This is a genomic window from Streptomyces sp. NPDC001222, assembly GCF_042896945.1.
In the GTDB taxonomy this organism is placed as follows: domain Bacteria; phylum Actinomycetota; class Actinomycetes; order Streptomycetales; family Streptomycetaceae; genus Streptomyces; species Streptomyces gibsoniae.
The window spans coordinates 1-56378 of record NZ_JBIAXT010000001.1 but is presented as its reverse complement, the minus strand read 5'-3'; the positions used below and the strand labels follow the sequence as shown (position 1 = coordinate 56378).

At 71.7% G+C, this 56378-nt stretch carries 52 protein-coding genes, 4 pseudogenes and 1 riboswitch (2 of these 57 only partly in view); of the genes and pseudogenes, 32 read left to right on the top strand and 24 right to left on the bottom strand.

Annotation, left to right across the window (positions count from 1 at the left end):
• Positions 1-4: the start of a class I SAM-dependent methyltransferase gene (locus ACFY2Z_RS00280; protein ID WP_390741938.1), read on the bottom strand. Its footprint begins 776 nt before the window's first position; the window shows 4 of its 780 coding nt (coding positions 1-4); the start codon lies at positions 2-4; its stop codon lies beyond the left edge, outside the window.
• Positions 1-1482, bottom strand: partial view of a glycosyltransferase family 4 protein gene (locus tag ACFY2Z_RS00275; RefSeq protein WP_390741937.1) — the 5' portion only. 3 nt of this gene lie to the left of the window's left edge; 1482 of the gene's 1485 nt are visible here — the first part of the coding sequence; it begins with the start codon at positions 1480-1482; its stop codon lies beyond the left edge, outside the window. The genes ACFY2Z_RS00280 and ACFY2Z_RS00275 overlap by 7 nt, the downstream gene beginning before the upstream one ends.
• A 215-nt stretch (positions 1483-1697) precedes the next feature.
• Between ACFY2Z_RS00275 and ACFY2Z_RS00270 the strand changes: the two genes are divergently transcribed.
• Positions 1698-2342, top strand: coding sequence for a TetR family transcriptional regulator (locus tag ACFY2Z_RS00270; protein WP_390741936.1), 645 nt, complete (start codon positions 1698-1700; stop codon positions 2340-2342).
• A 218-nt stretch (positions 2343-2560) separates the two neighbouring features.
• Here ACFY2Z_RS00270 and ACFY2Z_RS00265 read toward each other — a convergent pair whose 3' ends face one another.
• Positions 2561-2794, bottom strand: coding sequence for a ferredoxin (locus ACFY2Z_RS00265; protein WP_390741935.1), 234 nt, complete (start codon positions 2792-2794; stop codon positions 2561-2563).
• 3 nt (positions 2795-2797) lie between these two features.
• Entirely contained in the window at positions 2798-4258 is a 1461-nt protein-coding gene (locus tag ACFY2Z_RS00260; protein WP_390741934.1) for an aldehyde dehydrogenase, read from the bottom strand.
• 167 nt (positions 4259-4425) lie between these two features.
• Between ACFY2Z_RS00260 and ACFY2Z_RS00255 the strand changes: the two genes are divergently transcribed.
• The 11 genes from ACFY2Z_RS00255 to ACFY2Z_RS00205 all read left to right on the top strand — a co-directional run bounded on the left by ACFY2Z_RS00255 (position 4426) and on the right by ACFY2Z_RS00205 (position 14980).
• Positions 4426-5448: an MBL fold metallo-hydrolase gene (locus ACFY2Z_RS00255; RefSeq protein ID WP_390741933.1), complete on the top strand. Its 1023-nt coding sequence runs from the start codon at positions 4426-4428 to the stop codon at positions 5446-5448.
• Between the two features lie 49 nt (positions 5449-5497).
• On the top strand, positions 5498-5647 hold the full coding sequence (locus ACFY2Z_RS00250; protein ID WP_390741932.1) for a hypothetical protein: 150 nt from the start codon (positions 5498-5500) through the stop codon (positions 5645-5647).
• A 70-nt stretch (positions 5648-5717) separates the two neighbouring features.
• Complete coding sequence (locus tag ACFY2Z_RS00245; protein ID WP_390741931.1) at positions 5718-6668, top strand: alpha/beta fold hydrolase; 951 nt, start codon at positions 5718-5720, stop codon at positions 6666-6668.
• Positions 6669-6687: 19 nt separating this feature from the next.
• A complete protein-coding gene (locus ACFY2Z_RS00240) occupies positions 6688-7479 on the top strand; it encodes an SDR family NAD(P)-dependent oxidoreductase (RefSeq protein WP_390741930.1) in 792 nt (263 codons plus the stop codon).
• Positions 7480-7603: 124 nt separating this feature from the next.
• A riboswitch (cobalamin riboswitch) is annotated at positions 7604-7733 on the top strand.
• 118 nt (positions 7734-7851) lie between these two features.
• Positions 7852-9084, top strand: coding sequence for a prenyltransferase/squalene oxidase repeat-containing protein (locus tag ACFY2Z_RS00235; protein ID WP_390741929.1), 1233 nt, complete (start codon positions 7852-7854; stop codon positions 9082-9084).
• Positions 9081-9767, top strand: a complete 687-nt coding sequence (locus ACFY2Z_RS00230; protein ID WP_390741928.1) for an SCO2322 family protein — start codon at positions 9081-9083, stop codon at positions 9765-9767. The genes ACFY2Z_RS00235 and ACFY2Z_RS00230 overlap by 4 nt, the downstream gene beginning before the upstream one ends.
• Positions 9740-10858, top strand: coding sequence for an energy-coupling factor transporter transmembrane component T (locus ACFY2Z_RS00225; RefSeq protein ID WP_390741927.1), 1119 nt, complete (start codon positions 9740-9742; stop codon positions 10856-10858). Before ACFY2Z_RS00230 ends, ACFY2Z_RS00225 begins: the two co-directional genes overlap by 28 nt.
• Positions 10855-12558, top strand: a complete 1704-nt coding sequence (locus tag ACFY2Z_RS00220; RefSeq protein WP_390741926.1) for an ABC transporter ATP-binding protein — start codon at positions 10855-10857, stop codon at positions 12556-12558. The genes ACFY2Z_RS00225 and ACFY2Z_RS00220 overlap by 4 nt, the downstream gene beginning before the upstream one ends.
• Positions 12555-13433 carry an ECF transporter S component gene (locus tag ACFY2Z_RS00215; protein ID WP_390741925.1) on the top strand — a complete coding sequence of 293 codons (879 nt, stop codon included), beginning with the start codon at positions 12555-12557 and terminating at the stop codon, positions 13431-13433. The genes ACFY2Z_RS00220 and ACFY2Z_RS00215 overlap by 4 nt, the downstream gene beginning before the upstream one ends.
• Before the next feature lie 144 nt (positions 13434-13577).
• Positions 13578-14135, top strand: coding sequence for a DoxX family protein (locus tag ACFY2Z_RS00210; protein ID WP_390741924.1), 558 nt, complete (start codon positions 13578-13580; stop codon positions 14133-14135).
• 428 nt (positions 14136-14563) lie between these two features.
• On the top strand, positions 14564-14980 hold the full coding sequence (locus ACFY2Z_RS00205) for a transglycosylase SLT domain-containing protein (RefSeq protein WP_311690440.1): 417 nt from the start codon (positions 14564-14566) through the stop codon (positions 14978-14980).
• A gap of 74 nt (positions 14981-15054) precedes the next feature.
• Here the strand turns inward: ACFY2Z_RS00205 and ACFY2Z_RS00200 are convergent, their stop codons facing one another.
• A complete protein-coding gene (locus tag ACFY2Z_RS00200; protein ID WP_390741923.1) occupies positions 15055-15222 on the bottom strand; it encodes an ATP-binding protein in 168 nt (55 codons plus the stop codon).
• On the opposite strand from ACFY2Z_RS00200, the pseudogene ACFY2Z_RS00195 reads away from it, so the two are divergent.
• Positions 15222-15374: pseudogene (locus ACFY2Z_RS00195) on the top strand (winged helix-turn-helix transcriptional regulator); the annotation flags it as partial. The gene ACFY2Z_RS00200 and the pseudogene ACFY2Z_RS00195 overlap by 1 nt on opposite strands.
• 88 nt (positions 15375-15462) lie before the next feature.
• Here the strand turns inward: ACFY2Z_RS00195 and ACFY2Z_RS00190 are convergent.
• On the bottom strand, positions 15463-16632 hold the full coding sequence (locus tag ACFY2Z_RS00190) for a steroid 3-ketoacyl-CoA thiolase (RefSeq protein ID WP_390741922.1): 1170 nt from the start codon (positions 16630-16632) through the stop codon (positions 15463-15465).
• A 259-nt stretch (positions 16633-16891) separates the two neighbouring features.
• Here ACFY2Z_RS00190 and ACFY2Z_RS00185 point away from each other — a divergent pair, with 259 nt between their 5' ends.
• Positions 16892-18127, top strand: coding sequence for a cytochrome P450 (locus ACFY2Z_RS00185; protein WP_390741921.1), 1236 nt, complete (start codon positions 16892-16894; stop codon positions 18125-18127).
• Positions 18128-18370: 243 nt separating this feature from the next.
• The gene (locus ACFY2Z_RS00180; protein ID WP_390741920.1) at positions 18371-19999 is read left to right on the top strand and encodes a hypothetical protein; all 1629 of its coding nucleotides are present in this window, start codon (positions 18371-18373) and stop codon (positions 19997-19999) included.
• 150 nt (positions 20000-20149) lie between these two features.
• On the opposite strand, the gene ACFY2Z_RS00175 is transcribed toward ACFY2Z_RS00180, so the two are convergent.
• From ACFY2Z_RS00175 to ACFY2Z_RS00165, 3 genes are all read right to left on the bottom strand, one after another.
• Positions 20150-20497 (bottom strand): hypothetical protein, encoded by a 348-nt coding sequence (locus tag ACFY2Z_RS00175; protein ID WP_390741919.1) that lies wholly within the window; start codon positions 20495-20497, stop codon positions 20150-20152.
• A complete protein-coding gene (locus ACFY2Z_RS00170) occupies positions 20490-24362 on the bottom strand; it encodes a polymorphic toxin-type HINT domain-containing protein (protein WP_390741918.1) in 3873 nt (1290 codons plus the stop codon). The genes ACFY2Z_RS00175 and ACFY2Z_RS00170 overlap by 8 nt, the downstream gene beginning before the upstream one ends.
• Before the next feature lie 762 nt (positions 24363-25124).
• The gene (locus tag ACFY2Z_RS00165) at positions 25125-27242 is read right to left on the bottom strand and encodes a bifunctional glycosyltransferase 87/phosphatase PAP2 family protein (protein WP_390741917.1); all 2118 of its coding nucleotides are present in this window, start codon (positions 27240-27242) and stop codon (positions 25125-25127) included.
• A gap of 436 nt (positions 27243-27678) precedes the next feature.
• Here ACFY2Z_RS00165 and ACFY2Z_RS00160 point away from each other — a divergent pair, with 436 nt between their 5' ends.
• Both ACFY2Z_RS00160 and ACFY2Z_RS00155 read left to right on the top strand, forming a co-directional pair.
• Positions 27679-29016, top strand: a complete 1338-nt coding sequence (locus ACFY2Z_RS00160; RefSeq protein ID WP_390741916.1) for an MFS transporter — start codon at positions 27679-27681, stop codon at positions 29014-29016.
• A 206-nt stretch (positions 29017-29222) separates the two neighbouring features.
• Entirely contained in the window at positions 29223-29897 is a 675-nt protein-coding gene (locus ACFY2Z_RS00155; protein WP_390741915.1) for an O-methyltransferase, read from the top strand.
• Between the two features lie 26 nt (positions 29898-29923).
• Here the strand turns inward: ACFY2Z_RS00155 and ACFY2Z_RS00150 are convergent, their stop codons facing one another.
• The gene (locus ACFY2Z_RS00150; protein WP_390741914.1) at positions 29924-30319 is read right to left on the bottom strand and encodes a hypothetical protein; all 396 of its coding nucleotides are present in this window, start codon (positions 30317-30319) and stop codon (positions 29924-29926) included.
• 118 nt (positions 30320-30437) lie between these two features.
• Between ACFY2Z_RS00150 and ACFY2Z_RS00145 the strand changes: the two genes are divergently transcribed.
• Positions 30438-30857 carry a DUF1992 domain-containing protein gene (locus tag ACFY2Z_RS00145; protein WP_390741913.1) on the top strand — a complete coding sequence of 140 codons (420 nt, stop codon included), beginning with the start codon at positions 30438-30440 and terminating at the stop codon, positions 30855-30857.
• 86 nt (positions 30858-30943) lie between these two features.
• Here ACFY2Z_RS00145 and ACFY2Z_RS00140 read toward each other — a convergent pair whose 3' ends face one another.
• Both ACFY2Z_RS00140 and ACFY2Z_RS00135 read right to left on the bottom strand, forming a co-directional pair.
• Entirely contained in the window at positions 30944-31561 is a 618-nt protein-coding gene (locus tag ACFY2Z_RS00140; protein WP_390741912.1) for a hypothetical protein, read from the bottom strand.
• 5 nt (positions 31562-31566) lie between these two features.
• The gene (locus ACFY2Z_RS00135) at positions 31567-32244 is read right to left on the bottom strand and encodes a hypothetical protein (RefSeq protein WP_390741911.1); all 678 of its coding nucleotides are present in this window, start codon (positions 32242-32244) and stop codon (positions 31567-31569) included.
• A 178-nt stretch (positions 32245-32422) separates the two neighbouring features.
• On the opposite strand from ACFY2Z_RS00135, the gene ACFY2Z_RS00130 reads away from it, so the two are divergent.
• On the top strand, positions 32423-32944 hold the full coding sequence (locus tag ACFY2Z_RS00130) for a GNAT family N-acetyltransferase (protein ID WP_390741910.1): 522 nt from the start codon (positions 32423-32425) through the stop codon (positions 32942-32944).
• Positions 32945-33197: 253 nt separating this feature from the next.
• On the opposite strand, the gene ACFY2Z_RS00125 is transcribed toward ACFY2Z_RS00130, so the two are convergent.
• Complete coding sequence (locus tag ACFY2Z_RS00125; protein WP_390741909.1) at positions 33198-35351, bottom strand: DHA2 family efflux MFS transporter permease subunit; 2154 nt, start codon at positions 35349-35351, stop codon at positions 33198-33200.
• Positions 35352-35540: 189 nt separating this feature from the next.
• Between ACFY2Z_RS00125 and ACFY2Z_RS00120 the strand changes: the two genes are divergently transcribed.
• A complete protein-coding gene (locus ACFY2Z_RS00120) occupies positions 35541-36689 on the top strand; it encodes a peptidoglycan-binding protein (RefSeq protein WP_390741908.1) in 1149 nt (382 codons plus the stop codon).
• A gap of 21 nt (positions 36690-36710) precedes the next feature.
• Here the strand turns inward: ACFY2Z_RS00120 and ACFY2Z_RS00115 are convergent, their stop codons facing one another.
• Both ACFY2Z_RS00115 and ACFY2Z_RS00110 read right to left on the bottom strand, forming a co-directional pair.
• Entirely contained in the window at positions 36711-37376 is a 666-nt protein-coding gene (locus ACFY2Z_RS00115) for an HAD family hydrolase (RefSeq protein ID WP_390741907.1), read from the bottom strand.
• Positions 37377-37614: 238 nt separating this feature from the next.
• Positions 37615-38196, bottom strand: coding sequence for a TMEM165/GDT1 family protein (locus ACFY2Z_RS00110; RefSeq protein WP_390741906.1), 582 nt, complete (start codon positions 38194-38196; stop codon positions 37615-37617).
• Positions 38197-38595: 399 nt separating this feature from the next.
• On the opposite strand from ACFY2Z_RS00110, the gene ACFY2Z_RS00105 reads away from it, so the two are divergent.
• From ACFY2Z_RS00105 to ACFY2Z_RS00090, 4 genes and pseudogenes are all read left to right on the top strand, one after another.
• Entirely contained in the window at positions 38596-39240 is a 645-nt protein-coding gene (locus ACFY2Z_RS00105) for an HNH endonuclease family protein (RefSeq protein WP_390741905.1), read from the top strand.
• Positions 39241-39443: 203 nt separating this feature from the next.
• Positions 39444-39894, top strand: a pseudogene (locus ACFY2Z_RS00100) (DoxX family protein).
• Positions 39895-40098: 204 nt separating this feature from the next.
• A complete protein-coding gene (locus ACFY2Z_RS00095) occupies positions 40099-40698 on the top strand; it encodes a DedA family protein (RefSeq protein WP_390741904.1) in 600 nt (199 codons plus the stop codon).
• Positions 40699-40705: 7 nt separating this feature from the next.
• Positions 40706-40939: a hypothetical protein gene (locus ACFY2Z_RS00090; RefSeq protein WP_390741903.1), complete on the top strand. Its 234-nt coding sequence runs from the start codon at positions 40706-40708 to the stop codon at positions 40937-40939.
• 489 nt (positions 40940-41428) lie between these two features.
• Here ACFY2Z_RS00090 and ACFY2Z_RS00085 read toward each other — a convergent pair whose 3' ends face one another.
• The 4 genes from ACFY2Z_RS00085 to ACFY2Z_RS00070 form a co-directional block, all read right to left on the bottom strand.
• Entirely contained in the window at positions 41429-41683 is a 255-nt protein-coding gene (locus ACFY2Z_RS00085) for a DUF2277 domain-containing protein (protein WP_390741902.1), read from the bottom strand.
• A 126-nt stretch (positions 41684-41809) separates the two neighbouring features.
• Positions 41810-42397 carry a hydrolase gene (locus tag ACFY2Z_RS00080; RefSeq protein WP_390741901.1) on the bottom strand — a complete coding sequence of 196 codons (588 nt, stop codon included), beginning with the start codon at positions 42395-42397 and terminating at the stop codon, positions 41810-41812.
• 3 nt (positions 42398-42400) lie between these two features.
• A complete protein-coding gene (locus ACFY2Z_RS00075) occupies positions 42401-43807 on the bottom strand; it encodes an MFS transporter (RefSeq protein WP_390741900.1) in 1407 nt (468 codons plus the stop codon).
• Positions 43804-44253, bottom strand: coding sequence for a MarR family winged helix-turn-helix transcriptional regulator (locus ACFY2Z_RS00070; RefSeq protein ID WP_390741899.1), 450 nt, complete (start codon positions 44251-44253; stop codon positions 43804-43806). Before ACFY2Z_RS00070 ends, ACFY2Z_RS00075 begins: the two co-directional genes overlap by 4 nt.
• 196 nt (positions 44254-44449) lie before the next feature.
• Between ACFY2Z_RS00070 and ACFY2Z_RS00065 the strand changes: the two genes are divergently transcribed.
• Entirely contained in the window at positions 44450-44803 is a 354-nt protein-coding gene (locus ACFY2Z_RS00065; RefSeq protein ID WP_390741898.1) for a hypothetical protein, read from the top strand.
• A 41-nt stretch (positions 44804-44844) separates the two neighbouring features.
• Here ACFY2Z_RS00065 and ACFY2Z_RS00060 read toward each other — a convergent pair whose 3' ends face one another.
• Complete coding sequence (locus ACFY2Z_RS00060) at positions 44845-45837, bottom strand: DUF5937 family protein (protein ID WP_390741897.1); 993 nt, start codon at positions 45835-45837, stop codon at positions 44845-44847.
• Positions 45838-45907: 70 nt separating this feature from the next.
• On the opposite strand from ACFY2Z_RS00060, the gene ACFY2Z_RS00055 reads away from it, so the two are divergent.
• Positions 45908-46747, top strand: coding sequence for an alpha/beta fold hydrolase (locus ACFY2Z_RS00055; RefSeq protein WP_390741896.1), 840 nt, complete (start codon positions 45908-45910; stop codon positions 46745-46747).
• Between the two features lie 114 nt (positions 46748-46861).
• Positions 46862-48238, top strand: coding sequence for an SMI1/KNR4 family protein (locus ACFY2Z_RS00050; RefSeq protein ID WP_390741895.1), 1377 nt, complete (start codon positions 46862-46864; stop codon positions 48236-48238).
• A gap of 23 nt (positions 48239-48261) precedes the next feature.
• On the opposite strand, the gene ACFY2Z_RS00045 is transcribed toward ACFY2Z_RS00050, so the two are convergent.
• Entirely contained in the window at positions 48262-48525 is a 264-nt protein-coding gene (locus ACFY2Z_RS00045) for a hypothetical protein (RefSeq protein ID WP_390741894.1), read from the bottom strand.
• 256 nt (positions 48526-48781) lie between these two features.
• Here ACFY2Z_RS00045 and ACFY2Z_RS00040 point away from each other — a divergent pair, with 256 nt between their 5' ends.
• Positions 48782-49558, top strand: a complete 777-nt coding sequence (locus tag ACFY2Z_RS00040; protein ID WP_390741893.1) for a methyltransferase domain-containing protein — start codon at positions 48782-48784, stop codon at positions 49556-49558.
• 34 nt (positions 49559-49592) lie between these two features.
• On the opposite strand, the gene ACFY2Z_RS00035 is transcribed toward ACFY2Z_RS00040, so the two are convergent.
• Positions 49593-50201 carry an AraC family transcriptional regulator gene (locus ACFY2Z_RS00035; RefSeq protein ID WP_390741892.1) on the bottom strand — a complete coding sequence of 203 codons (609 nt, stop codon included), beginning with the start codon at positions 50199-50201 and terminating at the stop codon, positions 49593-49595.
• 279 nt (positions 50202-50480) lie between these two features.
• On the bottom strand, positions 50481-50993 hold the full coding sequence (locus tag ACFY2Z_RS00030; RefSeq protein WP_390741891.1) for a DUF6082 family protein: 513 nt from the start codon (positions 50991-50993) through the stop codon (positions 50481-50483).
• 397 nt (positions 50994-51390) lie between these two features.
• Between ACFY2Z_RS00030 and ACFY2Z_RS00025 the strand changes: the two are divergent.
• Both ACFY2Z_RS00025 and ACFY2Z_RS00020 read left to right on the top strand, forming a co-directional pair.
• Positions 51391-52010: pseudogene (locus tag ACFY2Z_RS00025) on the top strand (ferritin-like domain-containing protein).
• Between the two features lie 383 nt (positions 52011-52393).
• Complete coding sequence (locus ACFY2Z_RS00020) at positions 52394-52897, top strand: hypothetical protein (protein WP_390741890.1); 504 nt, start codon at positions 52394-52396, stop codon at positions 52895-52897.
• A gap of 431 nt (positions 52898-53328) precedes the next feature.
• Here the strand turns inward: ACFY2Z_RS00020 and ACFY2Z_RS00015 are convergent, their stop codons facing one another.
• The gene (locus tag ACFY2Z_RS00015) at positions 53329-53745 is read right to left on the bottom strand and encodes a winged helix-turn-helix transcriptional regulator (RefSeq protein ID WP_390741889.1); all 417 of its coding nucleotides are present in this window, start codon (positions 53743-53745) and stop codon (positions 53329-53331) included.
• A 152-nt stretch (positions 53746-53897) separates the two neighbouring features.
• On the opposite strand from ACFY2Z_RS00015, the gene ACFY2Z_RS00010 reads away from it, so the two are divergent.
• The gene (locus ACFY2Z_RS00010; RefSeq protein ID WP_390741888.1) at positions 53898-55295 is read left to right on the top strand and encodes an MFS transporter; all 1398 of its coding nucleotides are present in this window, start codon (positions 53898-53900) and stop codon (positions 55293-55295) included.
• 58 nt (positions 55296-55353) lie between these two features.
• Positions 55354-56204, top strand: a pseudogene (locus ACFY2Z_RS00005) (IS5 family transposase).
• Positions 56205-56378 lie beyond the last annotated feature (174 nt).

Genomic DNA, 56378 nt, shown 5'->3' with positions numbered 1-56378 from the left:
GCACGTGGCCCTGCTTTCGCGGTTGGAATCGGCGTCGGACACCGAAGCGGCGGTCGCCCCGACGGCGGCCTCGGCGCCTGCGGAGGCGGCGGAGGGCGCGTCCGCGCCCGTCGTCCTGGCTACGGTCGTGAAACGGCTGGGAGGCGCGGCCGGTGAGCGGTGGGCGGCCGGGCCGGCAAGGGCGGCGATCGCCTCGCGGTACCGCGTCACCGTGCCCTGTGCCGCCTTGGCCCAGGTGAAGTGGCGCAGCACCCGCCGGCGGCCCGCCGCGCCGAGGCGCGCCCGCAGTTCCGGGTCCCCGAGCAGCCGGCTCAGGCCCGCCGCCAGTGCGCCGGCGTCACCGGGCGGCACCGCCAGACAGGTCTCGCCGTCGGGTCCGGCGACCTCCGGTATGGCGCCACCGGTCGTGGCCACCAGCGGCGTACCGGTCGCCATCGCCTCGGCCGCCGGCAGCGAGAAGCCCTCGTACAGCGACGGCACGCACGCCACCTCGGCCGAGCGCACCAGGTCGACCAGTTCGGCGTCCGAGATGCCCTTGACGAACTCGACGGCGTGTTCGAGTCCGTAGCGCTCGATCGCCTGCGCGACCGGGCCGTCCTCCGCGCGCTTGCCGACGACGACGAGATGCGCCCCGGGGTGCTCGGTCCGCACCTTGGCGAGGGCCTCGATCAGGAAGACGAGTCCCTTGAGCGGCACGTCCGCGCTGGACGTGGTCACGATCCGGCCGGGTACCTGCGGCACCGCGGGATCCGGCGAGAAAAGGTCGGTGTCGGCGCCGATGTGCACGACGTGGATCCGGTCGCGGGACACACCGAGGTGGTCCACGATCTCCTGCTGGGAGGTGCCGGAGACGGTGAGCACCGACGGCAGCCGGCGCGCGACCCGCTTCTGCATGCGGGTGAACGCGTACCAGCGCCGGACGGACGCCCGCCGCTTCCAGCCCTCGGCCGCGTCCAGCTCCAGTTGCCGGTCCACGGTGATGGGGTGATGGATGGTGGTGACCAGCGACACGCCGAGGTCGCCCAACAGGCCGTAGCCGAGCGTCTGGTTGTCGTGCACGACGTCGAAGTCGCCGCGCCGGGCGCGCAGATGACGGCCGGCCCGCAGCGAGAACGTCAGCGGCTCGGGAAAGCCGCCGGTCCACATCGTCGCGACCTCGACGGCGTCGATCCAGTCCCGGTACTCCTCGCGCCGCGGGGTGCGGAAGGGGTCGGGCTGGCGGTACAGGTCGAGGCTCGGCAGTTCGGTGAGGGACAGGCCCTGAAGGTCCTCGCCCTCGTCCAGTACGGGGTACGGCTGGGCGCCGATGACCTCGACCCGGTGGCCGAGCCGGGCCAGCTCACGTGAGAGATGCCGTACGTACACGCCCTGGCCGCCGCAGAACGGGTTTCCCTTGTACGTCAGGAGCGCGATGCGCAGCGGGCGGTCGCCGTCCGCGGCCGAGTCCTCCTCGGGCCCTGCCTCCCTGGCCTCAGCGGTCACTCGTGGCCCCTTCTCCCTGCCATTTCCCGCGAGACTACGACGGGACGGTAATCTAGAACAAGTTTCAGACTTGATCGTTGAAGAGGCTCTGAATCTACCGGCAGGTAAGGGCAGTGTGAGCAGTGGATCAGGTGATTCGCGCCACGGGACGGACCCCTGCCATGCTGTCTGATCACTCACCCTCACCGACTGTCACGGAACACGGAACGGGACCCATGCCAGCGGAAGCCAAGGTGCCATCCAGTACCGCGCGACCGGCGGCGCAGCCGGCCTCACCTCCGCTCACCGAGCGGCAGGAGGCGCGCCGCCGCCGGATCCTGCACGCGAGCGCGCAGCTGGCCGGCCGGGGCGGTTTCGACGCGGTGCAGATGCGCGAGGTGGCCGAGTCCTCGCAGGTGGCGCTCGGCACGCTGTACCGCTACTTCCCGTCGAAGGTGCATCTGCTGGTCGCGACCATGCAGGACCAGCTGGAGCATCTGCACCGCACACTCAGGAAGAAGCCGCCCGCCGGGGAGACGGCGGCCGAGCGGGTCGCGGAGACCCTGATGCGCGCCTTCCGGGCGCTCCAGCGCGAGCCTCATCTCGCCGACGCCATGGTCCGCGCCCTGACCTTCGCGGACCGCAGTGTCTCGCCGGAGGTGGACCAGGTGTCCCGGCAGACGACGGCGATCATCCTGGACGCGATGGGGCTGGAGGATCCGGCCCCGGAGCAGCTGGCCGCGGTCCGCGTGATCGAGCACACCTGGCACTCGGCGCTGATCACCTGGCTCTCCGGCCGCGCCTCCATCGCCCAGGTCAGGATCGACATCGAGACGGTGTGCCGGCTGATCGACCTGACGGATCCGGCGGGCCGGGCATGAAAAAGACCTACGAGACAAGTTCCAACCATCTTCCGATCTCTCGATCTTCCGATGTTCACTCGACCGTCGATGTCGGCCCAAGCGGAAATCGAAACTTCACGCCGAAGTCGGCTACTCCGGTTGAGTGTCTTCACTCATCCCGTAGGCACTTATCAGTGTAGTCCCCGACTGTCGGGATGGAAGACCACAAATCAAGATTTTTTGAACATTTCGGGCATCTAGTCCTCCGGAGGGAACACGGGTTCCCCGCTCTCGGCCAGCGTGATCAGGATCGCCTCCACCGGGCAGTTCTCCGCCGCCTCCAGGACCGGCTCCCCCGCGTCGGCGTCCGGCGCCACGGGATGGGACTGCCGGGCCGAGTCGAGGCGGAAGGCGTCGGGTGCCCGGTGGACGCACTGCATGGAGCCGATGCAGAGGGTGCGGTCGACCTCGATGTGCCAGCGGTCGCCCATGCGCTACGCCTCCCCGTGGCCGGCGGGCAGATGGATCATCTTGTGCTCCAGGAACTCGCCGTAGCCCTCGGGCCCGAACTCCCGGCCCAGCCCGGAGTTCTTGTAGCCGCCGAAGGGGCCGAGCATGTCGAGGCTGAAGGTGTTCACCGAGTACGTGCCGGTCCGCACCTGCCGGGCGATCTCGATGCCGTGCTCGACGTCCGCGGTCCACACACTGCCGCTGAGTCCGTACTCGGAGTCGTTCGCGATCTTCACGGCCTCGCTCTCGTCGCCGTAGGGCAGCAGACAGATCACGGGTCCGAAGATCTCCTCGCGGGCGATGCGCATGGAGTTGTCGACGTCGCCGAAGAGGGTCGGCTCCACGTACCAGCCGCGGTCGAGGCCGGGCGGGCGCCCGCCGCCGGTGAGGACCTTGGCGCCCTCCTCCTGGCCGATCCGGATGTAGTCGAGGCTGCGCTGCTGCTGGCGCCTGGCCACGAGCGGCCCGACCTGGGTGGCCGCGTCCAGCGGGTCGCCGACCACGAGCGCGCCCGCCGCGGCGGCGAAGGCGTCGGCGAACTCGTCGTAGCGCGAGCGCGGCAGCAGGATGCGGGTCTGGGCCACACACGCCTGGCCGTTGTTCATCCAGGCGGCCGGGACGATCCCCGCCACGGCGCGGTCGACGTCCGCGTCGGGCAGCACCACCGCCGCCGACTTGCCGCCGAGCTCCAGGGTCACCCGCGTCAGGTTCCGCGCGGCGACCTCCATCACGCGCCTGCCCGCCGCCACCGAGCCGGTGAAGGACACCTTGTCGACGCCGGGGTGCCCGACGAGGTGCTCGCTCACCTCGCGGTCCGCGGGCAGGATCGACAGCACGCCCTCCGGCAGCCCGGCCTCCCGGGCGATCTCGCCGAGGAGATAGGCGTCGAGCGGGGACTCGGGCGACGGCTTGAGCAGCGCGGTGCAGCCGGCGAGCAGCGCGGGCGCGAGCTTGGCGGCGGCGACGAACTGCGGGACGTTCCACGGCACCACGGCCGCCACGACCCCGACCGGCTCGCGCCGCACGAGAATCCTCCCGAGGACGCCGTCGCGCCGCTCCTCGTAGGAGAAGGACCGCGCGACCGTGATCGCCGAATCCCACACCATCATCGCGCCGAGCGCCTGCGCGAGGACGCTCCAGGAGTACGGGGAGCCGTTCTCGGCGGAGATCACCCGGGCGATCTCCTCGTGGCGCGCGGCGATCCCGTCCTTGATCCTCGTCACGACCTCGATCCGCTCGTCGAGCGTCGCCCTCGGCCAGGGCCCCTCGTCGAAGGCGCGGCGCGCGACGGCGACGGCCCGGTCGACGTCCTCGCGCGAGGCGTGCGGCACGCGGCCGATGACCTCCTCGGTGTGCGGGGAGACCACCTCGATGACGTCCTTGCCCAGGGGGTCGGTCAACTCCCCGCCGATGAACAGCTGTCCGTGTTCCACGAGCTCGGTCATGGCCGACTGCCTCCCCGGGACACTTGCTGACGAACCATCAGATCTTGTCGACACCAGAACTGTTACCAGTTCCGACCGACGGAGTCCACGCACGGGTGAGAGACAGCGGGCTACTGTCGAAACGTGTTCTAGTTATAGTGGGCCGGAGGGCGGCGATGGGGGAGCGCATGGCGCAGACGGCCGATCACGGCGGGGGCGTTCGGTCCCTCAGGGTTCCCATCCCGGACAATCCCCTCGGCCACACCCTGGTCTACGTCGTCGACACCGACCGCGGCCCGGTGCTGGTCGACACGGGCTGGGACGACCCGGACTCCTGGGACGCCCTCACCGAGGGACTTCAGGCGTGCGGCACCTCGGCCGCGGAGATCCACGGCGTGGTGATCACCCATCACCACCCCGACCACCACGGCCTATCGGGCCGGGTCCGTGCGGCCTCCGGCGCCTGGGTCGCGATGCACGCGGCGGACACCGCGGTCGTACGCCGCACCCGCGAGGCCCGGCCCGAGCACTGGTTCACCTATATGAGCGTCAAGCTCGCGGCGGCCGGCGCCCCCGAGGAGCACCTCGCGCCGCTGCGCAGGTCGCGCTCGCTGCCCGGCCTCTCCCCCGCCCTGCCCGACCGTGAGATCGTCCCCGGCGAGCTGCTGGACCTGCCCGGCCGCAGGCTGCGCGCGATCTGGACCCCGGGGCACACACCCGGCCATGTCTGCCTCCATCTGGAGGAGAAGCATCCCGCCGGGCTCCCGGGCCGCGGCCGGCTGTTCTCCGGCGACCATCTGCTGCCGGAGATCACCCCGCACATCGGCCTCTACGAGGACGTGGACGACACCACCGCGGTCGCCGATCCGCTCGGCGACTACCTCGACTCCCTGGAGCGTGTCGGCCGCCTCGCGCCCGCCGAGGTGCTCCCGGCCCACCAGCAGCCGTTCACCGACGCTCCCGCCCGCGTCCGGGAGCTGCTGGCCCACCACGAGGAGCGGCTGACCGGCCTGCTCGCCCTGCTCGGCACCCCGCTGACCCCCTGGCAGCTCGCCGAACGCATGGAGTGGAACCGCCCCTGGGCACAGATCCCCTACGGCTCCCGCACCATCGCGGTCTCGGAGGCTGAGGCCCATCTGCGCCGCCTGGTGAAACTGGGCCGAGCGGAACCGGTCCCGGGCACGGACCCCGTGGCGTACACGGCCGTGTAAGACCCTCGCGCCTCGCGGACCGCCCCTGGTACCAAGGCATATGGACCCCATGAACCCCTTGGAGCGCCTCCTCAGTTCCGACGCGGAGGTCACCCACGTCTTCGGCATCGGCATGTTGATCAATGTGCTCGTCGCGATCGGCATCCCGCTCCAGGACCACTGCTGGGCGAGCATCACCCTCGACGCACCACTCGACTGACCGCCCGCGTTCTCCGGCCGCGTCGACCGGAGCCCCACGAGCCGGGCAGCATCCCGAAAGAAGACGCGCCTTGACCGAGATCACCCGCCGCTTCGTGGAGGCCGACGGCCTGCGCGTGCACCTCGCCGAAGCCGGCGACGGCCCTCTGGTACTCCTGCTGCACGGCTTCCCCGAGACGTCCTACAACTGGCGCCACCAGATGGCCCCACTGGCCGCGGCCGGCTACCACGTGGTGGCACCGGACCAGCGCGGCTACGGCCGCACCTCGCGCCCGGAGCGGATCGAGGACTACACGATCCTGCACCTCGTCGGCGACGTCGTGGCGCTCATCGAGGCCCTCGGCGAGCGGCAGGCCGTCGTGGTCGGCCACGACTGGGGCGGTCCCGTCGCCTGGCACACCGCGATGTTCCGGCCCGACCTCGTGCGCGGCGTGGTCTCGCTCAGCTCCCCGATCGGGCCCCGCTCGTCCCGGCCGCCGCTGGGGCTGCTGCGGGCCAGGCTCGGCGAGGGCTTCTACATGAACTACTTCCAGCAGCCCGGGGTCGCCGACCCGGTGCTGGAGCGGGACCTGCCGACGACCTTCCGCCGGATCATGTACGGGCTCTCCGGTGAGGCCCCCGCCCTGATCCCGGTGGTGCGGGAGGGCACCGAGCCCATGGACATGTTCCCCGAGCCGGACCGGCTCCCCGGCTGGCTGAGCGAGGACGACATCGCCGCCTACGCCGCCGGGTTCGCCGAGAGCGGCTTCACCGGCCCGCTCAACTGGTACCGCAACCTGGACCGCAACTGGGCGCTGACCGCCGCGTTCGACGGCGCCCGGATCACCCCTCCGGCGCTGTTCATCGGTGGCGACAAGGACCTCAACGTCGCCGTCGCCGGGCCGGACATGGCGGCGCGGATGCGCGCCGTGGTGCCGGACCTGCGGGACGTGGTGCTGCTGCGCGACACCGGCCACTGGGTCGCCGAAGAACGCCCCGCCGAGGTCAACGCCCACCTCATCGACTTCCTCAAGTCCCTCTGACCAGGACAGGAGAATCTCAATGCACCTTCGAGACGCACGGGTTCTGCTCACCGGAGCGACCGGTGGAATCGGCCACGCCATCGCCGAGGCGCTCGCGGCACGCGGGGCGCAGCTGGTGCTGACCGGCCGCCGCGCCGACGTACTGGAGGACCTGGCCGGACGGCTCGGCGGTCGCGCTCTGGCCGCCGACCTCTCCGACCCGGACGGCGCGCGGGACCTGCTGGGCCGTGCCGGCCGGGTGGACATCGTGGTCGCCAACGCCGCGCTCCCCGCGAGCGGAGCCGTGCCCGAGCTGTCCGTCGAGGACATCGACCGGATGCTGGACGTCAATCTGCGGGCGCCGGTGGTCATGGCGAGGCTCGCCGCGGAGGCGATGATCAGCCGCCGCAGCGGGCACCTGGTCTTCATCTCCTCGCTGATGGGCAAGACCGCCTCCGGCGGGGCCGCGCTGTACAGCGCGAGCAAGTTCGGGATGCGCGGCTTCGCGCTGGCACTGCGCGAGGACCTCCAGCCGTACGGGGTGGGGGTGACGACGGTCTTCCCCGGGTTCATCCGCGACGCGGGCATGTTCGCCAGGACGGGCGTCAGCCTGCCGCGCGGGGTCGGCACCCGGACTCCGCGGGACGTCGCGCGCGCCGTGCTCCGGGCGGTGGACCGCAACCCGGCCGAGATCGACGTCGCACCGCTGGGGCTGCGGCTCGGCGCGATGGTCGGCGGGGTCGCCCCGACGCTCAGCGCGATGGTGCAGCGCCGAGCCGGGGGCGACCGGATCACCGCGGAGATGGCCGAGACCCAGCGGTCCGCGCGGTAACCGCCGCCGCACCCCCCGGTCCCGGGGCCGGGACGGCACCCGGTCCCGGCGGGGCCTGCCGGGACCGGGTGCCGTCCCGGCCAGGGGCCCTCTCACAGGGGCCTCTCAAGGGCGCTTCTACCGGCGGGTACAGTAGCCGGGTCGTTCTCACACCCTTACGGGGGAAAGCCGGTGCAAATCCGGCGCTGACCCCGCAACCGTGAGCCGCCCGCGCGGCGGCGAGCCGGAGCACCGCGTACGGGACGTGACCGGCTCACGCGCACCGGCAGCCCGCCGGTGTACGGCACCGTCGAGGTCTACGGAGCCGAGCCGCCCGGGGGATGCCCCGTGCCGCCCTGCTCCCGGACACCAAGGGAGAGGCACCCGCCGATCATGATCGTTCGCCGCAGCGCCGCGGTACTCGCCGCCATCGCCGCCGTCGCCGGGGCCCCCGCCACGGCCTTCGCCGCCTCCCCCGCCTCGTCCGCCTCGCCCTCGCTGCCGTCCGGCCTCTACGGCACCGGGGACCCCACGTACGACGGCGTCTGGCGGCAGTCGCTGGCCCTGCTCGCCCAGCACACGGCCGGTGTGCGGCCCGCCACCGCCGCCGTGGACTGGCTGACGGGCCAGCAGTGCGCGAGCGGTGCCTTCGCCCCCTACCGCGCGCAGCCGAGCGCGAAGTGCGACGCCAAGACGCCCGTCGACACGAACAACACCGCGGCGGCCGTCCAGGCCCTGGCCGCGCTCGGCGGTCATGGAGCCGAGAGCGGCAAGGCGGTCGCCTGGCTGAAGTCCGTGCAGAACAAGGACGGCGGCTGGGGCTACACCGCGGGCGGCGCGAGCGACGCGAACTCGACGTCCGTCGTGATCGGTGCGCTCACGGCGGCCGGCGAGCAGCCGCAGGACGTCCGCAAGGACGGCAAGTCCCCCTACGACGCGCTGCTGAAGCTCGCGCTGCCCTGCGACGGCGACGGGGCGGGCGCCTTCGCCTACCAGCCCGACAAGAAGGGCGCGCTCACCGCCAACGCGGACGCCACGGCGGCGGCCGTGACCGGCGCGCTCGGCAAGGGGCTCGCCGGGGAGAAGGCTCCGGCTCAGAGCGCGGCCCCGGCGTGCGGGAAGGCCACCGACGTGCGCCAGGCCGCGCACAACGGCGCCGCGTACCTGCTCAAGGCCCTGGCCAAGGACCAGCACCTCACCTCGGCCCTGCCCGGCGCCAAGGACCAGCCCGACTACGGCAACACGGCGGACGCGGTGGTGGCCCTCGCCACCGCCGGCCAGGGCGAGCGGGCGTCCGGCGCCCTGAAGTGGCTTCAGGGCCACTCCGGGCCGTGGGCGCGGCAGAGCGGCCCGGCCGCGTACGCGCAGCTGATCCTCGCCGCGCACGCGACCGGCACCGACCCGCGCCACTTCGGCGGAACCGACCTGGTCAGCGCGCTCAACGCGACAGGCCCGGCGCCGCAGGCGGCCGGCCCGACCCCGAAGACCGACCAGACCGAGAAGCCCGCCGAGAAGGACGACTCGGGCTCCGCCTTCGGCGTGTGGTGGATCGTCGGCGTCTTCCTCGTCGCCGGTATCGGCATCGGCTTCCTGCTCAGCGGCCGCGGCAAGCGGCAGCAGCCGTGACCCGCCTCCCGGCGGGCGCCCGGCTCCTGACCGCGCCCCTCCTCGTCCTCCTGGCGGCATGCGTGCTGCTGGGAGGCGCGGGCCGGGCCCAGGCCGTCGGCTACCGCTACTGGTCCTTCTGGGAACGCGGTGGCAACGCCTGGACGTACGCCACCCAGGGCCCGTCGACCAGCCGTCCCGCCGACGGGGACGTCCAGGGCTTCCGGTTCGCGGTGAGCGAGGACTCCTCGGACGCGACCGAGCCGCGCGGCAGCGCGGACTTCGCGACGATCTGCGCGGGCACACCCGCCCGGGGCGGTCAGAAGCGCGTGGCCCTGATCCTCGACTTCGGCACGGCGGCGGACGCCCCCTCCGGGGAACGGCCGCCGGCCGGGCGCACGGCGTGCGCCCGGGTGCCCGGCGACGCGACGACGGCGGACGCGCTCGCCGCGGTCGCGGGCCCGCTGCGCTACGACACCAACGCCCTGCTGTGCGCGATAGCGGGTTACCCGGCCAAGGGCTGCGGCGAGCAGGTGACGTCCGGGCAGGACCGCGCCCCGGCGAAGGGCACGGACCACAAGGGACAGGCGTCGGCGAAGAGCAGGGCACACCACGGCCCGTCGGTGGGCCTCCTCGCGGGCGCCGCCGCCGTGGCCGTGCTGGGCGCGGCGGCGGTGTGGCAGGCGCGCCGCCGCAGGGGCTGACGGTGGCGCCCCGTCCCGGCCGTGGCCGGCCGGCCGTGCACCCGGGCGCCTGGTGGCTGTGGGCCCTCGGGCTCGCCACCGCCGCCACCCGCACCACCAACCCGCTGCTGCTGGCCCTCCTGATCGCGGTGTCCGCCTATGTCGTGGCGGCCCGGCGGACCACCGCCCCCTGGTCCCGCTCCTACGCGGCCTTCGCCAGGCTCGGTCTCGCCGTCCTCGCCATCCGGCTGCTGTTCACCGTGGTCCTCGGCTCCCCCATCCCCGGCACCCACACCCTGTTCACCCTCCCCGAGGTCCCGCTCCCGCACTGGGCGCAGGGCATCCGACTCGGCGGCCGGGTCACCGCCGAGAGCCTCGTCTTCGCCCTGTACGACGGTCTGCGGCTGGCCACCCTGCTGATCTGCGTGGGCGCGGCGAACGCCCTCGCGAACCCCGCCCGAATGCTGAAGGCCCTCCCGGGCGCGCTGTACGAGGCGGGCGTGGCGGTCGTCGTCGCGCTCACCTTCGCCCCGCATCTCGTCGCGGACGTACGGCGGCTGCGTGCCGCGCGCCGGCTGCGCGGCCGGCCCGACCGGGGGCTGCGCGGTCTGGCCCAGGTCGGACTTCCGGTCCTGGAGGGCGCGTTGGAACGCTCGGTGGCGCTCGCCGCCGCGATGGACGCACGCGGCTTCGGCCGCACCGCGGCCGTCCCGCCCGCCGTCCGCCGTACCACCACCGCCCTCACCCTCGGCGGCCTGCTCGGCGTCTGCGCGGGCACGTACGGACTGCTGACGGCGGAGGGGACCGCCTACGGCCTGCCCGTCCTCCTCGCCGGTCTCGTGGCCGCCCTCTCCGGGTTGCGGCTGGGTGGCCGCCGCTCCGCGCGCACCCGCTACCGCCCCGACAGCTGGGACGCGCGGGCGTGGCTGGTGGCCGGCTCGGGGGTCGCCGCGGCGGCGCTCCCGGCCCTCTGGTCCGCCTACGATCCCGCCGCCCTGCACCCGGGTGTCGTCCCCCTGGCCGCCCCCGCGCTGCCGCTGCTCCCCGCCACGGCGGTGCTGCTCGGCCTGCTGCCCGCGTTCGTCGCCCCCGTCCCCGAGGAGTCCGCGTGATCCGCTTCGAGAAGGTCTCCGTGACATACGAGGGGACGGCCGAACCCGTGGTGCGGGACATCGACTTCGAGGTCCCGGAGGGTGAACTGACGCTGCTGGTCGGCCCGTCGGGGGTCGGCAAGTCGACGGTGCTCGGAGCGGTCAGCGGACTGGTCCCGCACTTCACCGGCGGCACCCTGCGCGGCCGGGTCACGGTGGCCGGCCGCGACACCCGCACCCACAAGCCGCGCGAACTCGCCGACGTGGTCGGCACGGTGGGGCAGGACCCGCTGTCCCACTTCGTGACGGACACCGTCGAGGACGAACTCGCCTACGGGATGGAGTCGTTGGGGCTCGCCCCGGACGTGATGCGGCGACGGGTCGAGGAGACGCTCGACCTGCTCGGCCTGGCGGGCCTGCGGGACCGGCCGATCGCCACCCTCTCCGGCGGCCAGCAGCAGCGCGTGGCGATCGGCTCGGTGCTCACCCCGCACCCTCGGGTCCTCGTCCTCGACGAGCCGACGTCCGCACTGGACCCGGCGGCGGCCGAGGAGGTCCTCGCCGTGCTGCAACGGCTCGTCCACGACCTCGGCACCACGGTCCTGCTGGCCGAACACCGTCTGGAACGGGTCGTGCACTACGCCGACCGGGTCGTGCTCCTCCCGGCCCCCGGCGCCCGCCCGGTCCTCGGCACCCCGGCGGAGGTGATGGCGGTCTCCCCGGTGTACCCGCCGGTGGTGGACCTCGGCCGGCTGGCGGGCTGGTCCCCGCTGCCGCTGACCGTCCGCGACGCCCGCCGCCGCGCGGCCGGCCTGCGCGAACGGCTGACGGAGACGGCGCCCGCACCGCGCGGGACCGGCAGCCCGCACCCGATCGCGCACCCCGCGGCCGTCCCCGCCCCGCGCCGCTTCCTGCGCCGACGCACCCCGGCACCCGTCGAGGAGACGGTCACTCCTGCGACGCCCCTCCCCATCGCGGTCGTCCAGGGGCTCGGCGTCCGCCGTGGCCGCGTCGAGGCCCTGCGCCATGTCGACCTCACCGTCGGCCCGGGCGAGACCGTCGCCCTCATGGGCCGCAACGGCGCCGGGAAGTCCACCCTGCTCTCCGCGCTCGTCGGGCTCGTCGAACCGGCTCGCGGCCAGGTGCGCGTCGGTGGCGCGGTGCCGCACCGCACCACCCCGCGCGACCTCGTGCGCCGCGTGGGCCTCGTACCGCAGGAGCCACGGGATCTGTTGTACGCGGACACGGTGGCCGCCGAGTGCGCGGCGGCCGACCGGGACGCGGACGCCGCTCCGGGCAGCTGCCGGGCTCTGGTGTCCGAACTGCTGCCGGGCGTCGCGGACGGCACCCACCCGAGGGATCTCTCGGAGGGGCAGCGGCTGGCGCTCGCGCTCGCCGTCGTGCTCACCGCGCGCCCCCCGCTGCTGCTCCTGGACGAGCCGACGCGCGGTCTCGACTACGCGGCGAAGGCCCGTCTGGTGACCGTGCTGCGCGGGCTCGTCACCGAGGGCCATGCCCTCGTCCTGGCCACGCACGACGTGGAACTCGCCGCCGAACTCGCGCACCGCGTGGTGATCCTCGCGGACGGCGAGGTCGTCGCCGACGGCCCGGCCGCCGAGGTGGTCGTCGCCTCCCCGTCCTACGCGCCCCAGGTGGCCAAGGTCCTCGCCCCGCAGCCGTGGCTCACGGTCGCCCAGGTCCGCGAGGCGCTGGCGTCATGACCCACCGATCCCCGGGTACGGCCACCGACTCCGGCGCACGGACCGCCGCCCCTGCCGCCCGGGCCACCCCGCAGGCCCGCCCCGTCCGCCTGGGTCCCCGTTCCGTCGCCGCTCTCCTCCTGGTGAGCGCGGTCGGTGCCGTCGGCTTCGCCTGGCCCCTGTTCGCCGATCCCGCCTCGGGCCTGGGCGCGCACGCCCAGGACGCTCCCTGGCTCTTCGCCGGGCTGCTCGTGCTGCTCGTCGGCGTCGTGGCGGCGGCGGTCTCCGAGTCGGGGCTCGGCCCGAAGGCCGTCGCCATGCTCGGTGTGCTCGCCGCGACCGGCGCCGCGCTGCGGCCGATCGGCGCCGGTACCGCGGGCCTGGAGCCGATGTTCTTCCTGATGGTGCTGAGCGGGCGGGTGCTCGGGCCGGGCTTCGGTTTCGTGCTCGGCAACGTGACCATGTTCGCGTCCGCGCTGCTGACCGGCGGGGTCGGCCCCTGGCTGCCGTTCCAGATGCTGGCCATGGGCTGGTTCACGCTGGGTGCGGGGCTGCTGCCCGGCCCGGACGGCCTGCGGGGGCGGGGCGAGGTGGCGCTGCTCGCCGGGTACGGGTTCCTCGCCGCGTTCGCCTACGGCACGGTGATGAACCTGGCCGGCTGGCCCTTCATGGGGGCGCTCGCCTCGAACATCGCCTACGACCCGCACGCCGGCCTCACCACCGACCTCGCCCGCTTCCTCGCGTACTGCCTGGCCACCTCCATGGGCTGGGACCTGGGCCGGGCCGTCCTCACGGTCGTGCTGACCTGCGCCCTCGGCCCCGCCGTCCTCAAGGCCCTGCGCCGGGCGACCCGCCGCGCCGCCTTCGAGAGCCCGGTGGCCTTCGACCCTCGCTAGGGCCGTGCGGCATCGAGCTACCCCTCCGGACGCTCTCCGCCTGACGTACGCGCCGCGTTGCCGCCGGGGCCGAGATGCGTATCCCGGGTGACCGCGAAAGGCTGGAGTCAGCGCCCCTTACGGCGCCTCCACAGGAGTGGTCAGATGGCGTACTCGGACCGGCCGTCGACTCCCATGGAACCGGTGGAACCGGCGGCACGCGGCACGCGTCGGCCGTATTCAGGGGCCGGCGACTGGGGAATTCTGCTCCTCAGAGTGGTCTTCGGACTGCTGATGGCAGGGCACGGCGCCCAAAAGCTCTTCGGGATCTTCGGAGGCCGGGGCCTGACGGCCACCGGCGAGTATCTGTCCTCCCTCGGCTTCCATCCGGGCAGGGCCTTCGCCCTCGTCTGCGGTCTCTCCGAACTCCTCGGCGGCCTCGGCCTGGCCGTCGGACTGCTCACCCCACTCGCCTCCGCCGCCCTGATCGGCGTGATGATCAACGCCATGGCGACCCAGACCGCCCCCCACGGCCTGTGGGACACACAGGGCGGTATGGAGTACAACATCGGCATCGCCGCAGTCGCCCTCACCGTGGCCGCCCTCGGCCCCGGCCGACTGGCCTTCGACCGGCTCTTCCCCTGGGGCAGGGGAGGTTGGGGCCCGGCCGCGATCGCCCTCGGCCTCGGCGGCATCGGCGCCGCGATCACGCTGACCCTCTGAGGGGGCTCGCGACGCATACGCGTGCGGCGCCGGTCACATCCGGCCCCCTCGCGTGCGACCTGGCTCACACCGTCCGCTTCCTCCGTGTACAGCCGCTATGCGCTTTCCGTCACCCAAACCGTGACGAGCCCCACGTGACCACCGTCACCTACGACGCGGGGCCGTACTCCCAACCCGCCGCCATGCCCTCGTCAATCAGGGCGCTGACCTGCACATTGAGAGCCACGTCACACAAGGGGTCTTCCTCGCGGATGCGACCACCACTAGTAAAAGGGGGCATTGCGGACGCGGTTTCCGCCTGCTTCTCTGGATGACGTCGCAGGGCGCCACGAACCCACTCGGGTCGCGGCGCCAGTGCATACCCCCACCACCTCCGCGTGGTTCCGGCATGCCTGCCGCCCCCTGTCCCCGACGAATGAGGTCTGTCTGTGTCCGTCTCCTTCATCCGCCGCATCGCCTCCCCGAAGAAGGCCGTCGCCGCCACCGCCCTCGCCGCTGCCGCGGCCGGCCTGGCGATGACCTCGGCGCCCGCCCAGGCCGCCACCCCCACTTCGGCCACCAACGCTCAGGCGATCGCGCACCAGATGATCCCGGACGCCACGCAGTTCGCCGCGTTCAACAAGATCGTCTCTCACGAGAGCGGCTGGAACATCCACGCCACCAACGCCTCCTCCGGCGCCTACGGCCTGGTCCAGGCCCTGCCGGGCTCCAAGATGGCGTCCGCCGGTGCCGACTGGAAGACGAACCCGGCCACCCAGATCAAGTGGGGCCTGAACTACATGAACTCCCGCTACGGCAGCCCCGCCGCCGCGTGGAACTTCTGGTCCACCCACCACTGGTACTGACAGAGCCGAACGCAGTGACTGCGAAGGCGGCGGCCCCCACCGGGGCCGCCGCCTTCGGCGTGTTCGCCACCCGCTCAACAGCGGCACTCGAACCACACGGTCTTGCCGCCCGAGGGTTCCGGCTCCACGCCCCACTCGTCGGCCACCGCGTCCAGCAGGAGCAGCCCGCGACCGCCCTCCGAGTCCTCCGGCACCTCGGACCGGGCCGACAAGAGCCCGGAGAACCCGTCGGTCACCTCCACGAAAGGTGCACCCCACCGTGCCGCCGTGGGTCGAGTACACCCTCACCGAGCCGGGCCGAGCCCTGCGCGCAACGGTCGATGGAATGTGCTGCTGGACCCAGCAGTACCTCGGTCGCATCGAGGCCGCCCGCCGCCGCTTCGACGTGCGGTGAGCAGGATGTCCAGGTCGCTTGTCACAGACCGATCTTGGACACCCCGCTCACGTCTCCGCACGCACCCTCAGCATGCGCCATGACTCGTCTAGAGCCGTTGGATGATCGTGCCCGTGGCCAGGCCGCCGCCCGCGCACATCGTGATCAGGGCGAACTCCTTGTCCGTGCGCTCCAGTTCGTGGAGTGCCGTCGTGATGAGCCGGGCGCCCGTCGCTCCCACCGGATGGCCCAGGGCTATCGCGCCGCCGTTCACGTTCACCCTCTCCAGGTCCTGGTCGAAGACCTGCGCCCAGCTCAACACCACTGATGCGAACGCCTCGTTGATCTCCACCAGGTCGATGTCCCTCAGGGACATCCCGGCCTTGCCCAGGACCGCCTTCGTCGCGTCGATCGGGCCGTCGAGGTGGAAGTGCGGGTCCGCGCCCACCAGCGCCTGCGCCACGATCCGCGCCCGGGGCCGCAGTTTCAGGGCGCGAGCCATCCGCTTCGACGCCCACATCAGGGCCGCCGCGCCGTCCGAGATCTGCGAGGAGTTGCCCGCCGTGTGGACCGCCGTCGGCATGATCGGCTTGAGCCCGGCCAGCGCGTCGAGCGAGGTGTCGCGCAGGCCCTCGTCCCGGTCGACCAGCCGCCACATGCCCTGACCGGCGCGCTGCTCCTCCTCGGTCGTCGGCACCTGGACGGCGAACGCCTCCCGCTTGAACCGCTCCTCGGCCCAGGCGACCGCCGCGCGCTCCTGGGAGATCAGCCCGAGCGCGTCGACGTTCTCCCGGGTCAGCCCTCGATGCCGGGCGATCCGCTCGGCGGCCTCGAACTGGTTCGGCAGGTCCACGTTCCACTCGTCCGGGAACGGCTTGCCCGGGCCGTGCTTGGACCCGGAGCCGAGCGGCACCCGGGACATCGCCTCGACACCGCAGCTGATCCCGACGTCGATGACGCCCGCCGCCACCATGTTGGCCACCATGTGCGCGGCCTGCTGGGAGGAGCCGCACTGGCAGTCGACGGTCGTCGCCGCGGTCTCGTACGGCAGGCCCACGGTCAGCCACGCGGTGCGCGCGGGGTTCATCGACTGCTCGCCGGCGTGCGTCACCGTTCCGCCGACGATCTGCTCGACGCAGTCGGCGGGGATGCCGGTGCGGCCGAGGAGCTCGCGATAGGTCTCGCCCAGAAGATAGGCGGGATGCAGATTGGCGAGCGCGCCGCCGCGCCTGCCGATGGGGGTACGAACGGCTTCGACGATCACGGGTTCCGCGGCCATGGGGGGTTCGTCCTCTCCTCGGTCACCCGCGCGGCGCGGGCGTCCCGGCCCACCCGCCACGCAGAACTAGTACGCGTTCTAGTTCTGCTTGCAGTCTGCGGACCCGGCCTCCCGGGCCGCAAGAGTCGTGCAGTCTCCGATAGTCGTGATCTGCACGAGTTCCGCACGCAATCGGGCACGCAACACCCCTTGCGGCTTGTAGAACCCGTTACTACCTTCACGGCAATTCCTGATGGGCCGTCAGAAGGGTGGGAGGCCCATGCCCTGTCCCGCGCTGCCCGACGGGTTCGACTTCACCGACCCGGACGTGCTGCACCACCGTGTGCCCCTGCCGGAGTTCGCCGAGCTGCGCCGCGCGGAACCGGTCCACTGGATCGCCCAGCCGCGGGGGGTGGCCGGTTTCGCGGACGACGGCTACTGGGCCGTCACCCGGCACGCGGACGTCAAGTACGTCTCCACGCACCCGGAGATCTTCTCCTCGTACCTCAACACCGCGATCATCCGCTTCAACGAGCAGATCGAGCGCGACCGCATCGACGCTCAGCGGCTCATCCTGCTGAACATGGACCCGCCCGAGCACACCCGGGTGCGCCAGATCGTCCAGCGCGGCTTCACCCCGCGCGCCATCCGCGCGCTGGAGGAGCGGCTGCGCGCCCGGGCACGCGCCATCGTGGACAAGGCCCGCGCCCACGAGGGCCCCTTCGACTTCGTCACCCAGGTCGCCTGCGAGCTGCCGCTCCAGGCCATCGCCGAACTGATCGGCGTCCCGCAGGAGGACCGGGCGAAGATCTTCGACTGGTCCAACCGGATGATCGCGTACGACGACCCGGAGTACGCCGTCACCGAGGAGGTCGGCGCCCAGTCCGCCGCGCAGATCATCGCGTACGCGATGAACATGGCCGCAGAGCGCAAGCAGTGCCCGGCCAAGGACATCGTGAGCACACTGGTGGCGGCCGAGGACGAGGGCAACCTCGCCTCCGACGAGTTCGGCTTCTTCGTCCTGATGCTGGCCGTCGCGGGCAACGAGACAACCCGCAACGCCATCACGCACGGCATGCACGCCTTCCTCACCCACCCCGGCCAGTGGGAGCTGTTCAAGCGGGAGCGCCCGTCGACCACCGCCGAGGAGATCGTCCGCTGGGCGACCCCGGTCGTCGCCTTCCAGCGCACCGCCACCCAGGACACCGAACTGGGCGGCACCCCGATCCGGAAGGGCGACCGGGTCGGTCTCTTCTACTCCTCGGCCAACCACGACCCCGAGGTCTTCACCGACCCGGACGCCTTCGACATCACCCGGGACCCCAATCCGCACCTCGGCTTCGGCGGCGGAGGCCCGCACTACTGCCTCGGCAAGTCCCTGGCCGTCCTGGAGATCGACCTCATCTTCGGCGCGATCGCCGACACCATGCCGGGCATCCGGGTGGCCGGCGACCCGCGACGGCTGCGCTCCGCCTGGATCAACGGGGTGAAAGAACTCCGGGTGACCGCGGACTGACCGGCGCGGACCGACAGACGCGGGCCGCCGGCCTCCCGGCGCCGCCGGCCCGTCCCGTGGGAGGCAGGGGCAGTCCCCCACGCCCCGCCCCTGCCTCCCTCACCCCACCCCGGGCGCCTCACCGGTCCCCGTACGGGTGAACGTCTCTTCCCTTCCACGTCCTCGCAGGGGCACAGTCGCCCTGCCCTCGCGATCGCCCTCGCTGTCGCCCTCGCCGAAGACGTCGAACGGAAGCGTGCCCTCTTGATCCCTGCCGAACTCGCGCCGGTCCGGTCCGAGGACACCGCCACTCCCACGGGCCGTTCCCTCCGGGCGTTCGGGGCCCGGCATCGGATCCCGCTCCTCGCCACGCTCCCCGGTCTGCCGCTGTACGCGGTGTGGTGGCTGTTCCTCGCCACCGGAGGAGGTGACCTCGCGGCGCAGGAGGCATGGGCCCGGTTCGCGGCCGAGCACGACGGGTCGGCGTACGGCCTCTTCTGGTACGGCGGGATGCACACCGCCAACTACAGCCTGATCTCGCCGTATCTGATGGCGGCCCTCGGCGTGCGCACGGTCACCGTCGTCTCCGGGGTGGCCTCCTCCTGGCTGGCCGCGGTGCTGATCGTGCGCACCGGAGTGCGCAGGCCGCTCGGTCCGGCGCTGCTCGCCTCCCTGGCCCTGTGGTGCGATGTGGCCTCGGGCCGCACCACGTTCGCGCTGGGCGTCGCCTTCGGGCTGGCGGGCTGTGTGCTGCTGACCGGGCAGCGGCGGCTCCTCGCCGCGGTGGCGTGCACGGCGCTCGCGACCATGGCGAGCCCGGTGGCCGGTCTGTTCCTGGCGGTGCTGGGGGCCGGTTTCCTGTGCGTACGGGACTGGGGGCGGGGCCTGGTGCTGCTGGCGCCGCCCTGTGCGGTCGTCGCGACGACCACCCTGCTGTTCCCCTTCACCGGGGAACAGTTGATGCCCGCGGACCGCATCTGGCAGCCGGCCCTGTTCGGGCTGGCGGTGACGGTGCTGGCCCCACGGGGCTGGCGGGTCGCGCGCCGGAGCGGGGTCGTGTACGCGGCGGGGACCGTGCTCGCGTATCTGATCCCCTCACCGGTCGGGACGAACGTCGAGCGGCTCGCGGAACTGTTCGCGCCGGCCGCACTGCTCGCGATGCTGCTGGCCGAGCCCCGGCTGCGGGGGCTCCGGCGGGTTCTGCTGGCCGCCGCGCTGGTCTTCTCCGTCACCTGGGTGGGCCGCAAGACCGCGGGCGACCTGAGGGTCTCCACCACCGTGCCGGCCTGGGCGGCGGACACCGGCGGAGTGGTACGGGCCCTGGAGGAGCTCGGCGCGAACCGGACCCGCGTGGAGGCCGTCCCGGCGCGCAACCATCGCGAGGCCACCGTCCTCGCCCCGCACCTGGACCTCGCGCGCGGCTGGAACCGGCAGCTCGACATGGAGCGCGCCCGCCTCTTCTACGACGGCACGTTCTCGGCGGCCTCCTACCGCCGCTGGCTGGACCGCTGGGCGGTCGGGTTCGTCGTCCTGCCGCGGGCCGAGCCGGACGGGTACGCCGAGGACGAGGCGCGGCTCGTGCGCGAGCACCGCCCGGCCTGGCTGGAGCCGGTATGGCGGGACGCCCACTGGCGGGTGTACCGGGTGCGCGACGCGATGCCGCTGGTGACGGCACCGGCGACGGTCCTGCGGACGACGGCCGCGGAGGTGGACCTACGGGTGCCGCGGCCCCGCCCGGTCACCGTGCGGGTCGCCTACTCGCCGTGGCTGCACGCCGACGGCGGCGGCTGCCTCGGCCGGGACGGCGAGTTCACGCGGCTGACGGTCACCGCGCCGGGGGTCTACCGGATCAGCTCGGAGTACGGATCAGAACCGGAGGGGGGACACTGCTGACCTCCTCCGGGGAGCGCCTGCCGCCCCGGGTACTCGTGGACCGGCTGAGCCGGTGCACGAGTACCCGCCGCCGGCGGGAGTCCCTGCCCGGAATCCGGGCTGCCGCTACAGGGCCGCAGTTCATCGCGTGATGAGCCACGGGCCCGGCGGTCAGGCCGTCCGGGCGAGCGACCCGAGCAGGCGGACCACCCGCTCCAGCGCGTCCGTGTAGGAGCGGTAGTCGCTCACCAGTCCGGCGTCGTCCTCTCCTTCCGGGGTGATCGCGTCGAGGTCCTGCCGGAGGGTCTCCACCTCCAGCACGAGGGCATCGACATCCGGGACCTCGGCGGCACCGAGGCGGCCGTCGTACACCCGCGTCGCGTACCCCGCGATATGACCGTCGAGCTCCAGCAGACGGGAATTCCAGTCACGAAGCTCCTCCAGACGGGGATAGTCGGGGTACGGCATGGCCCGGAAGGCCTCGAAAGCCGCACGGAACTCGGCTGCTGTCTCAGTCATGCCAGGTGACGATCTTTCCGTCCTTGGTGTAGATGCCTTCTCCGCCGAACAGACCGCCCCTGATCTTCCAGCCCATGTCACCGTTCTTCAGCTTCCACGGGATGCGGTCCTCGGGCCTGGTCTTGTTCCAGAGATCCATCGCTTCCTTGGTGTACTCGGCGAGCGTCCTGCCCTTGCCGTGCTTGTCGAGGTGGTAGACCGCGGTCTCCTCGGCACTGCCGAAGGTCGCCGGGTCCCAGTGCTGGAGGGCGTCGGCGTCGGGCCCGCAGAACTTGCCCGAGTTGTGCACCAGTACCGGGGTGTTCCCGGCGAGGACATAGTAGGTGTGGAGTTCCGAGACCGTCAGGTTGTAGACGCGCTGGTCGGGCTCGGTCCAGGCGCTGGTCGCGGTGACCCGGGTCCGCTCGCCCGTGTCGGTCCGCAGCCGCACGCCGGACTTGAGCCGGGCCGCGTCGAGCCATGTGCCGCCGCCGTCCGTCACCCAGAAGGGGTGCTTGTCGGTGGCGACGACCGTGCCGCCGCGTCCGGCCGACGATCCACCGACCGTGACACCGACGAGTGCCTTGAGGCCTCGTCCGGTGATGGTCGCCTCGACGGGCTCGGCCTCGGTCCGACCGGACTCCGGATCAGTGGCGAGGACGCGATCGCCGACGCGGACGTCCTCGATGGGCTTGGTCCGCCGGCCGGCCAGCAGGACGCGGGTACCGGGTGCGAAGCTGTTGCACGGTGACTTCCTCAGGAGCTTCAGCTTGAGGGCGTACAGCGCGAGGTCCTTCACGCACGAGGAGTCGAACTTGTCGAAGCACTTCTCGATCTGGTCGATGCCCACGTACCAGGCGATCAGGCGGTCCAGGTAGGTGGTGGTGATGCAGCCCATGCCGCCGGCTCCGTCACCGCCACACACCAGGATGGTGTCGCCCGACTTGATGTCGCCGTTGAAGGCGTGTTCCCTGCGGAACTCGAACAGCCGCTTCTCGAGAGCCGTCCGCAGTTCCTTGTCCGAGAGCGGTTTGCTCGGTTCCTTCGACTCCTCCTGCACCTGCGCCTTCAGCTCGGCCACGAGCTTGTCGGCCGCGATCTTCATCGCCTCCGACGACGCCTTCGCCGCCGCCGTGGCGTCCTTGCCCGCGGCGTTGGCCGAGGCGGCCGCCTGGTACGCGGCCGTGCTCGCCTGAGAGGAGTAGACCGAGGCGACGGCCGCGGAGTGTTCGGCCTGCTGCGCGGAGTGGGCGGCCGACTGGGCGTCCTTCTGGGCCGCCGCGGCCGCGTTCCTGGCGGTCTTGGCGGACTCGGCGGCGCGGTCGGCGGACGCGGCAGCGTCGTTCGCCGACTTGTTGGCCTGATCGGAGTAGTCGGACGCCTGCGCGGCGGACTTCTTCGCCTTGTCCGCCCACTGAAGGGCCGTGGCGGCGTCCTTGCGTGCGTCGGCGGCCACCTTCTGCGCGTCGGCGGCGTCCTTGTGGGCGAGCGCCGCCGACTTGTAGGCGGCCATCAGCAGGGTGTTGATCTCGGCGATGTGCGCCGCCGCGTTGGCGTCACGCTGCTTCGCCCGGTAGAGGCCGACCTGAAGGAACGACCGCAGCCCGGCCGGCGGCCCGCTCAGCGCGGCCTGCGCCGCGGCCTTGACCTCGGGACCGCCCTCGGCCAGGGCCTGGGAGACGGCGACCCGGTCGTCGTCCTCACGTGCCTTGTACTGCCCGGCATCCAGGAACTCCTGGAGGTCGGCGTCGGTTCCGTCCAGCGCCCTGCTGCCGGCGGCCTTCACTCCCGGCCCGCCCTGGGCCATGATCTGCCCGACGGCGACCCGGTCGTCGTCCTCCTTGCCCGGGTAGGCACGGGTGCGCAGGAACTCCCGCACCTGGTCGACCGGCTTGTCCAGCATGTCCAGAGCGGCCTGCCGCTGCGCCGGCTTCTCGCTGGTCTCTGCGATGTTCGCCACGCTTGCCCGGTCGTCCTGTTCCAGGGCGATGGTCAGGCCGCTGCGCACGAACTCGGCCACATCCGCATCGGTACCCGTCACGGCCGTCTCCGCCGCGTCCTTAACCCAGGAACCGCCACTGGACAGCAGGTTGACGGCTGCCTGCCGCCCCTTCGCCGCCGTCACCTGCGGGTCGGTCGAGGCGGCGGCGTCCTGCACCAGCTGCTGGGTCTCGGCGTCCAGCTTCTGGATCCGGCCGGCCTCCCACTCGGCCTGGGCCACCTGGGTCTCGTGCTCCCTGTTCGCCTCCTCGGCGGCGAGCACGTCCTCGTCCTGCTGCTCGGCCAGACGCTCGGCATCCGCCTTGCGGGCCAGGTCGGCCACGGTCGCCGCCTGGTCCGCAGCGGTCTGCGCGTCGTCGGCGGCCCGAGTCGCCTCGTTCGCCGCGGCAGTGGCGTCCTTGGCCGCGTCCACCGCCTTGCCCGCCTCATCGGCGGCCTTGTCCGCCGCCGTCGCCGCGGCCTCGGCGTGGGCGGCGGCCGCATTGGCCGCATCGCGCGACTGCCGCGCCGCCGTCGCGGCCTGGTTGGCGTTGGCCTGCGCGGCGTTGGCCGCCCGCGTGGCCTGGTCGGCCAGCCGCTGCGCCCTCGCCGCCGCCTCCTGCGCCTCGGCGCTCTTGGCACCGGCCTCACCGGCCCACCGGCCGGCGTCCGCCGCGGCGGCCGCGGCCGCGGCCGCGTTCGCCCCGGCACTGGCAGCGGCCCCGGCGGCCTTGGCCGCGTTGTCGGCGGCGACGCCCGCCTGGTCGGCGGCGTCCGCCGCCTTCCGGGCCCCGGCCGCGGCCTTGCGCGCGTTCTCCGCCGCCTCCCTGGACTGCTGGGCCCGGGTGGCATCCCCGGCCGCCGCCGCGGCAGCCGACCGCGCCGAGGACGCCGCACTGCCCGCACGGCCTGCGGCATACGCCGCCTGCGCGGCAGCAGTGGCGGCCACTCGCGCCGTCGCGTTCGCCGCCGCAGCCGCCGACACCGCCGTACGCGCCGACTGAGCCGCCCGGTCCGCCGCGGCCGCCGCGCGTGAGGCCGCCGCAGCCGCCTTGCCGGCGGACGACTTCGCCTCCAGCGCCTCCTGCGCCGCGACCTGCGCCGCCGCCTTGGCCTGCTGCGTGGCCGCCTCGGCCTTGGCCGCCTCCTCCTTGGCCGTGTCGGTCAGCTCCTTGGCCTGCTTCTGGGCGTGGTCGGCCAGATCGGCCAGCTGAGAGACCGTCAAGGTCTCCTGGTCCCGGGCGGACGCGACCTGCCATCCGTCGTCCAGGAACGCCTGGACGTCCTCGGGCGTCCCGTCCATCGCCTGCTGCGCGGCCTGCTTGACGTTCGTGCCGCCCGCCGTCATCAGCCGCAGCACCTGGATCCGGTTGTCGTCCTCACGAGGACGGAACTGACCCCGGTCGATGAACGCCTGCCAGTCGTCGGGCGTTCCGTCCAGCGCCTTGCTGGCCGCCGCCTTCACCCCCGGCCCGCCGTTGGCCATGACCTGCGCGACCCGGACCCGCAGATCCTCGTCGTAAGGCGCCTCGAAGCCGTCGTTGAGGAAGGCCTTGAGCTGCTCGACACCGCCGCTCAGCGCGGTGTCGGCCGCCGCACGGACACCCGGACCGCCGATGGCCATGACCTGAGCGACCTGAACCCGCAGATCCTCTTCCTCCAGGACGGGCAGGTCCTTGCTCATGAACGTCTGGACGTCCTCGTCCGACCCCACCAGAGCGGCCTCGGCCGCTCTCTTCACGCCGGGCCCCGCGGTCTCCCACGCCTCCAGAACGTCCGCTCTGTCGTATGCCGGTGGCCCGTCGGCCGCTACCGGTCGTACGTCCATTCCCAGCAGCAGCGCCAGGGCGATCAGCGTGGCCACGATGCCACGCCGACCTGGCACCACCCGGAATCCGGTCGCCAATGTCTCTCCTCCTCCGTACCTGTGGGCTGAACGGTCCGCACGGAAGTGCTCCGGGGAAACCGTCAGTTGTCGGCGCCGGTCGACCGCCGACTTGCGTTCTCGACCGTCCGGAAGACCACCTCGGCGCCCGGCCGAGCCGACCGCCACACGAGGAACACGCAGGGGATGTCCGGACATGCGAGACACGTGGGGGCGGTGCTCACAGACGAAGGCCCGGCGCGGAGGACTTCCACGCCGAGCCACCGTGAGGCACCGTCAAGCTGTCAAGGACCGGCCCTTCACCGGCAGGCCGGTCACGCCACGCCACCCCGTGCCGGGTCACCGACCGGCACAGTGCTCGCCGGGGGGTGAGCCGTTGCCGTCCCGCCCTTGCGTGCGGCGGCGCCCAAGGCCGCGGCCGAGGCTGCCACCACGACGAGCGGCAGCACGAATCCGCCAGGCACTTCGGACGGCACGGTCACGACCTCGGACGGCGGCCAGTGGTCCGCGGCTCCGAGCCGTCACACGTGTCGGCGGCACCACGACCTCGGTCGCCGCCCGTCCGGGCATGCCACGCCGCCCCATCTGCATGACCCCCCATGGATGAACCGTCGGTGTCCGGGGATGCCGCACACCGTCCCCCTGCTGTGGCGGGTGCGCGGGCGCGCCACGAGAGCCGCCGGCACGCCCCCTCGCGCCCTTCCGGTCTGGGAACCCGGCGCGACGAACGTGACCGCACTTTACCTGATGTTCACCGAATTCACAGCCATCACATACCCAACTTCAGTCACGGACGGTCGGTTTGGAGCGTTCGCCCGTACCCGGCGCGACCGCGTGCCTTACGGAGGCGGTCTTCTCGTCCGTGTCGCCGTCGGCAACGCGACCCCCTGGGAGATGAGGCCCGCCATGCGGTCTCGTCACCGCCCGGGGACCCGAAACGAGATGGGTCAGTCCGAAGCCCGCACCCACCACCGCCGCGCCGCCGAGCGCGTCCAGCACCCAGTGGTTGCCGGTCGCCACGATCGCCGAGAGCGTGAAGAGGGGGTGCAGCAGACCGAGGACCTTCATCCACCACCTGGGCGCGAGCACCGCGATGGTCAGCCCGCACCACAGGGACCAGCCGAAGTGCAGCGAGGGCATCGCGGCGTACTGGTTCGTCACCGCGGTCAGGGTGCCGTAGTCCGGCTTGGAGAAGTCCTGCACGCCGTGCACGGTGTCGATGATCCCGAGGTGCGGCATCAGACGCGGCGGGGCCAGCGGATAGAGCCAGAAGCCGGCCAGCGCGATGAAGGTGGCGAAGCCGAGCACCGAGCGCGCCCATCGGTAGTCGACCGGGCGGCGCCGGTAGAGCACGGCGAGCACGGTCAGCGGGACCATGAAGTGGAACGACTCGTAATAGAAGTCGAAGAAACCGCGCAGCCACCCGACCTCGACGACGGCACGGTTGATCCCGCGCTCGATGTCGATGCCGAGGAACCGCTCCAGGCCGAGGATCTGGTCGCCGTGGTGCTCGGCGGTGGCCCGCCCCGCCACACCCTCCTCGCCGGTGGCCGCGAGCCGGACCCGGGAGTAGGCGGCGTAGGTGACCCGGATCAGCAGCAGTTCCAGCAGCACGTTGGGCCGGGTGAGGACCCGGCGCAGGAAGGGCAGCAGGGGGACGTAGGGCCTGCGGGTGGGGACGGGTGGCGCGTACTCGGTGGGCACGGGGGCCCGGTAGGACGAGGAGGTGCGGGACAGGAACGGGACGAACGTGGCGGCGGCGAGGGCCGCCAGCAGCACCAGGTTGTCGCGCAGCGGTTCGACCACCGCCATGTTCGGCACCATCGTCGTCGCGGGCAGCGTCATCACCAGGACGACGGCGACCGGCCAGACATACCGGTCCGAGGCCCGGGTGCCGACCCGGCCGACCACCGCGAGCAGCACCCACAGCAGTTGGTGCTGCCAGCTCGTGGGTGAGACGGCGACCGCGACACAGCCGGTGACCGCGACGGCGAGCAGCAGCTGCCCGTCCCGCGCGTACCGGATGGCGCGGCGCAGCCCGGCGGTCGCGACGGCGGCGCCCAGCACGAGGAACAGGCCGATCTCCAGCGGCCCGGACAGGCCGAGCCGGAGCAGGGCGCCGTGCAGGGACTGGTTGGTGTGGTCGTCGGCCTTGCCGCCGAGACCGGTTCCGGCCACATGGTGCACCCAGTAGGTGTACGAGTCGTGCGGCATCGCGGCCCAGGCGAGCAGGGTGCACACGGCGAAGGTGCCGGCGGTGGTGGCGGCGGCGCGACGGCGGCCGGTGCACCACAGCAGGGGCGCGAACAGCAGCACGGTCGGCTGGAGCGCGGCGCCGAGGCCGGTCAGCAGGCCCCCGGCCCGCTGACCGCGCACGACGAAGCAGCCGAGCAGGACCAGGAGCACCGGGATGATGCTGGTCTGGCCGAGACAGAGGGCGTTGCGCACCGGCAGCGACAGCATCAGCAGGCTGATCGCGACGGGCGTGGCGAGCAGCGCGCTGCGCCGGGTCACCGGCTGCGGCAGGGCGCGGGCGGCGATCAGGCCGAGCGCGACGACCAGGAGCAGGGTGCCGAAGGTCCAGCCCCAGCCGAGGGCCTGCTCGGCGGCACGGGTGAGGGGCTTGAGGACGAGTCCGGCGAACGGGGTGCCGGTGAACCGCGTCGAGTCGTACAGCGACCCGTTGACATGCAGGACCCCGTGGGGGCCGACCCAGGTCTCCAGGTCGGTCAGCCGCTCGCCGCGGGGGGTGCCGAGGACGACGGCCATCTGCCGGACCCCGAGGACCGCGGCGACCAGCCAGAGACCCACCCGGGCCGCTCTCAGCCGTGCTCTCGTCTGCTGGGGGGTCCCCGCCCCGAAGGCTCCGGCCGCCTGCCCGCTGTGCTCCACGTTCGCCACGCCCCGTCGGCCCTCCCGACCCGTTCGTCCCGTACGTATGCATTTGTGCGGACCCTATGACGCTCGCAGCACCCCCTTGGTGGGGCGCGGGCAACCCCCTCTTCACCTGAGGTCTGCCAGGCCATCGTCCGCACGACGACAGCCACGCAAGCGGAACGGTTCCCTCCTGAATGCGCGAGATGGATCACAAATACAACGGCGTCAGATCCCTTGCGGGCATGTCGTCACCCCTGCGTACACCACATTTCGTGACACTTCGGAGCGACACCGTCACTTTACGTAAAGTCGACAAGTGCCCCTATGGTCCTCTGGAGCCCGCCCTCGTGGGGGCTCGACGGCCCGCCGCCCGTCGGCGCGCCCTGTCCCTGTCCCCGGAGAAAGGCAGGCGAGCGGACCCTTGCCGACCGTCGCACCGCCCACAGCACCCGTCGCCCCCGTGTCCCCGGCCCGTCCCGGGCCAACCGTCACCGACCCCGCGCTGGTCAGGCGTGCCGTCAAGGCCGCCGCGCTCGGCAACGCGATGGAGTGGTTCGACTTCGGCGTCTACAGCTACATCGCCGTGACGCTGGGCAAGGTCTTCTTCCCGTCCGGCAACGCCACCGCACAGCTGCTGTCGACCTTCGGCGCCTTCGCCGCGGCCTTCCTCGTCCGCCCGCTCGGCGGCATGGTCTTCGGCCCGCTCGGCGACCGGATCGGGCGGCAGAAGGTGCTCGCCCTCACCATGATCATGATGGCGGTCGGCACGTTCGCGATCGGCCTGATCCCGTCCTACTCGGTGATCGGCGTCGGCGCGCCGATCCTGCTGCTGGCGGCCCGCCTGGTCCAGGGCTTCTCGACCGGCGGTGAGTACGCGGGCGCCTCCACGTTCATCGCGGAGTACGCGCCGGACAAGAAGCGCGGCTTCTTCGGCAGCTGGCTGGAGTTCGGCACGCTGGCCGGATACATCGGCGGCGCGGGCCTGGTCACCCTGATGACGGCGCTGCTGTCCACCGACGACCTGGTGGCCTGGGGCTGGCGCATCCCGTTCCTGATCGCGGGCCCGATGGGCATCATCGGCCTGTATCTGCGGATGCGCCTGGAGGAGACCCCGGCGTTCGCGGCGGAGGTGGCGAAGGCCGAGGCGGACCGCCCCAAGGTGCCACTGCGCGAGATGGTCACCGGCCAGTGGAAGGCGCTGCTGCTGTGCATGGGCCTGGTGCTCGTCTTCAACGTCACCGACTACATGCTGCTGTCGTACATGCCGAGCTACCTCACCAGTGAGCTGAAGTACGACGAGACCCACGGACTGCTGGTCGTGCTCGGTGTGATGGCGCTGATGATGGTGGTGCAGCCGTTCGCGGGCGCACTGACGGACCGCGTCGGCCGCCGTCCGGTGATCGCCGCGGGCTGCGCGGGCTTCCTGGCCCTGTCGATCCCGGCGGTGCTGCTGATCCGGCAGGGCAGCCTTCTCGCGGTCGCGCTCGGCATGGGCGCGCTGGGGCTGCTGCTGGTCTGCTTCACGGCGGCGATGCCGGCGGCGCTCCCCGCCCTCTTCCCGACCCGGGTGCGCTACGGCTCGCTCTCGATCGGCTTCAACGTCTCCGTGTCGCTGTTCGGCGGCACGACGCCGCTGGTGGTGACGGCGCTGATCGGCGCGACCGGGAACATGATGATGCCCGCGTACTACATGATGGCGGCGGCCGTGATCGGCGGTGCCTCGGTGTGGTTCATGGCGGAGTCGGCGGGCCGCCCGCTGCCGGGCTCGGCCCCGGCGGTGGAGCGCGTCGCCCACTGACCCGCGACACCGCGCGCCCGGACGGCGCCGCGCCCGGCACACCGCCGGCCGCGGCGCCGTCGCGCGTTTCCCCCTCGCCCCTCTCCTCCGATCGGCTGACATCCCGGCCCGTGGCCGGATATCGGCTGACAGCGCACCCCGTCCCGGCTATCTTCGTTAGCGAGACTAGTTAGATGCTCTAACCAGGTCCAGGAAAGGGACGGTGCATGAGCACAGCGCAACAGCTCTGGGACGACGTGGACGCGTACTTCACCACCCTCCTCTCCCCCTCCGACGAGGTGCTCGCCGCGGCCCTGAGAGACAGCGACGCGGCCGGACTCCCGCCCATCAACGTCGCGCCGAACCAGGGGAAGCTGCTCCAGCTCCTCGCTCAGATCCAGGGCGCGCGCCGCGTCCTGGAGATCGGCACGCTCGGCGGGTACAGCACGATCTGGCTGGGCCGCGCACTGCCCGCGGACGGCCGGCTGATCACCCTGGAGTACAGCGCGAAACACGCCGAGGTGGCCCGCCGCAACCTGGCCCGTGCGGGCCTGGACCGGATCGCCGAGGTCCGCGTCGGCCCCGCGCTGGAGTCGCTGCCGAAGCTGGCCGAGGAGCACCCGGACCCGTTCGACCTGGTCTTCATCGACGCGGACAAGGCAAACAACGCGCACTACGTCGAGTGGGCCGTCAAACTGACCCGCCCCGGCAGCCTGATCGTCCTGGACAACGTGGTGCGCTCCGGCCGGGTCACCGAGGCCGACAGCGACGACCCGACGCTGCAGGGCACCCGGGCCGCGCTCGAACTGATCGCCGAGCACCCCAAGTTGACCGGGACGGCGGTGCAGACGGTGGGCAGCAAGGGGCACGACGGATTCGCACTGGCACGGGTGGTGGCCTGACGGGCCCGTGGGCGCCCCCTCGGGCCCTACGCCTCGTGGTAGAAGGCCACGTTCACGCTGCGTGGGGTGGTGCGGTCGCGGACGACCAGTTCGCCCGAGCCGCCGTACGGGAGCGGGACCGTACCGCCGTAGGGCAGGGCCTGGGCGGGCTGTCCCGTCAGGGCCAGCGTCACCTCGGAGGACGGCTCGGCCAGGGAGCCGCGCAGCCAGCTCACCTGCCAGTCGCCCTGCGGACCGCACAGGAACTCGAGGTGGATCCGCGACACGAACAGCCAGTCGTCCGGGGTCGCCAGCCGGCACACGGCCGCGTCCCGGCCCACCCGCAGCACGGTTCCCGGGTCGCTGGGCGCGTCGGCCATCAGCATGCCGGCCGTCGCCCCGGCGTCCGCCGCGGAGACCGAGGCCATGGTGAGTTCGAGCACGTGCGCTCCTCCTGGGTACAGCGGTTCAAGTGTCCTGCGGGCGAGCCCGGTTGGCCTCCGCGGCCGAATGATAATTCGCCCGATCGCCGCGTCGGGTGACGTCCGGCACAATGGACCCATGACCGAGCGCAAGCCACCGGGCGTCAGCTTCGAGTCCTTCGCCGACAAACAGATCCGGGACGCTCAGGAACGCGGAGAGTTCGCGAACCTCCCCGGCGCCGGCGAACCCTCGGCCTCGGTCACCGAGACGGTGTACGACGAACTGTGGTGGATCAAGCGGAAGATGGCCCGCGAGGGCCTCGCGGTCCTGCCGCCGACCCTGGCCCTGCGCAAGGAGGCCGAGGACACGCTTCTCGCGGTCGCGGCGGCTCCGTCCGAGCGGGTGGTGCGGCGCATGGTCGAGGCCCTCAACGTGAAGATCCGCGACATGATGTTCAAGCCGCCGCCGGGCCCGCCGCTGGGCCTCAAGCCGTACGACGTCGAGGAGGTCGTACGGCAGTGGCACGAACGCCGGGCGGGCGCCCGGGGAGCGGACTGAGACCCGACGGGGCCGGCCCGGGGACATGATCCCCGGGCCGGCCCCGTCCGCATCCGGCGGCCTTCCCCGGCCCTACGGCCGCCGCCTCACAGGTTCAGCAGCCGCTCGACGGTCACGCGGTAGTCGCGCAGGGCGAGCCGCAGCTGTTCGGTGTCGGTGCCGCCGCGTGCGTCGTCGCCCACGTCCTGCCACGACGCCTTCAGGGTCCGCCGCCGCGAGGCCACGGCCTCCGAGAGCCGTGCGACGACCTCCTGCGCCACCCGGTCGGCCTCCTCAACGGCGTCCCGCGGCTCGTCGACGAACTCGCCGATGGCGTGCCGCAGGCGCTGTGCGAACTGCTCGCACTCGTCCCGCGGCAACAGCCGCGCCTGTCCCGAGGTACCCTCCGGCCGGAACGCCGCGGGCTCCCGGGCGCCGGTCGTTCCCGGACCGGCGGTCTCCCGGTACCGGGTCCCCTCGGGGCGCAGTCCGGCGGCCTCGCGGTAGGTCTCCTCGGACCGCATGTCGGCCTCCTCCCGGTACCCGACGCCCGCGGGCCGCACATCGGCGGCATCCCGCGGATCGGTCCCTTCCGGCCCCAGGTCCCTACGGCGCGCGATCCCCTCGGACCGCGCATCCGCGGCCTGTCGTCGCTCGGTTCGCTCGGGGGGCAGCTCGCCCTCGGCCCGGCGTGCGTCGCCCCCGCCCGCTGTCCGATCAGTCATCACCCTCAACTCCCCTTCGCATGCTGCCGGTGAAAGCCCCACGGAAGACGGGACGATCCCTCGCCGCGCCCGGCGGCCACGCCGGACCTGTCCGCTCCGGCCTCGGCCCGCTGCCGGCGCGCGGGAGCGACGAGATCGTCGAAGAGCGCGCGGGCCTCCAGCAGGACCTTCCGCATCTCCTCCGTGCCCGTGCGGCCGTCGTCGGCACCGGCGGCCGGGGGCTGGGCGGCCCGGTGCAGCCGGCGGTAGCCCTGGACATGGTCGGCGTGGTGCACGGACAGCGCGTCCAACTGTTCCTCGTAGCGGCCGCCGTCGGGGAAGCCCCGTGCGCCCGCCAGCTCGGCGAGCAGCCGGTCCGCCTCGGCCACCGCGTCCCTCGGGGAGTCGACGAAGCGTTCCTGGGCGGCCGTCCAGCGCGCCGTGTACCGCTCGCGCTCGGCGGGTTCCAGCGGTTGCTCCCGCAGCGAGCCGTACTTCTTCAGCCGTTCGGCGAGTTCCCGTTCGGCGGCCTCGGCGTCCCCGTCGTGCCGGGTCACGGCGCGCTCGTACTCGGGTCCGAAGCGGCGCCTCAGCCCGCGTCCGCCCCACGCGCCCCGGGTACGCGGGGCGACGGCGGCCGCGCCGGCGACGACGGCCGCCACGATCACGATCACGATCAAAGCGATGATCAGGCCAGTGGACATGGATGCCTTCCGTTCTCCCGGCCCGGCGGGCCGTCCTCCGCCCGGGTTGCCCTCAGGACGGCCGCCAAACGAGCCCGCGCCACCTCGGACCGCCCGCACCGGGAGTGCGCCACGGCGCGAACCGGCGCTCGCGTCCCGCCGTAAATACGGTTGTCGGCGCCGCCCGGCGGTCCTGACAATGGCCCGCGTGAACTGGACCGTCGCCCCCGAGCACCCGGACACGCCCGTCGCCCTCGCGCTGTGGCGCGCGTACTACACGGAGGTCAGCGACCGCTGGTACCAGCTCCACGAGGGCCGCTCGACCGACCCCGACGAACTGGAGCGGGAGATCGCCGCCGAGACCGGCGCCGAGCTGGCCCCGCCCCGCGGGGTGCTGCTGGTGGCGCGGTACGGGGGCGAACCGGCGGGCACCGCGGGCGTACGGCTGACGGACCCGGCCACGGCCGAGCTCAAGCGGGTCTTCCTGCGCGGGGAGCTGCGCGGCAAGGGCGGGGCCCGGCTCCTCGTGACCGCCGCGGAGGACCGTGCGCGAGCGCTCGGCGCACGGCGGATGGTCCTGGACACCCGCCATGACCTGGTGGAGGCCCGCGCCCTGTACACCCGGCTGGGGTACGTCGAGACCGAGCCGCACAACGACGAGCCGTACGCGGAGCACTGGTTCAGCAAGCCGCTGACTCCGGTCCCGGTGCCCGGTCCCTAGGTCCTGTCGTCAGACTCCCGCCTGCCCCGCCCATGCACGCACTCTCGCCGCAGGGCCGTCCTTCGGGCGATGACGCGCGTCCCGGCTCCGCCGCCGGGTCGCCGTGCCGGCCGCCGGTGTGGGCGTCTCGGCCCTGCTGGGGTCCGGGGTCGCCACCGCCGCCGACAGCGCCGCGACGGGCGCGGCCGCCTGGGTCGCGCACTCTCGCCGCAGGGCCGCCCTTCGGGCGATGACGCGAGTTTGACGACAGGCCCTAGAGCGGCCGTCCGGGCGTCCTCGTCCGCGTACCGTCGTGCGGACGTTCCGCGTCGCAGCCGCACATCTCGGCGTTCAGCTCCTTGACCAGGCTGCGCAGATCGGTCGGGCGGTCCGGCCCCCACCAGTCGCCGAGCAGTTCGGCCAGGGACTCCTCACGGGCCTCGTACAGGCGCTCGGCGACCTCGCGGCCCCGCTCGGTGAGCAGCAGGTCGAGGCCCTCGCGCCGCGCGAGTCCCCGTTCCTCCACCTGGCGGGCGGCCTGGAGGATGACGGTCAGCGGCACCATGCTGCGCTCGGCGAGGATCGCCGGCTCGGCACAGCCGTACTTCTTGATCCGCAGCAGCAGCCAGCTCGCGCCGGGCAGCAGGTCGTAGCCCGCCCGCACAGTGATCTTCTGGTAGATCTCGCGCCGCCCCTCCCGCGAGCCGAGGACGGACAGCGCCCGGCACACCTCGTCGTACGACGAACGCTCCACCGGGTTGCTCGCCAGCGTCTCCGTCACGTCGGGTGCCGTCACCGAGCCGCGCAGCCGGTCCTCGCGCAGGAACCACGCCAGCACGAAGCCGAGAAGGGCGACCGGGGCGGCGTAGAGGAAGACGTCGGTGATGGAGGAGGCGAACGCGTGCAGGACCGCGGGCCGCACATCGGCCGGGAGGGCCGCGATACCGCGCGGGTCGGCCTTCAGGGTGTCGGGGGTGATGCCCGACGGGACGGGGCGTCCGGCGAGCGCCACCGTCAGTTCGCCGCCCAGACGGCTCGCGAAGATCGCGCCGAAGACGGCCACCCCGAAGGAGGCGCCGATGGAGCGGAAGAAGGTGGCGCCGGAGGTGGCGACGCCGAGGTCCGCGTAGCTGACGGCGTTCTGCACGATCAGCACCAGGACCTGCATGACCAGACCGAGCCCCAGACCGAAGACGAAGAAGTAGACGCTCATCTCGGCGGTGCTGCTGAACTCGTCGAGCCGGTGCAGCAGCAGGAGGCCGATCATGGTCACCGCGGTGCCCACGACCGGGAAGACCTTCCAGCGGCCGGTGCGGCTGACGATCTGGCCGGAGCCGGTGGACGACAGCAGCATCCCGGCCACCATCGGCAGCATGTGCACCCCGGACAGGGTGGGACTGATGCCGTGGACGACCTGGAGGAAGGTCGGCAGATACGTCATCGCGCCGAACATCGCGAAGCCGACGATGAAGCTGATGACGGCCGAGAGCGTGAAGGTGCGGATGCGGAAGAGCTTCGGCGGCAGCACGGGTTCGGCCGCCCGGCGCTCGACGGACACGAAGGCGACGAGCAGTACCGCACCGAGCACCGCCAGGCCGATGATCTGCGGTGAGGCCCAGGCCCAGGTGGTGCCGCCGAGCGAGGCGACCAGGACCAGACAGGTGGCGACGGCGGCGATGAGGAAGGTGCCGAGGTAGTCGATGACATGCCGCTCCGACTTCCTCGGGATGCGCAGGACGGCCGCGATCACGGCCAGGGCGACGATCCCGATGGGCAGGTTGACGTAGAACACCCAGCGCCAGCTCAGATGCTGGGTGAACAGTCCGCCGAGGAGCGGTCCGAGCACACTGGTCGTGCCGAAGACGGCGCCGAAGAGCCCCTGGTAGCGGCCCCGCTCCCGGGGCGGGACGATGTCGCCGACGATCGCCATCGACAGCACCATGAGCCCGCCGCCGCCCAGTCCCTGGACGGCCCGGCAGGCGATCAGCTCGGGCATGTTCTGCGCCATGCCGCACAGCGCGGAGCCGATCAGGAAGATCACGATCGCGGCCTGGAACAGCGACTTGCGGCCGTACTGGTCACCGAGCTTGCCCCACAGCGGTGTCGCCGCGGTCGAGGCCAGCAGATAGGCCGTGACCACCCACGACAGATGCTCCAGACCGCCGAGGTCGCTGACGATGGTGGGCAGCGCGGTCGCCACGATCGTCTGGTCGAGGGCGGCCAGGAACATGCCCAGCAGCAGCGCGCCGATGGAGACGATGACGCCGCCGTGCACGGCTTCGTCGGGCACGGTGCGGTGCCCGACGAACGGGCCGCCGGGGCCACCGCCGGGCGACTCCGACACGGCTGTGTCCGCCGTGTCCGCCGCGGATGCCGCGTGCGTCGCCTCCGCAGCCTCCCCCGTCCTGTCCTGCGCGTCGCTGGTCATGAAAGGCCTCCTCCCGTGGACGGTGGTCGACCTGTGGGGCTCTCGTCCATCGTGCTCTCCCATCCTGGGCGGTATGACCGGTTATGGCCTGTCGAATCTCGATGGGAAGCGGGGATTCCGGGGGCTCCCGGGAGATTCTGTGAGGGAGATCTGCATAATCTCTGGAATCCGGCGGGAGGGGACCCACGCGTGAGCGGATCGAACGAACGGGCCTGCCCGGAGTGCGAGGCGCCACGGAGGCCGGACGGAACGCCCTCGTGCGGATGCGCCCAGCGGGCGTCCGACGCCCTCAGGGACGCGCGTACGGCACAGGCGGCAGCGGCGGGTGACTTCGATCCGCTGCTGATTCGGCCGTATGTGGAATTCGGGGCACTGGAGAACACGCGGCCGGGACCGGGGGGTTCGGCGGCCGAGGACGCGGGAGCGAGCACTCCGGACGGGACGTTGCGCCGTCCGGCGGTATCGGAGCGGGGCGCGGGGCCCGCGGACCAGACCATGCCACTCGACACGGTGCCGCCCGCGGGGCCCGCGGACGAGACCATGCCGCTCGGCACGGTGCCACGCTTGCCGCACAGCGGCACCGCGCCCGGGTCCGGCGGGACCGACGAGACCATGCCGCTCGGCACGGTGCCACGCTTGCCGCACAGCGGCACCGCGCCCGGGTCCGGCGGGACCGACGAGACCATGCGGCTCGATGCCGTACCGGATCCCGAGGCGCCGGACGACGAGCCGCCCCCGCGTCGGCGGCGGCGTGCCGTGCTGCTCGCCGCCGGGGGTGCGGTGACCGTCGCGGTCGCCGCGGCGGCGCTCGTCGGCGGGCCGTTCTCTTACCGTCCGCCGCAGCGCGACGGCGCACTGCCCGGCGACATCCGCGCCAGTGTCCCGGAGGACTCGCCCGAGGGCGGCACCTCGGCACCAGGGTCCACGGTCTCCGCACCGGCACCCGCGTCGCACACGCCTCAGCCGCCGAGCACCGGTCACGCGCCTTCCTCCGCGCCACCGTCGAGCGCGGCGGCGACCCCGTCCGCCTCCCCCACCCCGAGGGGCACGACGGCCGCGCGGGCGACCGCCACCGCCTCCCCGAGCCAGGGCGGAGTGGCGCAGCAGCACCAGACCCAGGTTCTGCGCCCCGGCGACGAGGGCCCCGGGGTGAAAGAGCTGCAACTGCGGCTGCGTCAGCTGAACCTCTATGTCGGCCCCGCCGACGGGGTGTACGACGACCAGGTGGAGTACGCGGTCCGCACGTACCAGGTCGCCCGTGGCGTCACCCAGGACGATCCGGGGGTGTACGGGCCGCAGACGAGGGCGAAGCTGGAGTCGGAGACGGACAAGCCCTGAGCGCGGCGGCCGGCGCCCCGGTCAGCCGAGGTGCAGCCGGATCGCACCCTCCGGCGTGGACTCCACCCGCACCTCGGTGAGGTCCTGGACCAGCGCGTCGGGACCGTGCAGTCCGGCCCGGGAACCGACGCCGACCACCCGCATCCCGGCGGCGCGCCCCGCGGCGATGCCCACGTCGGAGTCCTCGAAGACCACACAGTCGGCCGGGGCGACGCCGAGCTCGGCGGCCGCCTTGAGGAACCCCTCGGGGTCCGGCTTGCTCGCGCCCACGCTCTCGGCGGTGATCCGCAGCTCCGGCAGCGGCAGCCCCGCGGCGGCCATGCGCGCGGTGGACAGCGCCACGTCCGCCGACGTCACCAGGGCGTGCGGAAGCCCGGCGAGGGAGGCGAGGAACGCGGCGGCGCCGGGAACCTCGATCACCCCGTCCATGTCCGCGGTCTCCTCGGCGAGCATGCGGGCGTTGTCGGCGTGGTTCTGCTCCATGGGGCGGTCGGGCAGCAGCACGGCCATCGACGCGTGCCCCTGGCGGCCGTGCACGACCTTCATGACCTCGTCGCCGTCCAGCCCGTGCCGGTCGGCCCACCGCCGCCAGCACCGCTCCACCACGGCATCGGAATTGACGAGAGTGCCGTCCATGTCCAGCAGCAGGGCGCGGGCGGTGAGAACGGTCGTGGCCGTCATCGGCATGGCTCCAAGGGGCGGGGAGGGGGCCGGGTACGCCCCGGGGGGACAAGGCGGCCCCGCCCACCGGTCAGGGGAAGTGGGCGGGAGCCACTTTGTTCCTCCACGGTACAAAACGAGTCGCCGTCACGCCACCGCCCCCTCGAAGCCTTCGGTACACCGCCATCAGCCGTTCACCGCCCGGCCATCGCTTCCCGCTGCCCGGAACCGCGTCCGGGTCCGCCTCCGAGGAAGCCGTGAACCGTCACGCCGCCACGGCCTCGAACAGGCTCCACGCCCCGAGCCCGAGCATCAGCAGCGCGGCGATCTTCGTGATCAGCTTCAGCGGCACCCTCTTCATCAGCGCCTTGCCGCCGACGATGCCGAGCCCCGCGACCGCCCACAGACCGAGCACCGCGCCGAGACCCACGGACAGGGCGTCGTCGTAACGCGCCGCGAGGTTAGCGGTCATGATCTGGGTGAGGTCACCGAACTCGGCGATGAGGATCAGCATGAAGCCCGCCGAGGCCACCTTCCAGAAGCTCTGGTTCTCGGGCCGGCGGACCTCCTCGTCGCCATCGTCCTTCTTCAGCAGCAGCACGGCGGCGCCGGCGAGGAAGAGCACACCGGTGATCCCGTGCACGATCCGCTGCGGCAGCAGGGTCAGCAGGCTGCCCGCGGCGACGGCGAGCACGACATGCACCAGGAAGGCGGCGGCGACACCGGCGAAGACGTACGAGGCGCGGTAGCGCGTACCGAGGACGAGTCCGGCGAGGGCCGTCTTGTCCGGCAGTTCGGCCAGGAAGATGACACCGAAGACGAGCGCCAGGACGGTGATGCTGATCAAGATTCCTCAATCGGTCGGGGCCACCCCGCCGAGAGTGCGTGATCTGCGCGGACACCTCGGCACGGCAGCACACGGATCACCCATGCCGTAGGGCACGGGTGTGCACTGCTTGGCCGAAGGTCTCGCTGGCCGGTCCTCTGACGAGAACCCGGCTCCGGGCGCCGGCTCAGACGTGCTGAGCAGTGTGTCGACGGTCCGGCGAAGAGCTACTCCCCTTCTGCGCCCCCCATGCTACGCGACCGCCGGCGGCGATCCCGGGGGCCGTAAGTCATGTCACAGCCCTTGTCGTGTCATGTACGCGTCATTAACTTCTTACCGAAGACACACCTTCCGGCAACAACCCCTCGCGACCATGTCCTGGCCCAGGCTCCAACACCCCCACCCCACACGGGAGTTCGCATGCCCAAGGTCTACGCGCGTCGACGGCTCAGCATACTCGCGGCCCTCACCGGCCTCATAGCCTCCGTCGGACTCCTCAACGGTCCGACCGCCTCCGCCGCCCTCCCCACACCGGTCAGCGCCGCCACCGCCCGCAGCTACCTCGCCTCGCTCACCGTGGCGACGGAGAACCGCACCGGCTACAGCCGCGACCTGTTCCCGACCTGGATCACCATCAGCGGCACCTGCAACACCCGCGAGTACATCCTCAAGCGGGACGGTACGAACGTCGTCACCGACTCCTCCTGCGCCGCCATCAGCGGCAGCTGGTACTCCCCCTACGACGGCGCGACCTGGACCGCCGCCTCCGACCTCGACATCGACCACCTGGTCCCGCTGGCCGAGGCCTGGGACTCCGGCGCGAGCAAGTGGACGACGGCCCAGCGCCAGGCGTTCGCCAACGACGTCACGCGTCCGCAGCTGCTCGCCGTCACCGACAACGTGAACCAGGCCAAGGGCGACCAGGACCCCGCCACCTGGATGCCGTCCCGCACGGCGTACCGCTGCACGTACGTCCGCGCCTGGGTGCAGGTGAAGTACTACTACAACCTCTCCGTCGACTCGGCCGAGAAGAGCGCGCTCCAGAACTACCTCTCCGCCTGCTGATCCCCCGGCCCCGCGCCCCGCCCTCGCCCGTCACCCCGTACCGCGCGGGGCGACGGGCGAGGGGTCGCGGCGACACCCCTCAGCGTGGCCGAATGTTGCACTTGCAAGCACTGATCAGGTTCACCTGACCTGACGGCTCGGTCGGTTGTCGTCCCCGAGACCGGTCCGTTCGCGGACCGAAACCAGACCGAAGGAGCCCCCACATGACCGCTCGTCTCAACAGAACGCAGCCATACGCGATCGCGATATTCCGGATCGTGATCGGCCTGCTCTTCGCCTGCCACGGCGCCGCCCCGCTGTTCGGCGTCCTCGGCGGAGCCGCCGGCCCACGGCAAAATCGTGCCGGCCGGCGCCTGGCCGTTCTGGTACGCCGCCGTGATCCAGCTGGTGGCCGGCGCCCTGGTGCTGCTCGGCCTCGGCACCCGCGGTGCCGCTCTCCTCGCGTCGGGTTCCATGGCGTACGCGTACTTCGACGTCCACCAGTCGGCGGCCCTGTGGCCGATCCAGAACGGCGGCGAACTGTCGGCGCTCTTCTGCTGGGCCTTCCTGCTGCTGGTGTTCACCGGCTCCGGCGCGTTCGGCCTCGACCGTCTCGTCACCTCCCGCACGGTCACGGCGGGCGAGGAGCGGACCTCGCAGCCCGTCACGGCCTGACCTGCCCCGCACGCGCTTCCAGGACGGCGCCCGCTCTCCCTCGACAGGGGGCGGGCACCGTCCGCGTCGTCACAGGGACCCCTGCCGTCACTGCTGTCACAGCCGCCGCGTACGCTGTACGGCTGTCGAAAGGCCGCTCCTGCCGCTCCCCGCGCGACATCGCGGCACGCAGTTGCCTCTGGGGAGTCGGACGGGGAGTTCGCGGTGTTGGAGAGTGTGGGGGCGCTGGCCGGCAGCCCCTGGATCTACCCGGCGGTGGCCGCCTCGGTCCTGCTGGACGTCTTTCTGCCGCTGCTGCCGAGCGGCGTCCTGGTCATCACGGCGGCGACCGCGGCGGCCGCGGGTTCGGCGGTGACGCAGGTACCGGACATCTTCTGGCTCGTCGTGTGCGCGGCGGCGGCCTCGGTGGTCGGCGACGTCGCGGCCTACCGCCTGGCCTGGCGCGGCGGGGCCCGCCTGGACCGCGCGATCGCCCGCTCCCGCCGGCTGTCCAGCGCACAGGAACGCCTCGGCGTGGCCCTCGCCCGCGGCGGCGGCGCGCTGGTGATCCTCGCCCGGTTCGCGCCCGCGGGCCGCTCGGTCGTCTCGCTCGGCGCGGGCGCCGCCCATCGCCGGGCCCGCGAGTTCGTGCCCTGGTCGGCGCTGGCGGGCATCGCCTGGGCCGCGTACAGCGTGGCGCTCGGCTACTTCGGCGCCCAGTGGCTGGGCGCGAGCTGGCTGGCGACGGGTGTCTCGGTGGCGGCCCTGTTCGCGGCGGGCGTCGCCGCGACCTGCCTGATGCGCCGCCCTGCCACGCGGGAGTAGCGGAAAGGTGCTGACCCGTCAGCCGGCGTTGACGCAGACGGCCCAGACCGTGACCTGGAACGGGCCGCCGTTGACGTTGCGGATGGTCGCTCGCCAAGTGGTGGTGCTGATCGGTCCGGACTCGTATTGGTACACACCACTACTGATGAAGGTGTTGGTGGTGATGCCTCCACCTGTGACCACTTTCCCGGGCGGACAGGTTGCCGTGAACGTGCAGAAGGTGTCGTTCCCACACGTCTGAGTGTTGGAGACCTGTTCGTATCCGGTTACCCCACCCCCTTTGCATTTGCCCCCACCGCGCAGTCTGTGCGAATGACGGCCGTCGTGGCGATGTCCGTCGCATGATGCGGGTCCTGTGACCGGTGCCGTGGCCGCCCGGTGCGCCTCCCTGTGAGTGGGGGCGGCCGCCCGGGCGGGGGTGGCCGCGGCGAAAGCCAACAGGACCGGCAGGACCGTGAGGCTGGAGGTCAACACGCTTCCACGGCGGGGCAACAGACCGAATCGGAATCCAGCGCGCATGCCTGACCTGCTTTCTACGTGGGGCTGTCCCTGTTCACAGAACCGTGACGCCTCCCAGGTGGATTGCGCCCCAGGAGGATTTCTTCCTCATCGTGCGACGGCTCAGGCTGAGACCGGGACAGACACGCCGATTTCCACTTGCCAGGTCATCCCATATGACGAGTCGGCGGTGACAGGCAGAGGTGCGGTCGGCGCCTGGTGTCCCCTCGCCTCAGTCGCCGTGCGCCGCCGCGGGCGCGGGCGCGGCCTCGCGGCTGTGACCCCGTACCTCCAGCCCGGCCAGCAGCTCAGCGGTGGCCGCGGCGACCGCGTCCACGGCCCGGTCGAACACCTCACGGTTGTGGGCGGCGGGGGCACGGAAGCCGGAGACCTTGCGCACGAACTGGAGCGCGGCGGCCCGGATCTCCTCCTCCGTGGCGTCGTCGGGGATGGCGGGCGGGCGGAGGGTCTTGATGCTGCGGCACATGGGTCAAGTGTGGCGCGGCCCGCCGAGCGCTGTCCGCCGACCGCCCGTGGTCCACGGTCGTACGTCGAACGCGGGGGGCGTGGCGCGCCGACGAGTGCGCGCCACGCCCCCTGTCGCCTTCGTGGATCAGACGGCGTGGGTCTTGCCCAGCAACTCCAGGACCTCGGCCGTCGTGCCCGTCTCGCCGAGGCGCGGGAAGATCCGCTCGACGCTGCTCCGGTGGGCCTCGGAGTCGGCGTCGGCCATCGCGTCGGTGACGAGCGTGACGTGGTAGCCGTGCTCGTAGGCGGCCCGCGCCGTGGACTCGACGCCGATGCTGGTGGCGATGCCGGTCAGCACGATCTGCGTGACCCCGCGCCGGCGCAGCTGGACGTCGAGGCCGGTGCCGTGGAAGGCGCCCCAGTTGCGCTTGGTGATCTGGATGTCGCCCGGGTGGCCGGACAGTTCGTCGACGACGAGGTCCCAGCCCTCGGGGAAGGAGCGGGCGCCGCGCTGCTGCTCGGTGCGGCCGGGCACGACATCGGATCCGTCGGCGGCGAAGGAGACCCGGACCAGGACGACCGGGAGGTCCCGGGCCCGGAAGGCGTCCGCGAGTTCGGCGGAGCGGGCCACCACCTCGGGGCCGCTGTGGGGCTGCGTGGGCAGTCCCGCGATGCCGTTCTGCAGATCGATCACGACCAGGGCGGTGCGCGGGTCGAAGGTGGTGAGAGCCATGGCTCAGGCCTTTCGGGAGGTGGGGGTGAGAGTGGACAGGGAACGGTCGAGCAGCCCGGCCAGCAGGAGCAGGACGGATCCGGCCGCCATGAACAGGGCCAGTTCGTGCAGCCCGGCCGTGTCGGCGCCGTGGGCGAAGAAGGCCGCGTCGGCGGCGGAGGCGCCCAGCGCGCCGAGGTACATGAAGGTGCGCAGCAGTCCGGCGGCGGAGGCGATCCGCTCGGGGGCGGCCTGCCGATAGAGGGCGTTCTGGTTCGCGAGCCCGATCAGGCCCTGTGGTACGCCCATGACGGCGCCGACGGCGAGCAGCAGCCACACCGGGCTGCCGGAGTGCAGCAGAAGCAGCCCGGCACAGGCCACGATCTGCACGGCCCCGCCCACCAGCAGCTTGGCGCGGACCGCCTCGCGGCGCCCCGTGAGCCAGGAGACGGTGAGCGCGCTCAGCGACAGCGGCAGCAGCACCAGACCGGCGTCGGCCGCGTGCAGTCCGCGGCCCTGCTCCAGCCACTGGGTGAAGCCGTACATGAAGGAGTACGAAGTGGTGTAGCCGAGGAACTGCCGCAGATACGTGGCGAGCAGCGGGCCATTGCCGCCGATGACCCGTAGATCGATGAAGGGACCGGCGGTCCGCAGCTCCCGCAGGGCGAACCCGGCGGCGGCGACGGCCGCGCTCACCGGCAGCCACCAGTGCGCGAGCCGCGGGCTCATCAGGAAGACCATGAGGGCCAGGAGCATGGCGGCGAAGAGCGCCATGCCGGGGAGGTCGACGGAGCGCCGCGCCCGGTCGCGGTCCCTGGGCCACCTCGGCAGCCACAGCGCGCCGAGCACCAGACAGGCCGCGGACAGCGGCACGTTGACCGTGAAGATCGCGCGCCAGCCGCCCACGCCGATCAGAAAGCCGCCGAGCGCGGGGCCCACGACGGCGACGGTCTGATTGGCGACGGAGAGCGCGGTCAGCACCCGGGCCGGGCTGTCCTGCCCGGTGCGTTCGGCCTCGCTCCGGGTCAGCTGCATCGACGCCGGGTACGCGGCCGAGGTCCCGAGGCCGAGCAGCACCCGTGCGGCGACCAGCACGCCGAGGGAGGGCGCGAGTGCGCCCATCAGCCCGGCGGCGCCCACCAGTGCCGTACCGGCCAGATACAGCGGGCGCGGCCCGTACATGTCGACGAGCCGCCCGATCACGGGCTGTCCCACGGCGGTGGCGAGGTAGAGGGCCGTCACCAGCCAGGCGGTCTCGGCGGGCGGCGCCCCGAAGGCGAGGCCGATGGGGACGAGCGCCACGGCGATCATCGAGGAGTTGATCGGGTTCAGTATCGAACCCAGGATCATCGGGGCGATCAGCCGGCGGTCGAAGCCGGGCGGCGCGGGCCGCCGGGTCCGGGCGGCCGTGCGCTCGACGTGGGACGTCACGGTTGCGTGAGCCGTTCCAGCAGGGAGAGCGCCTCCAGCACGGTGCGCCGCTCGTCCTCCGTGTAGCGGTCCTCCAGGGCGCGGGCCAGCCACTCCTGCCGCGCCTGCCGGTCGCCCTCGACACGCTCGCGCCCGGCGTCGGTGAGGGTGACCAGCTGGCGGCGGCCGTCGTCGGGGTCGGGGCTGCGCCGGATGAGGCCGTGCTGTTCGAGGACGGCGAGCGTGGCGGCCATCGACTGGGGACGGACGCCCTCGGCGGACGCCAGGGCGCTGGCGGTGGCGGCCCCGCCCTTGCCGACCAGGGTGAGCGCGGACACCTGGGACGGCGTCAGACCGTCGTCCCCGGCGACCTCGCGGAGCCGGCGTCGCAGCCGGCTGAACAGCACCCGCACATCACGGGCCGCGCGAGCGGCGGACTCGGAGACACCTTGGGGGTTCTGATCCATGCCGTCACGCTAAATCCTTCAGGTAAGCCTGTCCAGTTAAGCCTGACCAGCTTTACCTGAACAGTTTCTCCTGTCGAAAGGCGCCGGACAGGGGGCGACCGACGGGGCGGTCAAGACTCCACAACGCGCGCATCCGTTCGAGTGAAGTGAGAGAAGCGGCTCGCATCGAAAAATCGAACAGGCGTAGCATTGCGGGGTGCCTGCGAGCTATGACTTCCCGAGTGACCTCCTTGCCGGACAGGAGGAGCTGCACCAGGTCCGGGCAGAGCTCCTGGCCCTGCTGAAACGACTCCCCTGGTCGGTGGAGCCGCTGGACGCGTTCAGCGACGACAACGGCTGGCGCAAGGTGGAACGCCCCGCCTCCCCGGGCTGGACCGCGGACGAACAGGCGGAGGTGGAAAAACTCCGCCGCCGGGAGCGGGAACTCGCGGTCTTCGTCTCCTGCCACCGCTTCTGGTCGGAGGTCACGACCGAGAACAAGGTGGACGCCCGCATGCGCCTGAAGCACACCGACGAGCACGACACCGAGGCCGGGCCCCGGCCGCAATGACGGGCACGAGGGGGCCGTGGCCTCGCCTCACGCCGTGACCGTCATCCGCCCGTCGACGACGTGCGAGATGCGGCGGCCGGGTTGCCCACCAGGTGGTCCGCCCGTTCCGTGCGCAGATGGAGCGCGGTGCGGCCCCTGCGCTGGGTCGCCACCAGGCCCGCCCCGCGCAGCGCCCCCAGATGTTGCGAGACCGCGCTCGGGGTGATGCCGAGACGGCCGGCCAGATCCGTCGTCGTCAGGGGTTCGGCCAGGGCGGTGAGCAGGGCCGCCCGCGTGTGGCCGAGCACCGGGGCGAGACCGGTCGGCGCCGGGGGCGGGTCCTCCCAGAGCAGGCCGACGCCGATCGCCGGATAGCGGATCGACGCGGTCGTGACCGGGGACTTGTCGACACCCACATGGGGCCAGTTGAAGACACTGGGCAGCAGGACCAGGCCGTGTCCGCCGGCGTCCACCGTGCGGACCGAGTGCGGGGTGCGCCGCCCGTGCACCACCAACTGGCCGTCGTCCCAGGCGATGTCCCGGTGCAGTTCGGCGAACAGCGCCTGTACCCCGCCGTCCACCAAGGTGAGCGCGCGTCTGCCGACATCGGCCTCCAGCACAGCGCGTATCCGGCGCCAGTGCGGGGCGATCAGCCGTTCATGGCAGCGGTGGAGCGCCTCGGCGAGCCGCGGCAGCACCGCCGCCGGGGCGGGGGCCTCCTCCTCCGGTACGCCCAGGACCGCGCCGTACTCGCGTCGGAAGAAGGCCTCCTCCGTGGCCCGCAGCAGCTCCAGCTCCGTCGCCGTCGACGGCATCCGCTCCCGCGGCACCGGGAACAGGAACGACGGCAGCGGTCCGGCGATCAGCGCCCGCAGCAACGGCAGTTCGGGCTCGCCCGCCAGCAGCGGCCGGGCCCCGCGCACCCACGGCTGATGCACCGCGTGCCCGCCCGTGCCCAGCAGGATCCGCAGCGCCAGCACCGTCTCGCCCAGCGGTGAGACGGCGAACCGCACTCGCGCGACCGATGCCGCCGTGAATCTGATCTCGACCGCCATCCAGCCGCCCCATCGTGTAGCCGTGGCTGAACGGTAGCCACCCTCCGCCGCCGCCTCCAGGCTGCCCGGCATGGAATTCTTCAGCGCGTACGACGGAACGAAGCTCGCCCACCGTGCGCTCGGGGACGGCCCCACCGTGGTCTGCCTGCCCGGGGGTCCGATGCAGGCCTGCGCCTATCTGGGCGACCTCGGGGGCCTCTCCGCGCACCAGCGGCTGATCATGCCGGATCTGCGGGGCACCGGGCAGTCGGCGCAGCCCAAGGACCCCGGCACCTTCCGCTGCGACCGGCTCGTCGACGATGTGGAGGCCCTGCGCGAGCACCTCGGCCTCGACCGAATGACCCTGCTCGCGCACTCGGCCGGCGCGAACCTGGCGGCGCTGTATGTGAGCCGCCACCCGGAACGGGTCGACCGGCTCGCCCTGATCACGCCGAGCGTCCTGGCCGTCGGTGTGACGATCGGCGGAGAGGACCGGCGCGCGACCGCACGACTGCGCCGGCACGAGCCGTGGTTCCCCGCCGCGTACACGGCCCTCGAGGCGATCACCGCCGGGCAGGGGACCCCCGGCTCCTGGCAGGCCATCGCGCCCTTCTTCTACGGCAGTTGGGACCCGACCGCCCGCGCCCACCGGGCCGCCGAGGACGAGCAGAGGAACCCGGAGGCCGCGAGGATCTTCGCCGCCGACGGCGCCTTCGACCCGGACGCCACCCGTACGGCACTGGCCCGCTTCGTCGCGCCCGTGCTGCTGCTCGCCGGGGAGGTCGATGTGGCGGCCCCGCCCCGCGCCGTGGCCGAGTTCGCCGCACTGTTCCCGGGGGCCCGACCGGTCGTTCAGCCCGGCGCCGGGCACTTCCCCTGGCTCGACGACGCGGACCGGTTCGTCTCGACCACGAGGGCGTTCCTGGGCTGAGCCACCGCGCCGGACGCCTCCCCCCTGCCTGGGGCAGTGCTCCCACGAAGCCGTGTCAGTGCCTCCCCCCATAATCGCCATCGCTACGTTCACCGGAACGACCGGAGGCCACCGTTGCCCTCGATAGACGACTTCGCGACCTGGGCGCCCGTGCTGCGCCTCCTGCGCGCCGCTCACGCGGACAGCCTTGCCGCCCCGGGTGGCCATGTGACGGGGCAGATGGGCATCCACTCATGGAGTCTGCACCTGCCGCGACCGATGCGCCCGCCCGGACAGGCCGCCCAACTGGAGGACATCCAGGACGAGTACGACGCGGTACAGCTGCTGCAGGGCGCGCTCACGGACGCCGGCATCGACGGCATGTCGTTCGTCGCGGAGATCTCGCCGAGCGGGCACACCACACTCGACCTGTTCGGGCCGAGCCCCGCCGTGGAGCACGGCATCGGGGTGCACCCGGGTTCGCTCGTCCTGGTCGAGGACTCCGTACCCGAACCCTGGCGCCGTCTGCCCGAGCCGGTGCCCGGTGCGGTACCGGCTCCCTCGGTCGATCTGGCGTTGCTGGAACGGACACTTCGGGAGCGGATCCCGGATGCCGTCGCCGCGACCGAGGAGGAGATCGCGGCCGCTGAGGCGCGCCTCGGTGTGACGTTGCCCGACAAGCTCAAGGTGCTCTACGGGGTGACACGGGCGAAGTGGGAGGACTTCCGGGACGACGACGAGGGCTGGGAACGTATCGGCGACGCGTTCGGCTTCGAGCCGCTCTCCCCGGACGAGTTGTCCGTCGCCGACGCGTCGTCCCGCCCCTCCCTTTGGCAGTTCGGCGCGATGGAGGCGGTCTTCACCCCGCCCGACGCCGTGATCCAGGGGCTGGTCGGCTCGCCCGGCTGGATCGTCTTCGGCGACACCGGCGGCGGCGACCGGATCGCGGTCGACCTGACACCGGGCCCGCGGGGCCACACGGGGCAGATCATCGTCCTCAGCCATGAGGACACGATCGGCGCCGATCTGATGGCCGACTCCCTCACGGACCTGGTGGTGAACGGGCCCGAGGAAGAGCGCCGCCACCGCGGAGCCGAGCCACGGGCCGTGGCCAGGGTCAACATCCGGAGTCTGGACAGTGTTCAGGCCGCCGCGCACCCCGGACTGGAGGTGCTGAGCATCGGCGTGTGGGAGGAGGAGCCGCTGAGCCTCGCCCCCGTCATCGGACTGCCTCGCCTACGGACCCTCCGCGCCTACCCCGGTACGCTCGCCGACCCGCTGGAGATCGCCGAGTTGCCGGGACTGGAGTTCCTGGAGCTCGCGCCGGAGGAGTGGCGCGTCCTGCTGGACGCCGGAGCCGTCCCGCGCAGCCTGTCGGCCGCCTTCATCGACGTGCACGGCGACCGGCACCCGCTGCCGGTCGTGAACCTCGCCAACGAGATCCTCGCCCTCTGGAACCGCCCCCCGATCACCCGGACCACCCTGGTGGGCGACCTCGGACCCCTGGCGTAGTCGGTGGTGGTGACCTGACCTGCTCAGGCGAGGATCGCGATGACCTGGGACACGCGGCCGAGCTTCTTGATCGTCGCATCGATCACGCTGTCGACGCTGACGTTGACCCAATTGCTGCACGAGGTGGTCCAGCCGCCGCCGGAGGCCGTCCAGGCGTCGGTGACGGCGCGACGGGTTCCGCCTGTTCCAGTCGTGGTCGCGGGATCCGTCCTCCAAGGATCCGTGCAGTGGGCCGTAAGGGCGGAGCCCCTGCGCGAGAGCAGCCGGCTCGCGCTGATCCGGCCCACCAGGAGGAGGGCAACACGTCCCAGCCCCGCCGGGAGTTCGAACGGTATGCACGGCGACTGCGGACGGAGACCGGAGCGGGACCACCGGACCGACTGCGCAGACTGCTGAGGGAACGGGGCTGAGGCCGCATCCGCGCGGTGGTGCGCCGCATCGCGTCTCCGTGGATGCACCCCAGAGCAGTCGATCGCCCTCAACCCACCCGTGACCCGCTCCCATGACCGCCCTGCGTCCGGCATTGCTGCTTGACTGGGACGCATGACTTCACCCGCGTTCGAGACGGCCGGACCGGACCAGGTCACCTATCTCGATCGGCTCGCCGCGAGCGACCTCGGCCGGTCCTACAAGCAACGCATGCTCGACGAGCTCGATGTCCGTCCCGGGCACACGGTGCTCGACCTCGGCTGCGGGCCCGGCACGGATCTCGAAGCCCTGGCCGCGGCAGTCACGGCGACGGGCACGGTGCTCGGCGTCGACCACGACCAGGCCATGGTCGACGCGGCTCGTGCACGCACCGCCGATCAGCCTGTGGTGGATGTCCGGCCGGGCGACGTGCACGACCTGGCGCTGCCCGACCACTGTGCCGACCGGGCCCGCACCGACCGTGTGTTGCAGCACGTCTCCGATCCTCGCCTGGCGCTGAGCGAAGTCCACCGGGTCCTGCGGCCGGGCGGGCGGCTCGTCATGGGTGAGCCGGACTGGGAGACCCTGTCCGTCGACCATCCCGAAGACGCCCTGTCGCGCGCCTACACCCGGTACGTCGCCGACGTGGTGATCAGAAATGCGAGCCTCGGCAGGCAGCTTCCCCGGCTGGCGACGGAAACGGGATTCACGGTGCCCGCGGTCGTCCCCGTCACCCCCGTCTTCCGGGACGTCCGGGTCGCCGACAAGATCTTCGGCCTGGAACGCACCACACGACGCGCCGCCACGGCCGGCTACCTCACCCGCGAGGAAGCGGACCGCTGGCTGGCCCACCTGGCCCAGGGGCCGTTCCTCGCGGCGGTGACATTCTACATCGTCGTGGCCGAGGCGTAGCGCGACGCGCCCCGCGAACGCTCGGCGTGGGGCGTCAGCGCAGTGCGACCTCGCCCGTGCGGACGGCGCGCAGGGCGCGCTCGACCGTCTCCTCGTTCTCGCCGACCGGAGCCACGTAGCCCATGACATCGCGAACAGCGTCCTCCCCGAGCACGCGGGTGATCACCCATGTGGCGAGGTACTGGGAGGCCAGGCAACCGCCCGCCGTGGCGATGTTCCCCTCCGCGTGGAACGGCGCGTCCAGCACGGTGACGTCCCAGGCTTCGACGAAGGGCCGGCTCTTCATGTCCGTGCACACCGGCATGCCGTCCAGCAACCCGAGTCGGGCGAGCACCAGTGCGCCGGAGCACTGCGCACCGATCAGCTGTCGCGAGGGGTCGAGCCGCAGCCTGGAGATCAGCCCGTCGTCGGCGACCACGTCTCGCGTCTTCACGCCGCTGCCGATCAACACGACCTCGGCTTCGGCCATGAACTCCATCGGGCGCTGCCCGGTCACCTCCACGCCGTTCATCGACGTGACCACCGGCGTCGGCGTCGTGATGAAGGCTTCCAAACCGTCCTTGCGGCACCGGTTGATCAGTGCGGAGGCGATGAAACTGTCGAGCTCGTTGAACCCGTCGAAGGTGACCACGGCAACCTGCATCACAACTCCCTCACGTGCGGAATCGGACGCACAGTCTCCCTCGACACACCGCTCCGAGGCGAGTGCCAATCGGCGGTTGGTGGCATGGCACGACAACTGCGAGCGGCCGGAGAGGATCAGGGCCAAGGACTCCGGGTTCGCCCGCGGTTGACCACCCGATGTCTGATCCTGACCTGGTGGTTGTGATCGGCGCGAGAAAAGGCCCGGACCCTGTGTCCGGGCCTCCGATCCGGTGGTGTGCCCGGCACAGCCACTCACTTCACCTTCTGCACGCGAGCATCACACGCGAGGCGGCAAAAAGTAGGAACTGGAGTCGACAGGGGGGCCTCCGGCTATTGCCTTCTCGTAAGCCTTCTGAGTGACTGCCACAAATTCCCGCTCTCGGCGATTGGCGTTGGCCTTTGACCAGTCGATCCATCCCTGGCCATAAATCTTCCAGTGACGTCGTGCAACTTCGCCACCGAAATGTAGCTCCAGGGTGATCCGGGTGGATTCCAGATTCGTGCGACCAGTCAAGTGATCCGTAAGCCAGGTTCGGTATATGAGATTACAGAAGTAGTGTTGCCGCGTCTCTGTAAAGGTGCTGGGCACCGGCGGCGGCTCCCAGCAATACATAAGGGTCTCGTCGTCGATGGCGCGAAGTATCAGCTCCTTGTGCATGGAAGATCGGACCTCTTCATGCATGATCCGGGTCTGTTTGGCCTGGTACCAGATTGAAACTATCGCTCCGAGGAAGCCTGCGGCGGAGAGCAGTACGGCTACTGCTCCATAAGCCTGGCTGACCTCGCTCAACCTGTTCCAATCCATCCCGGAGGGCGCTATCGCACGCAGCATGAACGGAGACCAGGCAATGAGCGAGAAGAGCCCTCCTATTGCTATCGCCCAGAGAAACCACTGTTTTCGTGGCCCACGATTCATCGTGCCGTGCTCCCCTCTTCGACGGCGCGGTCGCCGTCACCTAACCGCTGCACCAGAGGCCCCTTTCTGCCCCCTGCCATGAGGTCGTGCTCACGCCCGCGACGGTTCCACGTGATGACACCTCGATGGTGTCCCGGCATCGCCCTCTGCTCGTTGGGCGACTTGAGGACTTACCCCTGCCTGAGTGCGCGTACTCGCAGTGAGCTCACACGGGGAGAAGTTGTCGATCACGATCGCGATCCGTGTCTCCGGCCGGGGGGAGGCTGCGCAGATAGCGGCAGAACCGAAGGCGCCCGTCAGATCATCAACAGGACAGCACGCGTCGGTCAGAGGGAGGGCGGACCAGGCCGGCGACGCCGACTACGCGCAGGCGGTCCGGCTCTTCATCGCCGAGGAGCAGAACCACGCCCGTCTCCTTGCACGGCTGCCGGCTGCGGGTGGCGTACCGGCGTCGACCGGGCACTGGAGCGACGTGGCCATCGTACGACTACGGCGTCTCATGGGCCTACGCATGGAACTGCTGGTGCTGATGATCGCGGAAGTGGTGGCGCTGCGTTGTTACCGGCCCTGCGCGATGGCATCGACGACTCGCTCACCACGGATGTGGCAGGGCGGATTCTGTCCGACGAGCAGCGCCACGTCCCGTTCCGCTGCGAGCGACTGCACACCTCCTCGGCGGAGCTGCCCCGCGCAATGCGCCGCCCGGTGACGGCCCTGTGGCGGCTCCTCCTGCTGGCGGCCTCTCTCGTCGTCGCCGTCGACCACGGTCCCGCACTGCGCCGACTCGGCATCGGGCGCCTGCGATTCGTGGTCGACGTCATGGCTTCGTCCCACGCGGCGGTCTCCGCAGTGCTGGTGCCCCGTCCGGATGCACGGCCGAGCGCGGGCTGACCGATCGTCAACCGCTTTGGAGCCCCGAGCAGGCCGAGGTGGTCCAGGTGAGCGCACGGCGGCCCGGCGGCGCTTCCGGTGGCCGGGTCTTCGTCGAGTCCGGAGCCGGGGTCGAAGACGGCACGTGGTCACCCAGGGCTCGATGCCCCGGAACGGGGTGGCCCTCCCCGCTCAGATCCGTGGCCCGGTGGCACGCTCAGGATGCTCCAGACCTTGCCGGAGGCGGGGAATACGACCGAACGCCGGACTCAGCCCGGCACTGCCGCGCCGTCATTGAAGCGTGTGGGTGAACCTCTGTCCGGGACCGATGCGGCAGGAAGACATCGGGTACACCGCATCACGCGATCCCCGCAGATCACAAAGGTCAGGGAAGGATTTCAAAAGTGCGAAAGACAGTCGTCTGGGCTGCCGCGGCGGCGGCAGCCGCCGCCTCTCTTGCCACCCCCGCAGTCGCCGCTCAGCGTTCTCCGGATCATGATCGCCCTTGCCGTATTTCAGGTGGACCGAATGAGCGGGACTGTCTCCTGAAATTCGAGCTTCAGGTCGCACAGCAGGATTCCATTCCGGGGACGACCAGCTCGCTGGGGATCCAGACTCTGGACGCGTCCCAGCATGGGGCCGCGATCGGAACCGTGACCGGCATGATGTCGTTCTTGAACTCGGGGCAAACCGAAGGTATCTACACCTTTCGACTGTCCAACGGGCAAGGACAGGTGGGTGTCCAGTTTGCTCAGCCGGACAACTCCCAGCAAACCACCTCGCTCATCGTCACAGGGGGCAGCGGGGTATTCAACTGCGCCACTGGATCCGGGTCTGCAAAGGGAGGTGGCAACAACTCCCCCATTTTCGTCGAACTCCACCTCAGCTTCTCGTGCAAGTCCCACTGACAGCCAGCCCGTTACGCCGCTTCGGCGCGAGTGGTCACGGCCCGTGAGCTTCCGGCGCGCCGGGCAGTCCGTGGACCTCCGGCCGAACCGGACTTGTCTTCCTCGGCGCCCGACCACCCGGGAGCTGATGCATCACATGGGCCACTCGTCCGTGCGAGCGGCGCTGATCTGTCAGCACCTCGGGAACGGCCGCGACCACCGGATCGCCGACCACGTCGACGGTCAGATCGAGAGGGTGGAGCAGCCCCCTCGCGGCCCGTCTGGCACTCAAGTGACACGACGGCTGCGAGCGGCCGAGAAAGATCAAGGCCCAGGTTTCCGGGTTCTCCCCCGCTGACCTGGGCCTTTGACATGTCCTGGGACTGGTGGGCGCGGACGGTTTCGAACCGCCGACATCCGCCTTGTAAGAGCGTCCGCCAGTAGGCGATTGTTCAACGGCTGCCGAGTTCCGAGTGGGCGTCGGGAGCCGAGGTGGTGGCGGCGTCGTACGTGGCGCGGGCGTTGGTGATGTCGGTTCGGTGGCGTTCTGCCCAGCCGACGAGCCCGGTGAGGGTCGCGTGGAGTTCGCGGGCCATGGGCGTGAGGGTGTATTCCACCTTGGGCGGCACCGTGGGGTAGACGGTGCGGATGAGCAGGCCGTCGCGTTCCAGCTTGCGCAGGTTCAAGGTGAGCATGCGTCGGCTGATGCCTGTGATGGCGCGTTCCAACTGGGTGAACCGGACTGGTCCATCTGCGGCGGCGACGAGGATTCCGATGCTCCACTTGCCCGCGACGTGGTCGAGGACTTCGGTGATCGGGCACGCGTCGTTGCTGACCTGGTCGGACACATCGGTGTAACTGCGTGACATGAAAGTGCCTCCTTCCGCAGCACGCCATGGTTACAGAGGATGACGGCTGTAACAAATCGTGCACCATTGGAAGGGTTCCCATGCGGAGAGCCAACTCATCAGCACAGACATCTCGTTGGTCGGCACTGTTCGTGCTCTGTGCCGGGCAGTTGATGGTCATTCTCGACGGAACCATCGTGAGCGTGGCGCTGCCGTCCATCCAGCACAGCCTCGGTTTCTCCTCATCCAGCCTGGCCTGGGTGGTCAACGCCTATCTGGTCCCCTTCGGCGGCCTGCTGCTGCTTGCCGGCCGGCTCGGCGACCTCATCGGACGCAAGCGCGTCTTCATCGCCGGCCTGGGCATCTTCACAGCTGCCTCGCTGCTGTGCGGTGTGTCCCAGGATCCAGCGATGCTGCTCGCATCCCGGTTCGTCCAGGGCATCGGCGGCGCGGTGACCTCCGCCGTCACTCTCGGCATGGTCGTGACCCTGTTCCCGCAGCCGAAGGAGCGGGCCAAGGCCATCGGCGCCTACAGCTTCGTCCAGTCCGCCGGCGGCTCACTGGGCCTCCTCGCCGGCGGCGCCCTGACGCAGACCATCAGCTGGCACTGGATCTTCTTCGTCAACGTACCGATCGGCATCGTGGCCGTGCCGGCGGCCAGGCGCGTACTCGCAGCCGAGCAGGGCGTCGGCCTCGGCAGGGGGACCGATGTCGTGGGGGCACTCCTGGTCACCTCCGCACTGATGCTCGGCGTCTACACGATCGTCGAGACCACCGCCCACGGCTGGACGTCCGCGCACACGCTGAGTTTCGGCGCCGCGGCACTCGCCCTGCTCCTCGCATTCGTCGCCCGCCAGGCGCAGGCTCCCCACCCGCTCCTGCCGCTGCGTGTGTTCCGCTCACGCAACGTCTCAGGGGCGATGGGTACCCAGGCCCTCATGGTGGCGGGGATGTTCAGCTTCCAGTTCCTGTGCGTCCTCTACCTGCAGAAGGTGCTCGGTTTCGACGAGATACACACCGGCCTCGGCATCTTCCCCGTCTCGGTCGCGATCGGCGCCCTGTCTCTCGGCCTGGCGCCGAAGCTGATCGCGCGCTTCGGTCCCCGGGCCATACTCCTTCCGGGACTCGCGCTGATCGCGGCAGGCCTCGCCGCGCTCGGCCGCGTACCGGCAGGCGGCAGCTACGCCGTGGACGTCTTGCCCGCGCTGCTGCCGCTCGGCATCGGATTCGGCCTCGCAATGCCGGCGCTGGCCACCCTCGCGATGTCAGCGGCCACACCCCAGGACTCGGGGATCGCCTCCGGCATGTTCAACACCATGCAGCAGATCGGCGCCGCCTTCGGCCTCGCGGTCCTCAGCACGCTCGCCAACGCGCACACGGATGCCCTGCTGGCCGACGGGGCCGGCACCGCCTCGGCACTCACGGGCGGCTACCAGCTCGCCTTCCGTATCGGCGCGTGCCTCGTCGCCGTCTCCCTCCTCCTCGCCGCCGCCCTGCTGCGATCCCCCGCTCCAGCGCAACGTCCGACGGAGGCGGAGGAGATGCCGGTCGCCGAGAACCCCGCTCACTGACCAGGTGGGGCTCCGCCACTCTCGGGACGGGAAGATCTCTGCGCTGGCAGGAGGACAGGTGCCTGTCGTGCCCTCGTTGATCATCACCCCCATCCGTGAGGAGTTCCTTGCGTCATTGCCGCAGCGGGTCCCTGCCCATCCGTTGGGAGGTCATCGCCAACGGATCCCGGATGAGGTGGTCTTCGACAAGCTCATCGAGGTACTGGTGTCCGGGATGGGGTACGAGCGAGTGGCGGACACGACATGCTCGGCAACCACCCTGCGCAGGCGCCGTGACGAGTGGATAGCCGCCGGCGCGGGCGAAACCCTGCGTCTGGCCGCACTCGCCGCCTACGACCGCATGGTCGGCCTCGGCCTGGAACGGCTCAGCGCCGACGGCTGCCAGAACAAGGCCCCCTCGGGCGGCGAATGCGCGGGCAAGAGCCCCGTCGACCGGGCCAAGCAAGGCATCAAACGCTCACAGCTGAGCGAGGCGTACGGCATCCCGCTGGTCACCGAGCCCGCACCAGCCAACATTCGCGACCACACCCTGCTGCCGGCCACCCTCGACCACTACGACGACCTCGTCAAGGCGCTGGGCCCACTGCCCGAGCAACCAACGCTGAGCCTGGATGCGGGCTACGACTACCGGCCGGTCTACGCCGATCTCGACACACGCGGCATCACCGCGAAGATTGCAAACGAGGCCACCGCACCCCGATCCAAGCCGATGGACGGTGGGTCGTAGAGCGCACGAACTCGTGGATGAACAACTTCGGCAAGCTCCGTCGACGCACCGAACGTCGCCGCGTCTGCGTCGAGTTCTTCATCGCGCTCGGCGCAGCGATCATCACCATCCGTAGCCTCATCCGCCGGGCGTGGCCCCTCTACCGCTGGCCCAACCGCCCTCGAAGCCCCCGCATCCGGTGACCTAATGGCGGACGCTCCAAGTTCGATCCGGAGGGCCGAAACTCCTTCGGCAGGACTATCCGGCTTGGGTGTACTGGCCGGGTCTGTACGGTGAGTGGTGTAACTCCAGAGCAGGAAGCGACAGTTGATGACTGACGTGACGAGTGACACCGAGGCCGGGAAGGCCGCTGCGAG

What these genes read in the sequence shown, in the direction of transcription:
- ACFY2Z_RS00270 (WP_390741936.1), top strand. Translation starts at nt 1,698, where the DNA reads ATGCCAGCGGAAGCCAAGGTGCCATCCAGTACCGCGCGACCGGCGGCG.
- ACFY2Z_RS00265 (WP_390741935.1), bottom strand. Translation starts at nt 2,794, where the DNA reads ATGGGCGACCGCTGGCACATCGAGGTCGACCGCACCCTCTGCATCGGC.
- ACFY2Z_RS00260 (WP_390741934.1), bottom strand. Translation starts at nt 4,258, where the DNA reads ATGACCGAGCTCGTGGAACACGGACAGCTGTTCATCGGCGGGGAGTTG.
- ACFY2Z_RS00255 (WP_390741933.1), top strand. Translation starts at nt 4,426, where the DNA reads ATGGCGCAGACGGCCGATCACGGCGGGGGCGTTCGGTCCCTCAGGGTT.
- ACFY2Z_RS00250 (WP_390741932.1), top strand. Translation starts at nt 5,498, where the DNA reads ATGAACCCCTTGGAGCGCCTCCTCAGTTCCGACGCGGAGGTCACCCAC.
- ACFY2Z_RS00240 (WP_390741930.1), top strand. Translation starts at nt 6,688, where the DNA reads ATGCACCTTCGAGACGCACGGGTTCTGCTCACCGGAGCGACCGGTGGA.
- ACFY2Z_RS00235 (WP_390741929.1), top strand. Translation starts at nt 7,852, where the DNA reads ATGATCGTTCGCCGCAGCGCCGCGGTACTCGCCGCCATCGCCGCCGTC.
- ACFY2Z_RS00215 (WP_390741925.1), top strand. Translation starts at nt 12,555, where the DNA reads ATGACCCACCGATCCCCGGGTACGGCCACCGACTCCGGCGCACGGACC.
- ACFY2Z_RS00210 (WP_390741924.1), top strand. Translation starts at nt 13,578, where the DNA reads ATGGCGTACTCGGACCGGCCGTCGACTCCCATGGAACCGGTGGAACCG.
- ACFY2Z_RS00190 (WP_390741922.1), bottom strand. Translation starts at nt 16,632, where the DNA reads ATGGCCGCGGAACCCGTGATCGTCGAAGCCGTTCGTACCCCCATCGGC.
- ACFY2Z_RS00185 (WP_390741921.1), top strand. Translation starts at nt 16,892, where the DNA reads ATGCCCTGTCCCGCGCTGCCCGACGGGTTCGACTTCACCGACCCGGAC.
- ACFY2Z_RS00175 (WP_390741919.1), bottom strand. Translation starts at nt 20,497, where the DNA reads ATGACTGAGACAGCAGCCGAGTTCCGTGCGGCTTTCGAGGCCTTCCGG.
- ACFY2Z_RS00155 (WP_390741915.1), top strand. Translation starts at nt 29,223, where the DNA reads ATGAGCACAGCGCAACAGCTCTGGGACGACGTGGACGCGTACTTCACC.
- ACFY2Z_RS00145 (WP_390741913.1), top strand. Translation starts at nt 30,438, where the DNA reads ATGACCGAGCGCAAGCCACCGGGCGTCAGCTTCGAGTCCTTCGCCGAC.
- ACFY2Z_RS00140 (WP_390741912.1), bottom strand. Translation starts at nt 31,561, where the DNA reads ATGACTGATCGGACAGCGGGCGGGGGCGACGCACGCCGGGCCGAGGGC.
- ACFY2Z_RS00135 (WP_390741911.1), bottom strand. Translation starts at nt 32,244, where the DNA reads ATGTCCACTGGCCTGATCATCGCTTTGATCGTGATCGTGATCGTGGCG.
- ACFY2Z_RS00130 (WP_390741910.1), top strand. Translation starts at nt 32,423, where the DNA reads ATGGCCCGCGTGAACTGGACCGTCGCCCCCGAGCACCCGGACACGCCC.
- ACFY2Z_RS00125 (WP_390741909.1), bottom strand. Translation starts at nt 35,351, where the DNA reads ATGACCAGCGACGCGCAGGACAGGACGGGGGAGGCTGCGGAGGCGACG.
- ACFY2Z_RS00115 (WP_390741907.1), bottom strand. Translation starts at nt 37,376, where the DNA reads ATGCCGATGACGGCCACGACCGTTCTCACCGCCCGCGCCCTGCTGCTG.
- ACFY2Z_RS00105 (WP_390741905.1), top strand. Translation starts at nt 38,596, where the DNA reads ATGCCCAAGGTCTACGCGCGTCGACGGCTCAGCATACTCGCGGCCCTC.
- ACFY2Z_RS00085 (WP_390741902.1), bottom strand. Translation starts at nt 41,683, where the DNA reads ATGTGCCGCAGCATCAAGACCCTCCGCCCGCCCGCCATCCCCGACGAC.
- ACFY2Z_RS00080 (WP_390741901.1), bottom strand. Translation starts at nt 42,397, where the DNA reads ATGGCTCTCACCACCTTCGACCCGCGCACCGCCCTGGTCGTGATCGAT.
- ACFY2Z_RS00070 (WP_390741899.1), bottom strand. Translation starts at nt 44,253, where the DNA reads ATGGATCAGAACCCCCAAGGTGTCTCCGAGTCCGCCGCTCGCGCGGCC.
- ACFY2Z_RS00060 (WP_390741897.1), bottom strand. Translation starts at nt 45,837, where the DNA reads ATGGCGGTCGAGATCAGATTCACGGCGGCATCGGTCGCGCGAGTGCGG.
- ACFY2Z_RS00055 (WP_390741896.1), top strand. Translation starts at nt 45,908, where the DNA reads ATGGAATTCTTCAGCGCGTACGACGGAACGAAGCTCGCCCACCGTGCG.
- ACFY2Z_RS00040 (WP_390741893.1), top strand. Translation starts at nt 48,782, where the DNA reads ATGACTTCACCCGCGTTCGAGACGGCCGGACCGGACCAGGTCACCTAT.
- ACFY2Z_RS00035 (WP_390741892.1), bottom strand. Translation starts at nt 50,201, where the DNA reads ATGCAGGTTGCCGTGGTCACCTTCGACGGGTTCAACGAGCTCGACAGT.
- ACFY2Z_RS00015 (WP_390741889.1), bottom strand. Translation starts at nt 53,745, where the DNA reads ATGTCACGCAGTTACACCGATGTGTCCGACCAGGTCAGCAACGACGCG.
- ACFY2Z_RS00010 (WP_390741888.1), top strand. Translation starts at nt 53,898, where the DNA reads ATGGTCATTCTCGACGGAACCATCGTGAGCGTGGCGCTGCCGTCCATC.